Below are 56779 nucleotides of genomic sequence, written 5' to 3'. Positions count from 1 at the left end.
TTCAGGACGACCTCCTCGCCGTCGCGTGCGCGGGCATAGGCTCGGCGCCCGTCGACCTTGATCGCGCTGACCGTGCTCGGGACCTGCTGGATCGCGCCCGTGAGATCCGCGATCGCGGCGGAGACCGCCTCCGGCACGAGTGCAGCGGCCAGACCGGGGGCCGCCGTGGCGAGCACCTCGCCCTCGCGGTCGTCGGTCGTCGTGGACGCACCGAGGCGGATGGTCGCCTCGTACTGCTTATCGAGCCCGACGAGGTAGGTGAGCAGCCGGGTCGAGGGGCCGAGGCCGAGGATCATCAGGCCCGTCGCCATCGGGTCGAGCGTGCCGGCGTGGCCGACCTTGCGGGTGCCCGCGCGTCGACGGGTGCGCGCAACGAGGTCGTGGCTGGTGATGCCTCCCGGTTTGTCGAGCAGGAGGACGCCGTTCGGGGCCGCTGACCGGCCGCCGGACGCGGGGGCCGCGACGGCATCGTCGGTCGCCGCAGGACGGGGGGTCTCGAGCACGGGTGCGAGGATACACGCGCCGTTCGGGAGAGGGCCTGGCACGCAGGGGGGATTCCGCGCTCGCCCTAGGCTGTGCTGGTGAGAATCGCAGTGCTCGGAGCAGGGGCCGTCGGCGGCACGATCGCGGCGCTGCTGGATCGGGCGGGCCACGACGTCGAAGTGACCGCGCGAGGTGGGCACCTCGCCGCGATCCGCCGCTCGGGACTCCGACTCGACGGAGCGTGGGGGGAGCACACGGCGTGGGTCCGCAGCGGCGAGACCCTCGACCTCGTTCCCGATCTCGCGGTGCTGGCGACGAAAGCGCAGGATGCGGAGGATGCCCTGCGCGCCAACCGCCGCACGGTCGACGGGACGCTCCTCGTCGTCGTGCAGAACGGTCTCGACGGCGTGCAGGCGGCAGCGCGGCAGGTCCGCGATGCCCGACTCGTCGGCGCGCTCGCACTGTTCGCGGCGAGTCATCTTGAGCCCGGTCGCGTCACGGTCACGGCGCCGGGCATCACGACTCTCGGAGCGATCGAGCGGCCCGCCGACGACGACGTCCGTCGCGCGGCGGCCGTCCTGGGCGAGGCGGTGCCGACGACGACGACCGACGACTTCGTCGGCGTGCAGTGGACGAAGCTGCTCGTCAACGAGGTCAATGCGCTGCCCGCGATCACGGGCCTCTCCGTGCAGGAGACGGTGGCCGAGCCGGAGCTGCGCCGGGTGCTCGCGCGGGCGCTGCGCGAAGCGGCACGGACGGGTCTCGCCGCCGGGGTGCGATTCGGTTCGCTCCAGGGGCTCAGCCACGCGAGCGTCCGGGCGCTGTCCGTCGCCCCGCTCGCCGCGGTCGAACTGCTCCCCCGTCGCATGGCAGCGGGCATGGGCGCCGTGCCCAATCCCGGATCCACGCTGCAGAGCGTGCGTCGCGGGGTCCCGAGCGAGATCGACCACCTCGCGGGAGCCGTCGTGCGCACCGCACACCGCGCGGGGCGGGAGGCGCCGGTCAATCAGCTCCTCGTCGATCTGGTGCACGAGGTCGAGCGTTCGCACGCGTTCCTCTCCCCTGCGGAGGTCGTCCGCCGCGCGCGCGCCCTCTGACCCCGCGGCCAGGCCACTCCCCCGACAGGCGTCGCTGGGACGCCCGAGCGGGGCGCCTCAGCACGAGTCGGCGAAGAGGCGCCGCGGCTGCTCCGGGTCGCGCACGTCGATCAGGATCGCCGCGAGGCGCCGTGGGTCGGTGCTCGCCCGGTAGAGCGCGTCGAGAGGAGGCTCTTGCGAGTCGAGTCGGATGCTCGTGTGCCACGCGCCGCGCAGCTCCGGCCGCAGGACGAACTCGCCATCGACCAGGAGGATCGCATCGCGGCCCGCGGTGCGCCAACGCGCCTGCCGCGGCTCGTCGCGGGCCGCATCGAACCCTGCGAGCACGAATCCCGTGCTGCCTCCGAGCGTGAACGGGTCGAGCAGCACCCGCCGCAACAGCTCCTCGTCGTAGCGGAGGCGGTAGGCGCGGGCCTCCGCCGCGACCTCGGGATCGTCACGCTCGGCGCGCGGGCGCTGGAAGTCGAGGAGATGCGCGACCATCGCCGGGTGACCGGCGCGCTGGAGGGCCGCGGCGAGGTCGAGCGCGAAGGCACCGGTCACCTCCGGGTCGTCCCCGTCGATACCGACACGGACACGACCACGGCCGTCGTTGTGCAGGATCTCGGCGGCCACGGCGTCGAGCACGTCGGTCTTCTTCGGCGCCCACCTGGTCATTTCTCCACGATACGCGCCACCCCTTAGGGTGAGCCGATGCCTTCCGCCCTCGCCCCCGCGATCGTCGACTGGTTCCGCACCAGCGCACGCGACCTGCCCTGGCGACGAGAGGGATTCTCGGCCTGGGGGACCCTGGTCAGCGAGTTCATGCTGCAACAGACGCCCGTGGTGCGGGTGGTTCCGCGCCTCGCCGAGTGGCTCGAGCGCTGGCCTACGCCCTCTGCCCTGGCAGCGGTGCCTCCCGGGGAGGCGGTGCGCGCCTGGCAATCGCTCGGCTACCCGCGTCGCGCCCTGCGCCTGCACGCGTGCGCCGTCGCCATCGCCGACGAGCACGGCGACGTCGTGCCCGACGATGTCCAGACGCTGCTCGCGTTGCCGGGGATCGGTGACTACACCGCCCGCGCCATCGCGGTCTTCGCCTATGGACACCGTCATCCGGTGGTGGATACCAATGTCCGCCGCGTGATCGCGCGCGCGGTCGACGGAGCCGCCGAGCCGGGTCCCCCGCGTGCGAAGGCCGACCTCGCCGCCATGGAGGCTCTGCTCCCGAGCGAGCGGCCAGAGGCCGCGGCGTTCAACGCCGGAATGATGGAGCTTGGAGCGATCGTCTGCACGGCGCGTGCTCCACGCTGCGAGAGCTGTCCGATTCGCGACGTCTGCCGATGGCGGGCGGAGGGGTATCCCGCCTATGTCGGCCCGGCGAAGGCTAAGCAGAAGCAGTTCGAGGGCTCGGACCGGCAGGTGCGCGGCCTGATCCTTGCCGAGCTGCGAGCGTCCCACGGCCCGGTGAGCGCGGCCGAGGTCGCATCGCTCTGGCCCGACGCCGAGCAGCGCTCTCGCGCCCTCGCCGGTCTGCTCGCCGACGGCCTCGCGGTCGGCAACGCCGACGACGGATACCTGTTGCCCCACTCCTGAGCGGCGCGTCGCTCGCCCCGAGCCCGGGCGTCGGCGGCGGCTCGACCCCGAGATCACCGTCGCGGTGCCCGCCGCTCTCATGCCAGGAGCCCGTGTCGTCGTCGTCCCGAATCGGTCGACGTCGCCACGGGCTCCGCAGTGTTCGCGTTCGGCGGCTAGTCCTCGTCGCCGTCCTCGCGGGGCTTCACATACGGGTCGGCGTCGCCGGCATAGGCGGCGGTCGCCGCGAGCGACTGCACCTGCGAGTCCTGCGAGCGCGCAGCAGCGAGGAGGTCTTCGATGTGCTTCGCGTTCTCGGGGATGGCGTCGAGGATGAACTCGAGTGACGGTGTCAATCGGGCGGTGATGTTCTTCCCGACCTCCGTGCGCAGCATGCCGGTCGCGGCCTTGAGCGCGGCGGCCGAGTCGGCGCGTTCCTCGTCGGTCCCGTACACCGTGTAGAACACGGAGGCGTGCTGCAGGTCACCCGTCACCTGGACGTCGGTGATGGTGACGAAGCCGAGCCGAGGGTCGCGCAGACCGCGCTCGATCCTCTTGGCGACGATCACTTTGATCCTGTCGGCGAGCTTCCTCGCCCGAGCCGGATCTGCCATGGCTGGTCCTCACATCTCTCTCGACGAACCGTTCGGCTCGCCATCTAACCACTCCCTCGGGCGCATCTCGTCCGAGGAAGGGGGCTGGCCTCGGAGGGTCCCGCCCCCGCTCGAGCACGGCGGCGCCCGGGACGACGGAAGGCCCGGGCGGACCCGGGCCTTCCGTGGGGAGTCGGATCAGCCTCGCGGCTTCTCCTTCATCTCGATCGTCTCGATCTCGTCGCCGATCTGGATGTCGTTGTACTTGCCGAGACCGATACCGGCCTCGTAGTCCGTACGGACCTCCGTGACGTCGTCCTTGAAGCGACGCAGCGACTCGATGGCGAGGTTGTCCCCCACGACGACGCCGTCACGGATGACGCGCGCCTTCGAGTTGCGGGTGATCGTGCCGGAGCGGACGATGACGCCCGCGATGTTGCCGAACTTGGAGGAGCGGAACACCTCGCGGATCTCGGCGACACCGGACTGGACCTCCTCGAACTCGGGCTTGAGCATGCCCGTGAGCGAGTTCTCGACCTCTTCGATCGCGTTGTAGATGACCGAGTAGAAGCGGATGTCCACTCCCTCTCGGGCAGCGCGCTCGCGGGCCTTCGGGTCGGGGCGGACGTTGAAGCCCACGATGATCGCGTTGTCGATCGTCGCGAGGTTGACGTCCGACTCCGTGATCGCGCCCACGCCGCGGTGGATGATGCGCAGCTGCACCGAGTCGTCGACCTCGATCTTGACGAGCGACTCCTCGAGCGCCTCGACGGCACCGGACACGTCGCCCTTGATGATGAGGTTGAGCGACTCGACCTTGCCCTCCTCGAGGGCGCGGGTGAAGTCCTCGAGCGAGATGCGCTTGCGGGCCTTGGCCAGCAGGGCATTGCGCTGAGCGGCTTCGCGCTTCTCGGCGATCTGGCGGGCCGTGCGGTCCTCCTCGGTGACGAGGAAGGTGTCGCCGGCACGGGGCACGGAGGAGAGTCCCTGCACCTGGACCGGACGGGACGGGACGGCCTCGAGCACGGCGTTGCCGTTCTCGTCCGCCATCGCACGGACGCGGCCGTAGGCCGTTCCCGCGACGATCGCATCGCCGACACGCAGCGTTCCCGACTGGATGAGGACGGTCGCGACCGCACCGCGGCCCTTGTCGAGCTTGGCCTCGATCGCGACGCCGCGCGCCTCCTTGTTGGGGTTGGCGCGCAGGTCGAGACCGGCGTCCGCGGTGAGCAGCACGGCGTCCAGGAGGTCCTGGATGCCGGTGCCCGCGCGGGCCGAGACGTCGACGAACATGACGTCTCCGCCGTATTCCTCGGCGACCAGGCCGAACTCGGTGAGCTGCTGACGCACCTTCGCCGGGTTGGCGTCGGGCTTGTCGACCTTGTTGACCGCGACCACGATCGGCACGTTGGCCGCCTGGGCGTGGTTCAGGGCCTCGATGGTCTGCGGCATGATGCCGTCGTCCGCCGCGACCACGAGGATCGCGATGTCCGTGACCTGGGCACCGCGGGCTCGCATGGCGGTGAACGCCTCGTGACCCGGGGTGTCGATGAAGGTGATCGGACGCTCGATGCCCTCGTGCTCCGCGACGACCTGGTACGCACCGATGTGCTGCGTGATGCCTCCCGCCTCGCCCGCAACGACGTTGGCGTTGCGGATGGCGTCGAGCAGGCGCGTCTTTCCGTGGTCGACGTGACCCATGACGGTGACGACCGGCGGACGGATCTCGAGGTCCTCGTCCGTCTCGTCGTCGAGCTCCTGCTCGAGGTCGAGGCCGAAGCCCTCGAGGAGCTCCTTGTCCTCGTCCTCGGGCGAGACGACCTGGATCTTGAAGCCCAGCTCGGAGCCGAGAACCTCGAAGGTCGCCTCGTCGAGCGACTCGGTCGCCGTCGCCATCTCGCCGAGGGCGAAAAGCACGGTGACCAGGTTGCCGGGGGGCACCGGCACACCGGTCATGGCCTCGATCTTGTCGGCGAAGTCCGAGATCGACGCGCCGCGACGCAGACGGATGATCGTCTTGCCGTCGCCGCGGGGGACGCTGACGCCGCCGAGCGACGGGGCCTCCCTGAGCTCGAACTCCTGACGCTTCGTGCGCTTGGACTTGCGTGCCTTGCTCTTGCCGCCGCCGCGACCGAAGGCACCGGCGGTGCCGCCACCGGGACCGCGACCGCGACCGCCACCACCGCCGGGGCGCGGGGCGAAGCCGCCACCGGCACCGGGGGCGCCGCCGCCGCCGGGACGCTGGAAGCCGCCACCTGCGGGGCGACCGGCTCCACCGGGACGACCGGCTCCACCGGGGCCGCCGGGACGCTGGCCGAAGCCGGCAGGGCGCTGGCCCATGCCGGGTCCGCCCGGTCGGGGCGCGCCGGGACGAGGAGCGGCGGGACGGGGGATGTTGCCCGGGGTCGGACGAGATCCCATGCCCTGCGAGCTGGCGAAGGGGTTGTTGCCCGGGCGCGGGGCGGCGGGACGCTGTCCCATGCCCTGGTTGCTCGCGAAGGGGTTGTTGCCGGGTCGGGGCGTGCCGCCGGGGCGGCTGGAGCCACCCGAGGCGCCGCCGGGACGCGGGGTGTTCGCCGCCGGAGCCGGACGCGGGGTGACGGGCTTCGGCCCACCGACGGCCGGACTCGACGAGGGCTCGTCGGAGGCGGGGGTCGCGGGGGTCGCGCTCGACTCGGTGGCGGCGGGCTCGGCTGGGGCGTTCGCAGCGGCCTGGGCGCGCTGCGCGGCCGCAGCCTCCTGGGCGGCCTGGGCCTGGGCCTGACGCTCGGCGACCGACATCGGCGGTGCCGGCGCCGGAGCGGGCGGCTTCGCCGGACCGGGGACCGGAGCGGAGGGGCGGTTACCCGAGGGGCGAGGAGCACCGGGGCGGGCGGCGGTGGGGGCCGACGGGGTCGTCGACGAGCCCGCGCTCGCGCTGCCCTGAAGGGCCTCGCGGAGCTTGCGGGCAACGGGGGGTTCGATGCTGGAGGACGGTCCCTTGACGAACTCGCCCAACTCTTTCAGCTTCGCAAGTGCGACCTTGCTATCGACACCGAGCTCGGATGCGATCTCGTGTACGCGTGGTTTTGCCACTTTTCTCCTGTCTTGGGCCTGCACCCAAGACGGGGGCAGGCGTCACGAACGGACGGGTCTCATTTCGAGCCGCTCATCAGTCTTCGCTCATGATCAGTTCACGGGCCGTTCTGCCTGTTCTCTCTGCGATGTGATCGTGCGCAGCGCCGGCTCCTCCGGTTGAGGGGCCGTGCCGGTCAGTCCGCGGGTGACGTACCGCTCCAGCTCGCTCGCGTCCACGCTCTCGCGCGTCCGGAACGCCCTGGCGAACGCGCGCCGCTTGAGCGCGAGTTCGTAGCAGTCGTACGCGTCGTGCAGCCACGCTCCCCGACCAGCCCGGACGGCGCGCGGATCGACCGCGAGGACGTTGGAGTGGAGGACGAGTCTCAGAAGAGAGGCTCGGGAGGCGCGCAGACGGCAGCCGACGCACGTTCTGACGGGATCCACCCTACTCCCTCGTTCCCGGGAGCGCCTCCCCGCGCGGCCGAACGTCGGGGATCACTCCCCGTCCATCACCGAATCGGGCTGGATGTCGATCTTGGCGCCGGTGAGCTTCGCGGCGAGTCGCGCGTTCTGCCCCTCCTTGCCGATCGCGAGCGACAGCTGGTAGTCGGGGACGAGCGCGCGAACGGCCTTGAGGCTCTGGTCGATGACGAACGCGCTCGTCACCTTGGCGGGCGAGAGGGCGCTCGCGACGAAGGTCGGCAGGTCGGAGGAGTAGTCGACGATGTCGATCTTCTCGTTGTTCAGCTCGGCCGTCACCGCGCGCACGCGCTGGCCGAGCTCCCCGATGCAGGCGCCCTTGGCGTTGACGCCGGGCTCGGTCGCACGCACCGCGATCTTGGTGCGGTGGCCGGCCTCGCGAGCGAGGGAGACGATCTCGACCACGCCGGAGGCGATCTCGGGCACCTCGAGCGCGAACAGCTTGCGCACGAGCGAGGGGTGCGTCCGCGAGACCTGCACGGAGGGGCCCTTCGGCCCGCGGCCGACGCTCGTGACGTAGACGCGGATGCGGCGGCCGTGGCTGTAGTCCTCTCCGGGCACCTGCTCCTCGGGCGAGAGGATCGCCTCGATCGAGCCGAGGTCGACGTGGATCATCCGCGGGTTCGGACCCTGCTGGATCACCCCGGCGACGATGTCGCCCTCGCGGCCCTTGAACTCGCCGAGCACATGCTCGTCGGCGATGTCGCGCAGCCGCTGGTTGATGACCTGCTTGGCGGCGAAGGCGGCGATACGACCGAAGTCGCGGGGCGAATCCTCCGACTCCCCGATCACGGCGCCTTCGTCGTCGTACTCGGGCACGAAGACCGAGACATGGCCCGTCTTGCGGTCGAGGTGCACGCGCGCCGAGACAGCGGTGGCCTTGTCGACGTCCTCGGCCTGACCGATGTGCTTGAGGTAGGCGGTGAGGATCGCCTGCTCGATGATCTGCACGAGTTCCTCGAAGGGGATCTCGCGCTCGCGCTCCATGAGGCGCAGAACGCTCAGGTCGATGTCCACGGGCAAGCCTCCAGTATTCACTTTGATGTCGCGGCGGTGGCAGCGACGGTACGTCCGTCGGGTGCGAACACCCGGATCAGCCCTCAAGGTTACCCGATCGCGGACGCTCGTTCCCTCGCTCCGGAGGCGCGGGCATCGAATGAGGTTTTGCTCAGGGGTGCACGAGGACGCCACGATGAGCCGCGGGGGCACGCGCCGCCTCGACGCGAGAGAGAGGCCACACCATGACGGACGACCACAGGAACCACGACGACGCCGCGGGAGCGCCCCTCCCCCCGCGCTACGGCGAGCGGGTCGATCCCTCTTCCGCCGCCGCACCCGTGGTGCCGGCGTCGTGGGAGGCCCCAGCTGTCACGCCGGCGGCACCGACACCGCACATCGCGCGGGGAGTCGCCCTCGCGCTCCTCGTGCTCCCCGCGGGCGTCCTCGTCTGGCTCGCGCTCTGGCAGGCGGGCTTCGTCGCGTCGATCGTCGGATTCGGCGTCGCCTTCGGTGCCGGCTGGCTCTACCGCAAGGGGGCACCAGGCCCCCTCGACCGCCGCGGGGTGGCGGCCATCGTCACGATCATCATCGTCACCATGGTCGTCAGCATCGTCGCGGGCGTCGTGGCGGACACGCTCACGGGGATCGCGCCAGGAGCCATCGCCAGGGTCGTCACGAGTTCGCACTACTGGTCGTGGTTCTTCGGCACCGTCCTGCGCGACCCGCAATTCCTGGCGACCAACGGCACGTCCCTCCTGTTCGCGGTGCTCTTCACCGTCCTCGGCACGTTCCGCACCATCCGGCGCCTGGTCCGCAGCGCCTCCTGAGCGTGGACGCCGAGCGCCCGCCGCTCACGGCGGGCCGCTCGGCGTCGACGGGTCAGCCGAGCAGGCGGGCCGTGACCTCGTCGATCGCGACCTGGGTCCGCTCCCCGGAGCGGCGGTCCCACAGCTCGACCACTCCCTCGGCGACCCCGCGACCCGCGATGACGATGCGAGGCACGCCGATCAGCTCCGCGTCCCCGAACTTGACACCCGGCGATACCCTCGGCCGGTCGTCAATGAGGACGTCGAGCCCGGCCGCCTCGAGCGAGGCACCGATCGACTCGGCCGCCTCGAGCGCCGCTGCATCCTTGCCGGTCGCGATCACGTGCACGTCGAAGGGCGCGACGTTCTCGGGCCAGAGCAGCCCGCGCTCGTCGTGCGTGCTCTCGGCGAGGATCGCGAGGATGCGGGTCACCCCGATGCCGTACGAGCCCATGGTGACGGTGACGAGCTTGCCGTTCTCGTCGAGCACCTTGAGCCCGAGCACCTCCGCGTATTTGCGGCCGAGCTGGAACACATGGCCGATCTCCATGCCGCGCGCCGTCTCGATGGGACCGGAGCCATCCGGCGCCTCGTCACCCGTGCGCACCTCGGCGACCTCGACCACTCCGTCTGCCGTGAAGTCACGACCGGCGACGACATCGAGGGCGTGCTGGCCCGCGACGTTCGCGCCAGTGAGCCATGCGGTGCCTTCGACCACGCGCGGGTCGACGAGGTAGCGCACACCAGTCGCCGACTCCTCGCCGAGCGCGCGCCCCTCGGCCGACCACGGACCGATGTAGCCCTTGACGAGTCGCGGGTGCTTCGCGAAGTCCTCCTCCGTCGCCGGCTCGACGGCAGCGGGAGCGAAGGCGACCTCGGCGCGCTTCATGTCGACGTCGCGGTCGCCGGGCAGGCCGACGATCACGAGCTCGCGCGTGCCGTCGAGGGCGGTCAGAGCAAGCACGACGTTCTTGAGGGTGTCGGCGGCGGTCCAGGAACGGCCGTCGCTTCGAGCCTGCTGCGCGTTCGCGAGATCGACGAGCGTCTGGATCGTGGGCGTGTTCGGCGAGTCGAAGACGCGCGCGGCGGGCAGCCCCTCGAGGGGCAGCGCCGGAGGGGCGGGAGTGCGGTACGCCTCCACGTTCGCGGCGTAGCCGCTCGCGGAGCGCACGAAGGTGTCCTCTCCCACCGGAGTGGGGTGGAGGAACTCCTCACTGCGCGAGCCTCCCATGGCGCCCGCGTCAGCCTGCACGATGACGTAGTCGAGGCCGAGACGGGCGAAGATGCGCTCGTACGCGTCGCGCTGGCGCTGGTAGCTCTCCTCGAGCCCGGCGTCGGTGACGTCGAAGGAGTAGGCGTCCTTCATCGTGAACTCGCGACCCCGGAGGAGGCCGGCGCGGGGACGTGCCTCGTCGCGGAACTTGTCCTGGATCTGGTAGATCGACAGGGGCAGGTCTTTGTAGGAGGAGTAGAGGTCCTTCACGAGCAGGGTGAAGAACTCCTCGTGCGTCGGCGCGAGCATGTAGTCGGCGTCCTTGCGGTCTTTCAGCCGGAACACACTGTCGCCGTACTCCGTCCAGCGACCAGTGAGCTCGTACGGCTCGCGGGGCAGGAGCGCCGGGAAGTGCACCTCCTGGGCGCCGGCCGCCTCCATCTCCTCGTGGATGATGCGCTCGATGCGACGCTTCACCCGGAGCCCGAGCGGCAGCCAGGCGAAGACGCCCGGTGCCTGCCGGCGGATGTAGCCGGCGCGGACGAGGAGGCGGTGGCTGGCGACTTCGGCGTCTGCCGGGTCTTCGCGGAGCGTGCGGACGAACAGGTGCGACAGACGGGTAACCACGAGGGTCGATCCTATCCGCAGAAGCGGGGACGCCTCCCTCCCGCTGGGCCGGGACGACGACGCGGGCCGGCCCGGAGGGCGACCCGCGCGCTCGGCTCCGTGCCGCTCAGCTGGCTCTCTGCGGCTCAGTCGGCCCCGTGCCGATCAGTTGGCTCCGACGGTGACGACGGGCGAGCCCGTGGACGTGTCGTCGGCGGGCATCTCGGCGGCGAGACGGTTCGCCTCCTCGATGAGGGTCTTGACGATCTCGGCCTCGGGGACGGTCTTGATGACCTCTCCCTTGACGAAGATCTGGCCCTTGCCGTTGCCGGAGGCGACGCCGAGGTCGGCCTCACGCGCCTCACCGGGACCGTTGACCACGCACCCCATGACCGCGACGCGGAGGGGGACGCTCATGCCCTCGAGGCCGGCGGTCACGTCGTTGGCGAGCGTGTACACGTCGACCTGCGCACGACCGCAGCTCGGGCACGAGACGATCTCGAGCTTGCGCTCGCGGAGGTTGAGTGATTGGAGGATCTGGAGACCGACCTTGACCTCCTGCGCGGGAGGCGCCGAGAGCGAGACGCGGATGGTGTCGCCGATGCCCTCACCCAGCAGGATGCCGAACGCAGTCGCCGACTTGATGGTGCCCTGGAACTCGGGACCCGCCTCCGTGACGCCCAGGTGCAGCGGCCAGTCGCCGCGCTCGGCGAGCTGCCGGTAGGCCTGCACCATGACGACCGGGTCGTTGTGCTTGACCGAGATCTTGAAGTCGTGGAAGTCGTGCTCCTCGAAGAGGCTCGCCTCCCAGACGGCGCTCTCGACGAGGGCCTCGGGGGTGGGCTTGCCGTACTTCTGCAGGATGCTCGGCTCGAGCGAGCCCGCGTTGACGCCGATGCGGATCGAGACTCCCGCGGCCTTCGCCGCGGCGGCGATCTTGCCCACCTGGTCGTCGAACTTGCGGATGTTGCCCGGGTTCACGCGGACGGCGGCGCAGCCGGCGTCGATCGCCGCGTACACGTAGTTGGGCTGGAAGTGGATGTCGGCGATGACCGGGATCTGGCTCTTCTTCGCGATGATCGGCAGCACCTCCGCATCGTCGCGGCTCGGGACCGCGACGCGGACGATGTCGCAGCCGGACGCGGTGAGTTCGGCGATCTGCTGGAGCGTCGCGTTGATGTTCGTCGTCGGAGTGGTGCACATCGACTGGACGCTGACCTGCGCGTCACCGCCTACGAGGACCTTGCCCACCTTGATCTGGCGGGACTTGCGGCGGGGGGCGAGGGTCATGGGGACCTTGGGAAGACCCAGATTCACTGCTGGCACGCGCCCCATCGTACGCGCGCGTCCGGATACTCAGTCCGCTCGCCGGGTCTTCCCAGCAGTGCACGCTCCTCGGAGCCGCCGTGCTCCGTCGACCGCGGCACGGACAGGATCGGCGTGCGATCAGAACAGCTGAATGGGCTTCACGATGTCGGCGTAGATGAGCAGCGCACTCATGCCGCCCAACACCAGCACGACCACGTAGGTCAGCGGGAGCAGGCGGGCGATGTCGACCGGGCCGGGATCGCGGCGGCCGAAGAGCTTCGCGATGCGGCGGCGCAGCCCCTCCCAGAGAGCCCCGGCGATGTGGCCGCCGTCCATCGGCAGCAGCGGCACCAGGTTGAAGACCAGCAGTGCCACGTTGAGGGAGGCGAGCACGCCCACCATCGTCTGCACCTTCGCCACGATGGGCAGCTGGTCGGAGGCGGCGATCTCGCCCGCGATCCGACCCACCCCCACGACGCTGATCGGGCCGTTGGCGTCCCGCGCCTCGGACCCGAACGCCGCCTGCGCGACGTCGATGAGGCGCTGCGGGAGATTGAGGATCACGTGCGCGACGCTCGTGATGTTCTGCCAGACGGTGCCGGGCACCGCTGTGATCGGCTGCTGCGCGAGGGTGGAGGTCGGCGAGATGCCGATGAAACCGACCGTGTGCGTCTCCACCGCCCCGGAGGCGTCCTTGACGACGTTCCCCGCGGAGTCCGTGACGGCGACCTCGTTCTCGGCGGGGGTGATCGTGAGGGTCAGCGGTGCGCCACCGCGCTCGACCACGACGCGGAGCGGGACGCCCGCGGAGCGCTGGACGATCGGAGTGAGATCGTTCCACGTCGAGATCGGGGTGCCGTCGATCGACGTGATGGTGTCGCCGGGGACGAGCCCCGCCGCGGCACCCGGCGCGAGCGGCTCGCCGGCAGTGCACGTCGCTGTGGCGCGCTGCGACTCCGGGACGACGCACTGCGAGACGGAGGCGAGCGTCGAGGTGCTCTGCGGCACCCCGATCCCGCAGAGCAGCACCGTGAACAGCACACTCGCGATCACGAGGTTCATGAACGGGCCGCCCGCCATGATGATCACGCGCTTCCAGACCGGAAGGCGGTAGAAGGCGCGGTGCTCTTCCCCCGCACCGATCGTCTGGGCGCTCGCGGCACGTGCCTCGTCGATCATCGTGGGGCGACGGTCCCCCTGCGTCGTCGACGGGCGGTAGCCTACTCCCTGGAAGAGGCCGACAGCCGCCTCGGTGTCGGGGTCGCCCTCATGCTTGGGCGGGTACATCCCGATCATCGCGATGTAGCCGCCGAGCGGGATCGCCTTGACTCCGTACTCCGTCTCGCCGCGTCGGCGGGAGAACACGGTCGGGCCGAAGCCGATCATGTACTGGGTCACCTTGACGCCGAACACCTTGGCGGGGACGAGGTGCCCGACCTCGTGCAGCGCGATCGAGAGGGCGACGCCGACGGCGATGATGACGACGCCGAGGACGAAGAGCAGCACGGATTCCACCGACACAGAGTAGGCCGCGGTCGACGGCGCCCGCTGGATGGGCCCTGGGCTCTCCCCCTGAGAGGCGCCGCCTCGCGCGCGCCGACACAACGTCAGCTGAGGCGGCCTCTCGCGCACGATGGTGCACGAGACGACGTCTCAGCTGAGGTTGTGCGGCTGAGACCGGGCGATGCGCTCGTCCGCAGTCCGTCGCGCCCACGCCTCGGCCGCCGCAAGCGACTCGCGGGTCAGCGGGCCGTCGACCACGTGCACGTCGACCACCGCCTCCACGGTGTCGAGGATGTCGAGGTAGCCGATCCGCCCGGCGTGGAAGGCCTGCACGGCCTGCTCGTTCGCCCCGTTGAAGACCGCGGGGTAGGAGGCGCCCGCCTCCCCGACCCGCTTGGCGAGGCGCACCGAAGGAAACGCCTCTTCGTCGAGCGGCTCGAAGGTCCAGGCGTGCGAGCGCGTCCAGTCCAACGGCACGCCGACCCCCGCGACCCGGTGCGGCCAGTCAAGGCCGAGGGAGATCGGCAGGCGCATGTCGGGCGGCGAGGCCTGAGCGATGGTCGACCCGTCGACGAACTCGACCATCGAATGGATCACCGATTGCGGATGCACGGTCACGTCGATCCGCTCGTACGGCACGTCGAAGAGCAAGTGCGCCTCGATCACCTCGAGGCCCTTGTTGACGAGGGTCGAGGAGTTGGTGGTCACCACGAGGCCCATGTCCCAGGTCGGGTGGGCGAGCGCCTCCGCCGGTGTGACGTCGCGCAAGGAGGCGCGGTCGCGCCCCCGGAACGGACCGCCCGAGGCAGTGAGGACGAGCCGTCTCACCTCGCCGTGCTCGCCCGCGAGCAGGGCCTGGGCGATGGCCGAGTGCTCGGAGTCGACCGGCACGATCTGCCCCGGCGCAGCACGTGAGGTCACGAGTTCGCCGCCGACGATCAGCGACTCCTTGTTCGCGAGGGCGAGCGTCCGCCCCTCCTCGAGCGCGGCGAGCGTCGGGCCGAGCCCGACGGAGCCGGTGATGCCGTTGAGCACCACGTCGGCGTCGACGGAGCGGATCAGCTGCTCTGCCTCCGCGGCGCCGAACGCGATGTGGTCGACCCCGAACTCGGCCGCCTGCTCGGCGACCGTCGCGCGGTTCGAGCCGGCCGCGAGACCGACGACCTCGAAGCGTTCGCGGTGGGCACCGATGACATCGAGGGCCTGCGTGCCGATGGACCCGGTCGAACCGAGGATGATGACCCTGCGCATCCGCCCATCCTGGCACGCAGGGAGGCGGCCGCCTCGGTCAGTTGACGGCGAGGATGTCGATGACGAACACGAGGGTGTCGGTGCCGCTGATGCCTGCCTTCTGGTTGCCTCCGTCGCCATAGCCCTTCGACGGCGGGATGGTCACGAGCACCTGAGAGCCGACCGTCTGGCCCACGAGGGCCTCCTTGAAGCCCTCGATCACGCTGCCGGTCGTGAGCGTCGCCGGCTTGCCCTTGCCCCAGCTCTGGTCGAACACCGCGCCCGTGCCCCAGATGACGCCCTGGTACTGCACGATCAGGCTGTCGCCGTCGGCCGCTGTCGCCCCGCCGCCCTTCTTGAGAACCTCGATCTGGAGGTCTGCTGGCGGGTTGCTCGAGGGCACCGTGACCGTCGGCGTGCCGTCGTCGGCGAGCGCCACTGTCGGGAGCCCGTCGACAGGAGGCTGCGGCGTACCGTCGGCCGCGTTCGGCACGATCGCGCGGATGTCGATCACCATCACGATGGAGTCGGTGCCAGAGAGCTGGAAGTCGCTCTTGCCCGCGTCGCCGAACGCATCGGCCGGAGGCACGACAGCGACCACGCGAGAGCCCACGGTCGCACAGTTCACGGCCTTGACGAGGCCGGTGAGGTATTGCGTGGGGTCGACCTCGAAGGCGGCACGACCGCCTCCCGCGTAGGTGCTGGCCGAGAACGCGGCTCCGCTGGAGCCGTTGTAGAGCGTGTAGTCGACGAGCACGGTGTCGCCCTCGACGACCGTCGGGCCGGTCCCCTCGAGAGTGACGGCGCGCTCGGTCTGGTCGACGCTCACCGGGGTGGGGAACACCGTGACGGGCTTCGTGCCGAAGTCGCCGCTGGTCTGCACGGCGTTCGTGGCGTCGCCGGACGAGACACAGCTGAGCGGAGTCGCCGACGCGGTCGGGGCCGCCTCCTGCGCCGACGACGTACAGGCCGCCAGACCGAGGGAGACGCCCAGGACGGCGAGGATCGCGAGTGTTCTGCGCACGGAGGCACCTTTCTGCCGGCGACGCCGGGGACGATGGATCGAGACCATGGTGCGCCACGCGCCTATGGGCCTCCTGGACGCGCCTCCCTCGGCCAGGAGGAGCCTCGCCTAGCATCGAGGCATGCGTGAATTCTCGGTCCCCCAGTCCCGAGAGCTCGTCACCGAGCTCCCCGGCCCGCGCTCCGTCGCCCTGCAGGAGCGGCGTGTCGCCAGCGTCTCCCGCGGAGCCGGAACGCTCGCGAACATCTACATGGACCACGCCTCGGGCGCCGTCCTGGTCGACGTCGACGGCAACCGCCTGATCGATCTCGGTTGCGGCATCGGAGTGACCACGATCGGCCACGCGCACCCGGCGGTCGCGGCCGCCGCCGCCGCCCAGGCCGAGAAGCTCACCCACACCCTCTTCACCGTGACGCCGTACGAGAACTACGTGCGGGTCGCCGAGAAGCTCGCCGAGATCACTCCCGGTGACTTCGAGAAGCACTCGATCCTCGTCAACTCGGGTGCGGAGGCGGTCGAGAACGCGGTGAAGATCGCGCGCAAGTTCACCGGCCGGCGCGCCATCGCCTCCCTCGACCATGCCTTCCACGGCCGCACCAACCTGACGATGGCGATGACGTATCGGCCGTGGCCCGAGCGCGCGGGCATGGGGCCGTTCCCGGGCGAGATCTACAGCCTCCCGATGAGCTACCCCTTCCGCGATCCCGAGGGCATGACGGGCGAGGAGGCAGCCGAGCGCACCATCGACTACATCCGCACGCACATCGGCGCCCAGGAGCTCGCCGCGCTCTTCGTCGAGCCCATCCAGGGCGACGGCGGCATCATCATCCCCGCGGACGGCTACTTCCGGCGCCTGTCCGAGTTCTGCACCGAGAACGGCATCGTCTTCGTCGCGGACGAGATCCAGGCCGGCATCGCCCGGACCGGCACGTGGTACTCGATCGAGCACTACGGCGTCGTGCCCGACCTCGTCACGACGGCCAAGGGCATCGCGGGAGGCTTCCCGCTCGCCGCGGTCACGGGTCGCGCCGAGATCATGGACGCCGTGCAGCCCGGCGGCATCGGCGGTACCTTCGGCGGCAACCCCGTCTCGACCGCCGCCGCGCTGGCGACGTTCGAGGCCATCGAATCCGAGGGGCTCCTCGAGGAGGCGCAGCGCGTCGAGCGGGCGCTCCGAGCCCGCATCGGCGGATGGGCTGAGCGCTTCGCCGTCGTCGGCGAGGTGCGCGGCAAGGGCGCGATGTGGGGCGTCGAGCTCGTGCACCCCGGCACGACGCGGCAGAACCCGGAGGCGCTCGCCGCGGTCCTCGCGCACGCGACGTCGAACGGGGTGATCGTGCTCGACGCCGGCAGTTGGGACAGCGTCTTGCGCATCATGCCGAGCGTTGTCATCAGCGAGGAGCTGATCGACGACGCCGCGAGCGTGATCGAGGAGGCGCTCGCGCGCCTGAGCTGACACGCCTCCTGCACCGCATGGCCGGAGGGGCATGGAGCCGCCGGTAACGTCGTGCGAATGCGGACCGATGACGACCACGCGAGGCCGACCCCGCCCGGGATCGGCCTCTCGGCGCGTCTCGCGCGGCTCACGATGGGAGGCGTTGGCCGCTTGGTCTACCGCCCCCTTGTGGAGGGGCGCGACAATGTGCCCCGCACCGGGCCGGTGATCCTCGCGAGCAATCACCTCTCGTTCATCGACTCCCCCGTGCTGACGCTGCTCGCCCCGCGGCCCGTCCAGTTCCTCGCCAAGTCCGACTACTTCACCGGCCCGGGCCTGCGCGGCGCCGCCTCGCGCGCGTTCTTCACGGCGGTCGGTGCGGTGCCCGTCGAGCGCGGCGCGGGACAGGCCGCCCAGGAGGCGCTCGATCTCGGCAGGGCGATCCTCGAACGGGACGAAGCGTTCGCCGTGTATCCGGAGGGCACCCGCTCGCGCGACGGCCGCCTCTACCGAGGGCGCACGGGAGTCGCGTGGCTCGCGCTCACGACCGGCGCTCACGTGGTGCCGGTGGGTCTGATCGGCACGCAGGAGCTGCAGCCCGTCGGCTCGGTCCTCCCCCGACTGCACCGCATCACCGTGCGCTTCGGCGATCCTCTCGACCTGAGCTCGCACGGCTCGGCCGACTCCGGGCGCGCCCGCCGCCACGCGACCGACGAGGTGATGAACGCCATCCACGCGCTCTCGGGTCAAGAGCTCGCGGGCGTCTACAACGAGTCGCCTCCGGCAACGACGGTCGAGCGCATCCGTCGGGCGCTCCCGCACGAGCGCCGCTGATTCAGCGCGCCGTCGTCACGGGCTCGTGCGCCACGGGGAAGTTCACCGAGCTCGCGATGAAGCACAGCCGTGAGGCTTCCGCGTGCAGGGTCTGTGCGAGAGCGACCATCGACTCCTCCGCGACGGTGACGCGGGGTCGGAGGGTGACCGAGACGAAACGACCGCCCTCTCCCTCCTGCACCATGCGCCCGCTCGCGTCGTCGGTGTAGTCGGTGACGACGACTCCGTTCTTCACCGCCACGTGCAGGTACGAGAGGAGATGGCACTGCGCGAGCGCGGCGAGCAGCAGCTGCTCGGGGTTCCAGCGGTCGGCATCGCCGCGGAAGGGAGTGTCGGCGGAGCCGAGGATCGGCGCCGGCCCCTCGGCTGAGACGACGATCTGGCGACCGTAGTCGCGGTAGCCGCTCGTGCCCGTCCCGCGGTTGCCCGCCCAGGCGATCGAGAGGGAGTAGTCGTGCTCGGCCTTCATCACAGTGCTCCTCATCAGGCGGTGGATCAGGCCGGCGGGGATGGTCTGGACCCCTGGGCGTCAGACCCCCGCGGGTAGACTCGAGGGACCATGACAGACACCCTCGCTCCTCAGGCTCCCACGTCCGCAGTCCCTCAGGAGCGTCGCGTCGCGACCGAGATCCCCGGACCGCGCTCTCGCGAACTGCACGAGCGTCGTCTGGCCGTGGTCCCCACCGGCGTGGGCACCGCCCTCCCGGTCTACATCGACCACGCGCACGGTGCGATCCTCGTCGACGTCGACGGCAACCGCTTCATCGACCTCGGCGCGGGCATCGGAGTGACCACGATCGGCCACACCGACGACGCGGTCGTCGCCGCGGCGACCGCTCAGCTCGGCCGGCTCACCCACACCCTCTTCACGGTGACCCCCTACGAGCCCTACATCCGCGTCGCGGAGCTGCTCGCCGAACACACGCCCGGCGACTTCGCCAAGAAGACCGTGCTCGTCAACTCGGGGGCCGAAGCGGTCGAGAACGCCGTCAAGATCGCGCGCAAGCACACAGGTCGACCAGGAGTCGCCGTGCTGGACCACGCCTACCACGGCCGCACCAACCTCACGATGGCGATGAACTTCAAGGCGCTCCCCTATGGGCTCGGCTTCGGACCCTTTGCGAGCGACGTGCATCGGGCGCCGAGCTCCTACCCCTACCACGATGGCCTTTCCGGTGCCGAGGCGGCCGAGCGCACCATCTCCTACCTCGAGAAGACGGTCGGCGCCTCCGCGCTGGCCTGCCTCGTGGTCGAGCCGATCCAGGGTGAGGGCGGCTTCATGGTCCCCGCCGAGGGCTTCCTCCCCGCGCTGCAGGAGTGGTGCACGGCGAACGGCATCGTCTTCGTCGCCGACGAGATCCAGTCGGGCATGGCCCGCACGGGCGCGTACTTCGCGAGCGAGCACTTCGGCCTGGTGCCCGATCTCGTGCTGTCGGCCAAGGGCATCGCGGGAGGGCTGCCGCTCGCGGGCGTCACGGGCCGCGCCGAGATCATGGACTCCGCACAGGCGGGTGGACTCGGCGGCACGTTCGGCGGCAACCCGGTCGCGGCGGCTGCAGCGGTCGCGGTGTTCGAACGCATCGAGGAGGACGGTCTGCTCGCCGAGGCCGACCGCATCGGCGCCCGGCTGGGCGTCGCCCTGCGCGGGCTGCAGGAGCGCTACGACATCATCGGCGACGTCCGCGGGATCGGCGCGATGATGGCGATGGAGCTCGTGCAGTCGGGCACCGCCTCCTCGAGCAAAGAGCCCAACCCGACGGCCGTGCAGGCGATCATCGAGTTCGCCGCCCAGCGCGGCGTGCTGGTGCTGAGCGCCGGCACCTCCGGCAACGTCATCCGTTTCCTCCCGAGCCTCACCCTCAGCGACGAGCTGCTCGACGACGCGATCTCGGTGATCGACGAGGCCTTCGCCGCCCTCTGAGTCCCGTCGGGTCCGGTGCCCGCGCGCGAGCGGCGCCGGACCCTCGGGCAAGATGGGGGGATGTCCGCAGGAACCTTCACCCTCGCCGAGTCAGTCGAACTCGCCGTCGTCGAGCGCTCGGGCTTCGTCGAGTCGCGGCACGCCGGCTCGGCCGTGCTGTTGGACTCCGACGGTCGCATCGCCCGCAGCCTCGGCGCTCCCACGGCGCCGATCTTCCCCCGCTCGTGCCTCAAGCCTTTCCAGGCACTCGCCGTCATGACCGCGGGCGTCGAGCTGAGCGGCGCGGAGGCGGTCATCGCGACCGCGAGTCACGCCGGCATCCCCCAGCAGGTCGCCCTGGTGCAGAACCTGCTGTTCCGCGCGGGGCTCGACCATTCGGCGCTCCAGTGCCCCTCCGACTGGCCCGGCGACTCCGCTGCCCGCGCTCGGCTTCTGCGGGCAGGCGGCACGGCCGACCCCCTTTACATGAACTGCTCGGGCAAGCACGCCGCGATGCTGCTGGCCTGCGTGCAGAACGGCTGGAGCACCGAGGACTATCTCGAGCGATCCCACCCGCTACAGCAGCACATCGTCGACACGATCGAGCGCCTCACTGGCGAACGCGTGGTGGCGACCGGCGTCGACGGGTGCGGCGCGCCGGTGCATGCCCTGCCTCTGACGGCGCTCGCGAAAGGGATCTCGCGGATCGTCTCCTCGTCGCCCGCCTCCCCCTTCGGCCTCTACCGTCAGGCCGGCCTGCTGACCACGGCGATCCTCGAGAACGCGTGGGCCCTCGACGGTCCCGGCCGCGACAACACTGTCGTGATCGAGCGGCTCGGTCTCGTCGCGAAGCTCGGCGCCGAAGGCGTGCTCGTGATGGCCTCCCCCGACGGGACCACGGTCGCGCTCAAGATCCTCGACGGCAGCCTCCGCGCGGCCACCGTGGTGGCGTTGAAGCTGTTGGTCGAGGCCGAAGCGGTCGATCGGACGGCGGCGAACGAGGTGCTCGTCCGCCTGAACCCGGTGGTCTCGGGAGGCGGCGTGCCCGTGGGCGCGATCCGCGCCTCCTACGTCTGATCCTCTTCTCGCCGGCGTGATTCGACCGTCTCTCGAGGGAGGCGCGACTACTGCCGCTTCGCCAGCCGCTTCGCCCGAGCCGCGGACGAGACCTGGATCACGACGACCACCACGATCGCCAGGAGGAACACCGCCGAGGCGATGACGTTGGCTTCCGCGGGGATACCACGCGCCGCCGCGATGTAGATGTACTTCGGGAACGTCGTCACCGAGCCGGAGTTGAAGTTCGTGATGATGAAGTCGTCGAAGCTCAGCGCGAAGGAGAGCAGCGCGGCCGCGAGAATGCCCGGGAGCAGCAGCGGGAACGTGATGCGCCAGAAGACCTGCCCGGGCGACGCGTAGAGATCGCGCCCCGCCTCCTCGAGACGCGGATCGAGGCTCGCGACCCGCGCCTTCACTGTCACCACGACGAAGCTGATGCAGAACATCGTGTGCGCGAGCACGATCGTCACGATCCCCTTCTCGGCGCCCACGCTGAGGAACTGTGCGGCCAGACCCGCGCCGAGGACCACCTCCGGGGTCGCCATCGGCAGGAACAGCAGCAGACTGATCGCCGAGCGGAAGCGGAAACGGAACCGCACGAGGGCGAGGGCGATCATCGTGCCGAGCACGGTCGCCAGCACCGTCGCGATCCCCCCGACGAGCAGGCTGTTGCCGAACGCGGTCATCACCTCCTCGCTCGTCCACGCCGACACCCACTTGTCGAAGGTGAATCCCCGCCATGCAAGGTTGCTCTTGACCGAGTCGTTGAACGAGAACACGAAGGTATAGGCGATGGGGATGAGGAGGAAGATCAGCGCGAGGGCGGTGTAGACGCCCCACCCGAGCCCGCGGAAGCCTCGCAGGCGGCGGACGGGAGCGGACCCCGGCGCGCCGAGCGCTTCCTGAGCGCTGGCGATCGGACGGTCGGCGGTCGCGGTCATAGGAGGTCCTCCGTTCCACTGCGCTTCACGTAGACGCCGACGATGATCAGGATCACGGCCATCAGGATGATCGAGAGCGCCGCAGCCGCTGGGTAGTTCTCCAGCGTGAGGAAGTTCGCCTCGATCGCGTTGCCCACCATCGAGGTCTGCGAGGAGCCGAGGAAGTCACGGCTCGCGTTGATGTAGTCGCCCGCCGCGGGGATGAAGGTGAGGAGCGTGCCCGAGACGATGCCGGGCATCGAGAGCGGGACGGTGACCTTCCAGAAGACGGAGGCGGGTGTCGCATACAGGTCGGACCCGGCCTCGATGAGCCGCGTGTCGAGCCGTTCGAGCGTCGTGTACAGCGGCAGCGTCATGAACGGGATGAAGTTGTAGGTGATCCCGAACACGACCGCGAACGGCGTGCCCGTCAGGTGTCCGTCGCCCGGGAGGATCGCGAGCGTCTTGAGCGCCTGCACGAGCGGGCTCTCGTCCGACAGGATCTGCTTCCACGCCAGCGTCCGCAGCAGGAAGCTGATGAAGAACGGCGCGATCACGAGGGTCAGCAGCAGGTTCTGCAGCAGCGGCCACGGCCGCGCCTTCACCCCGATGACGTAGGCGAGCGGATAGCTGATGAGCAGCGCCAGGACGGTCGCGAGCAGCGCGTAGCCGAAGGATCGCACCATGTGCGGCCAATAGTCGGCCATCACGGCCAGGTAGTTCTGCCACGCGAATCCGGGCGCGTACTCGCCGATGTCGCCGTCGGGGACCTCGACCTGAAACGAGGTGATCACGAGAGAGATGAGCGGAGCGAGGAAGAACAGCAGCATGTAGGCGATGCCCGGCAGCAGCAGGACCAGGGCGACCCAGGAGCGTCGGCGGACCGGCGCATCCCGCTGCTCCGGGGATCCGGCAGGGGCGGCCCCCGAGGCGAAGGCGGCGAAGGCCACGTTCAGACTCCGCTCGACCGGCCGGCGAGCAACCGACGCTTCTGCAGGGCGATCGCGTTCGTGGAGTCGTCCGGGGTGAAGCGAGGGAGGCTTCCCGGCTCGTCCTCCAGGCCGAAGCCGTGCGCCGTGTTCCAGCTGACCCAGACCTCGGCGCCCTCGCCGACGACGGGACCGAACACCATGTTCTGCGCGAAGACCACGATGGGACCGAGCCCCGGGATGCGGATCGTGTACTGGGTGCTGACTCCGCTGAACGAGACGTCGAGGACGCGACCCGGACCGAGCACGATCCTGTCCGGCGTCTCCGGCGGCTCTTGTGTGAGCAGGAGGAGCTTCTCGGGGCGGATCCCGATGGTCACCTCACCGCTCGTCCGTGCGGAGCGGGCGGCAGGGACCACGAGGCGGTGGCCGCCCACGTCGACGGTGATCGCCTGCTGCGTCGACGACACGACCTCGCCGGTGAAGAGGTTCGACTGGCCGAGGAAGTTCGCGACGAACGCGGTGCGGGGAAGCTCGTAGAGCTCCTCCGGCGCCCCCATTTGCTCGATGCGTCCCTTGTTCATCACCGCGACGGTGTCGGCCATGGTCATGGCCTCTTCTTGGTCGTGGGTGACATGGAGGAAGGTGAGCCCCACCTCCTCCTGGATGGACTTCAGCTCGAGCTGCATCTGCCGGCGGAGCTTGAGGTCGAGTGCGCCCAGCGGCTCGTCGAGGAGAAGGAGCGCGGGGCGGTTCACGATCGCCCGGGCGAGAGCGACCCGCTGCTGTTGGCCTCCCGAGAGCTGGACGGGGCGACGCTGCGCGAGATGATCGAGCTCGACCAGACGCAGGGCCTCGTGCGCCTTGCCGAGCGCGTCGCCGATCTTGCGACGCTTGAGCCCGAAGGCGACGTTCTCGAGGACCGACATATGGGGGAAGAGCGCGTATGACTGGAACACCGTATTGACCTGGCGCTGAAAGGTCTTGGTCGCGGTGACGTCGCGGCCGCCGAGGAGGATGCGACCGGCGGACGGCTCCTCGAGGCCTGCGACCAGGCGCAGGGTCGTCGTCTTGCCGCAGCCCGACGGGCCGAGCAGGGCGAAGAAGGAACCCGCGGGGATCGTGAGATCGAGCGACTCGATGGCGGTGAAGCCCGGGTAGTGCTTGCTGATCCCGACCAGCTGGAGGTCGGCGCCGCTCTCGGCGAAAGTTCCAGCCCCCATCAGATGCCCAGCAACACTTTCTGGAACTCGGCCTGATAGCGCTTCTCCTCGGCCGCAGTCAGCGTCCGGAAGACGTGCGATTGGGCGAGCGTCTGCTCGTCGGGGAAGATCAGCTGGTTCTCGGCCAGCTCGGGATCGATGCTCTCCATGACTTCCTTCGCTCCGTCGACGGGGGTGATGTAGTTGACCCAGGCAGCCACCTCGGCGGCCACCTCCGGCTCGTAGTAGTAGTTCATCAGCGCTTCGGCGTTGGCCTTGCGCTGACTGCCCAGGGGAACGACGAAGGTGTCGTTCCAGAGGGTTCCGCCGGAGTCGGGGAACGCGAACTCCCACTTGTCGCCGGCTTCGGTGTTGATGAGGGTGATGTCGCCCGACCAGCAGATGGCTGCGAGGGTGTCCTCGTTCTGCAGGTCGTTGAGATAGGCGTTGCCTTTGATGTTGCGGATCTGCCCCGCATCGACCTGCTGGCGGAACACGTCGATCGCGTTCATGAACGCGTCGTCGCCCCACGGACCTGCGATGTCCGTGCCCTCCGCGAGCATGATCAGGCCGATCGTGTCGCGCATCTCGCTGAGCACGCCGACGCGGCCTCGGAGCGACGGGTCCCAGAGATCCTCGATGCTCGAGAGGCCGCCGGGCAGCTTGTCCTTGTTCCAGCAGATGCCTGCGAAACCAGCCTGGTAGGGCAGTGACAGGTGGCGGCCCGGGTCGAAGTCGGGGTTCGCGAGCGAGGGCGTCAGATTCGCGATGTTCGGGATGTTGGCGTGGTCCAGTTCTTGCACGAACCCGCGTCGGACGAGTCTGGAGACCATCCATTCCGTGAGGCACACGGTGTCGGCCCCGATGTACTGACCGAGCGCGAGCTGGTCCTTGACCTTCCCGTAGTAGGAGTTGTTGTCGTCGACGGCCACGTTGTAGGTGACCGAGATCCCGGTCTGCTTCTCGAAGGCGAGGAGGGAGGGGTAGTTTCCGTCGTCGTCCTCGTCCATGTAGGCGGGCCAGTTGTCCCACACGAGCTGGGGGTCGCTCGCCGAGAGATCGGCGGCCGGAGTCGGCGCCGGTCTGCTCGTCGGCGCGCACGCGGCGAGCGCGAGGGCACCGGCTCCGAGCCCGAGTCCCCCGAGGACCGTACGGCGGGTGAGCGTCGCCCGGCGCTCACGCTCGTGGGAGCGTGCCACGGCTACGGCCTGGCGGAGGAGGGGATCCCGTGGCAGAGGACGGGTCATAGCGGAGACTCCTGACTGCGTCGAAGCTCGAACGGACCGGCGTGAACGTGGGGAAATAGTGGCACAACGCTCGTTCGCCTGTCACGGAGAACGGAGGAGAACGTGCATCTGGAAACATGATCGTCACGAAATCCGTGCCGCAAACTCGATTCGACCGCGGAATCGGTGCCTGGATGGGCTGGCGCTCAGCCTTCGACGGGTCGGCGGACAGGGCGGCCGGCCGAGCCGTCCACACGCTCGACCGCCATCTCGACGGAGGAGAGCAGGAGGCGACTGCCGATCTTCGCGCGGTAGCGTCGGCCAGCCTCGAGCGGCAGTGGCGCCTGGGCGGGAGCGATCAGAAGGGAGCCGTTCGCCGACCAGCGGTCACGCACCCAGAGGCCGCCCTCGTCGAAGCCGAACTCCAGGTGGGTCTTCGAGAGGGACCGCGCGGGGTCGATGACGGCGAGGATGTGGCGGAAGGTCTCACCGGGATCAGGGAGCGGCTGTCGCCCGATCAGCCCGTTGCCCGTGACGATGGCGTGTTGCCCGGAGGCGAAGGCGAGCCGTACGAGGCCCTGCGCAGCGGGTGCGATCGGCGCGCCCGGAGCGGGGCGACGGTGACGGCCGGGGGCCAGCCCGGGCAGCCACGCTCTCCGCGAGGGATCGAGGACGGTCGTGTCGCCCGACGAGGTCGGGCTCACCGAACCGGAGGCCGCGTGCGTCGCGACCGAGGATCCGCACTCGCCGCAGAGGATCGCCCCCGGATCGAGGGTGGAGCCACACGTGCTGCAGATCACCGAGAACGCCCTTCCTCCCTCCCATGGTACCCAGCGGTCGCCTCCTGCCCTGGGGGCTGCCGGTGGGTTCCCGCGGCATCGTGGACCGCCGGCGCTCAGAGCCCGTCGATGGCGAGGGACTCGCCGCTCACCGCGAGGACATCCACGACGATCGCCGTGACGTTGTCGCGAGCGCCGTTCTCGAGCGCGGCCTCGAGGAGGCGGTCCGCGGCGTCCTGCGCCGAGGCAGACTCGGCGAGCACGTGCTCCAGGCCCGCGTCGGTCAGCTCCTTCGTGAGTCCGTCCGAGCAGATGAGGAGGCGGGATCCGGCGATGACGGGCACGAGCCGGTAGTCGGGGATGGGCGCTTCGTGGAACCCCACCGCACGGGTGATCACGTTGCTGTGCGGGTGCACGTCGGCCTCGTCTCGGGTGATCAGGCCCGCGTCCACCAGCTCTTGCACGATCGAATGGTCGACCGTGAGCTGCAGGAACGAGCCCTGGACGCAGAGGTAGACACGCGAGTCTCCGATGTTGAACACCGACCAGTACGGCTCGCCGGCCACCGCGGTGAGGGCGATGCCGGTGACGGTCGTTCCGGTGCCGCGGTCAGCCCGGCCGGGCTGCCGAGCGATGTCGGCGACAGCGTCGCGGAGGGCGCGGTCGATCTCCTCCGGGCCGATGGTGGCTCCGGTCGCGGCGACGGAGAGCCGCGAGACGACGGCATCGCTCGCGACCTCTCCTGCTGCGTGGCCGCCCATGCCGTCGGCGACGGCGAAGAGGGGCGACTTCGCCAGGTAGCTGTCCTCGTTCGCACCACGCACGAGTCCGATGTGGGTGCGAGCGGCCCAGCCGAGGGTGACCTCGGCCGACGGCGCGTCGGAGCTCCACGCCGAGACGGGGACGGTGATGGACGCACGACTGCGTCCGATCTGCGTCATCGCGTCTCCTCGTTCCGGGCGGTCCGGCGCGCGCGGCACGAACTCCTCCCGATGGTATCCGCTGGATCGGGGCGTTCCGCGCGCGGGAGCGGAACGCCACCTTCCCGTTCTCTGTGCCGCGGAGCTCGGTCTCCGAGGCATCGCACGAGGATCTACGACGACCGATTTCCGCAGCTTTGCGGGAGCCGCCATACGGATTCACTTGCCCGAGGCTTCGTCGACTGTCAGAATCAGCGCATGAGTCCCACCCGTCCTCCGTCGTCGCGTCCAATTCAGCTCGACGAGGTCTCGAAGGCGATCATCGAGCAACTCCAAGCCGACGGTCGGCGCTCGTACGCCGAGATCGGCAAAGCCGTCGGGCTTAGTGAGGCGGCGGTGCGGCAGAGGGTGCAGAAGCTCACGGAGTCGGGGGTCATGCAGATCGTCGCGGTCACCGATCCGATGCAACTGGGCTTCTACCGGCAGGCGATGATCGGCGTGCGGATCACCGGCGATGCGCGCACCGTAGCGGATCTGCTGGCGTCGATTCCCGCGGTGGACTACGTGGTCCTCACCGCGGGATCGTTCGACATCCTCGCCGAGGTCGTATGCGAGAACGACGACGACCTGATCGAGCTGCTCAACCACGAGATCCGCTCTCTCCCGGGGGTGCTCTCGACCGAGACCTTCGTCTATCTGAAACTCCACAAGCAGTTCTACAACTGGGGGACGCGATAACCGATGACCACCGACACGGCCTTCTCGACGGGCGGACTCGAATCGGGTGATCCGGTGCGCGGCACCGAGACACTCTCCGGGATCGACGACTCGGCGTTGCAGCGCAAGGCGAAGGACCATCTCTGGATGCACTTCACCCGGCAGTCCACGATGGACTCGGGGGCGGGCGTGCCGATCATCACTCGGGGGGAGGGTCATCACATCTGGGACAGCACGGGCCGCAAGTACTTCGACGGGCTCTCGGGGCTCTTCGTCGTCAACGCCGGCCATGGGCGGCGGCGTCTGGCGGCGGCGGCGGCGAAGCAGGCGGCGGAGCTCTCGTTCTTCCCGCTGTGGTCGTATGCGACGCCGTCCGCCATCGAGCTCGCCGATCGACTCGCCGGCTACGCTCCGGGAGACCTCAATCGCGTCTTCTTCTCGACAGGCGGAGGCGAGGCGGTCGAGACCGCCTTCAAACTCGCGAAGCATTTCTGGAAGCTGCAGGGCAAGCCGGGCAAGCACAAGGTCATCTCGCGGGCCGTCGCCTACCACGGCACTCCGCAGGGCGCGCTCGCGATCACCGGAATCCCGGCGATGAAGGCGATGTTTGAACCGCTCGTCCCGGGTGGGTTCCGCGTGCCCAACACCAACTTCTACCGTGCGCCGCAACACGGGGACGACCTCGAGGCGTTCGGAGTCTGGGCCGCCGATCGCATCGAGGAGATGATCGAGTTCGAGGGGGCGGAGACGGTCGCCGCCGTGTTCCTCGAGCCGGTGCAGAACTCCGGCGGCTGCTTCCCGCCGCCGCCCGGCTACTTTCAACGGGTGCGCGAGATCTGCGACCGGCACGATGTGCTCCTCGTGTCGGATGAGGTGATCTGCGCCTTCGGGCGCATCGGCCACATGTTCGCGTGCGACGAGTACGGATTCGTTCCCGACATGATCACGTGTGCCAAGGGCATGACCAGCGGCTACTCCCCCATAGGCGCGACGATCGTCAGCGATCGGATCTATGAGCCCTTCCGGCACGGCCAGGTCTCGTTCCCGCACGGGTACACCTTCGGCGGCCACCCTGTCTCTGCCGCCGTCGCGCTCGAGAACCTCGACATCTTCGAGGAGGAGCGGCTCAACGAACGGGTCCGCGAGAACTCGCCGGTGTTCCGCTCGACGCTCGAGAAGCTGCTCGACCTTCCGATCGTGGGCGACGTCCGCGGCGCGGGGTACTTCTTCGGCATCGAGCTCGTGAAGGACAAGGCGACCAAAGAGACGTTCGACGACGCCGAGTCGGAGCGCCTCCTGCGGGGATTCCTGTCGAAGGCGCTGTTCGACGCCGGCCTGTACTGCCGCGCCGATGACCGGGGCGACCCGGTCGTCCAGCTCGCTCCCCCGCTCACGATCGGACCGAAGGAGTTCGACGAGATCGAGCAGATTCTCCGCGGTGTCCTGACCGAGGCCTGGTCGCGTCTCTGACCCGCTCGTGCCGGTCGCGGTCATGCGACACGGGGGCAGCCGGCCAGCGGCTCGGCGCAGCAGAGCAGAGCGAGGAGGGCCCGTGCGCCGAGGTCGTGCGGGTCGGCTCCGATGGCACGGTGCGTGAGCACGACCGCCTCCTCGCGGTCTCCCCCACGCAGTCGTAGCGCGGCCAAGAGGACCAGGACGGCGGGGCTCTCGGTCGCGGGAGCGAGTTCGGCCGCGAGGCGGACGAGCTCCGTGGTCGACCACAGATCGCCCGCCGCGGCGCTCGGGCGCTCGTCGAGGAGCCGGAGGAGCCGCGCATTCCACTCGTCGCGCTGAGCGCACACGATGAGGCGGGCGAGCGTCGAGGTCGCGAGCGGTTGTCGTCCCACCCGACTGAGCGAGTGCTCGAGCGACCGCAGAACCGCTCCGGGCAACCGAGCCGTCGGATGCCGGTCGAGCAGAAGGTCGACCTCGCGCATGACCGCCAGCGCATCGACATCGGGTTCGAGGACGACGGCGAGCTGTCGACCCTCGCGGGCGACGGAGGCCGGAGCCGCGTGGCCGCCTCCAGGGGCGGACGATGCCGGGGAGAGTGAGCGTGTCTGCGTCATGTCTCGAGAGTGCCGCGAGGAGGACCTGCTGCGGCAGCTCCTCGTCCGATCGGTGGACAACTCGGGCAAGAGCGCCCTGTGAAGGAGCTAATGCACGCGAGGCGTCGGAGCAAGTGCTGGGTCACCGCCGACGGCCGCTCTACTGTCGAGACAGCGGACGACAGGAGACGACATGAGCCAGACGCACACCTACGCGGAGCCCTCCCGGGGGACTGGCGGGACGAGCACCCTCGGGTCCGTTCTCGTGCTCCTTGCCTTCCTCGCGATCTCGTTCGCCGTCGCGGCATTCGGGACGGTCTCGACGATCGCGAATGTCGGCGGCTGGTATGCCGACGCGGAGAAGGCGCCGTGGTCGCCTCCGAACCTGCTGTTCGGGCCGGTCTGGACCGCTCTCTACACCCTGATGTCGGTCGCCGCATGGCTTGTCTGGCGTCGCCGCGGTGAGCCCGGAGCCGGGCGTGCCTTGCGTCTCTACGTGGTGCAACTCGTCCTGAACTGCCTCTGGACGCCGTTCTTCTTCGGAGCGTTCCCTCTGATCGGTCCCTCCGCTCTCTGGATCGGGCTGGCGATCATCGTGGCTCTAGACGTGTTGGTGGCCTTGACCCTGCTCGCCTTCTCGCACCACTCGAAGCCCGCCGCGGCCATGCTCGTGCCCTATCTCCTCTGGGTTCTCTTCGCGACGACCCTCAACGCCGCCGTGGCGGTGCTGAACACCTGATCCCTCCACAGGAGTGGATTCACCGAGTTCTGCACCGATGTCCGAATCCCGCGAGGGACGCCGCGGCCCCGCGGATACTCTCATGGCATGAGAACGACTCCCGCACACGTCCGCCGCACCGACAGCCCTCTCGGTCGCATCGAGGTGGGTAGCGATGGCACCTCGATCGTGTCGCTGGCGATCGAGCGGGCATCGATCCTCCCGCACGATCACCTCGCAGCATCGGACACGCCCGTCCTCCGCGACGCGATCGAGCAGCTCGACGAGTACTTCGCGGGGGCGCGTCGCCACTTCGATCTTCCGCTCGCCTTGCGCGGCACCGCCTTCCAGCTCGAGATCTGGGAGGAGCTTCGTCGCCTTCCTTTTGGCGGGATCACGTCCTATGGCGCCCTCGGCGAACAGGTCGGGCGCCTCCGGGCGGGCCGTCCCATCGGCGGCGCCGTCGGCGCGAACCCGATCCCGATCATCGTCGGCTGCCATCGTGTGCTGGCGGGCGACGGCCGGATCACCGGCTTCAGCGCCGGCGAGGGAATCGCCACCAAGGCGTGGCTGCTCGATCATGAGGGGATCGCATACCGATGAGCGTCACCGACGGGCTGATCGTCGGAGACGACGGTAAGGCCCGTTGCGCCTGGAGCGGAGACGATCCCGAGTACCGCCGGTACCACGACGAGGAATGGGGCGTGCCGTTGCGCGGCGATCGACCGCTCTTCGAGAAGGTCTGCCTCGAGGGGTTCCAGGCCGGCCTGTCGTGGATCACCATTCTCCGCAAGCGCCCGCGCTTCCGGGAGGTCTTCCACGACTTCGATCTCCACGCCGTCTCTCAGATGGGCGAAGAGGACGTCGAGCGGTTGCTCGCCGACAGCGGGATCATCCGCAATCGCGCCAAGATCCTGGCGACCATCGGCAATGCCTCCGCCGCGCTGCGCCTGATCGCGGCCGAAGGAGACGGCGCCCTCGACCGCCTGATCTGGTCGGTCCACACGCCCGAGCCCGGTCGCGTCGTGCGCTCCGGAGACGTCCCAGCCACCACTCCAGCGTCCCTCACGCTCTCGCGCACCCTCCGGTCGGCGGGCTTTCGTTTCGTCGGGCCCACCACGATGTACGCACTGATGCAATCGGCCGGAGTCGTCGACGACCATCTGACGGGATGCTTTCGCTCGAGCCGCTGAGCCCGCCTCAGCCCTCAGCGACCACGAGGTCCAGCTCGCCCGCACGGGAACTCGGAGCCAGCTCGAACCCGCGGCCCGCGGCCCAGCTCGCGAGCCCCTCGAGCGTCTCGTCCGCGACACCATCCTCAGCGAGAGCCCTGACGAAGCGCCCCTTGCCGAGCTTGTTGAAGTGGTTGAGGGAGCGGAGGCGACCCTCCGCGTCCCGCGAGCGTACCCGCACGAACCAGCGGCTCTCCCCCGGAGTCAGCGGCCCGAGAGCCGCATAGACCTCGCTCCGGAGGTCGAGGACAAGCCCGGGCAGGGAGCCGAGCACCCCTGACGCTACCGCCGCCCACCAGCGGCGCAGGGGCACGCCGGGGATCCGGGAGTCGTGGGACAGACGATACGCGGGGATCGCATCGAGAGCGCCGACCGGTCCCCAGAGGGCGGACTGGATCAGCACGTGGTCGTCGAGCCATTCCCGCGCCGGGGTCGAGAGGCTGCCGGCGTCGAGCGCATCGAACAGCACCCCGTCGAAGCGGTCGACCGCAGGCATGCCCGGCGCCGTCGGCAGCGCCGCGTTGCGCTCGATCTCGCCGAGCTGGCGCGGACCGAGCTTCAAGGCACGCGCCGCAGCAGCAGGATCGGCAGAAAGGGCGACGAGCGCCTCCAGCAGCACCCGGCGACGCTCGGCCAGCTCGGGGAACGCGAGCCTCTCGAGCGAGAACGCCATCGAGCCTCCGTCGCGCTTGGTCTCAGACGGGGGAAGCAGGACGTGCACGGGGCTCCTTTCGCGGGATGAGCCGGGACGACGAGAGGGGCCGCGCGATCTCGATGGATCGCCCGGCCCCTCCGCAGGACGTCGTGCTCTAGACGAGCGCCGCCTCCCTGGCGACCACGGTGACGACATCGTTCTCGACCGAGAGGAAGCCGTCCTCCGCTTGCGCAGTGAGACGGGTACCGTCCACGGCCGTGACCCGCACCTCGCCCGAGGCGAGGATCGCGAGCAGAGGCTCGTGGCCGGCGAGGATACCAATTTCGCCCTCGACGGTGCGGGCCGTGAGCTGCTTCGCCTCGCCCGCCCAAATCTCGGCCGTGGCCGAGACGACGCTGACCTTCAAGGTCCCGGCCATGATCAGCCGTTCTCCTTCTGGATCTGAGCCCACTTCTCCTCGACGTCGGTGATCGGGCCGACGTTGAAGAACGCCTGCTCGGCCACGTGGTCGAACTCGCCCTTGGCGATCGCGTCGAACGACTCGATCGTCTGCTTGAGCGGAACCGTGGAACCCTCGACGCCGGTGAACTTCTTGGCCATGTAGGTGTTCTGCGAGAGGAACTGCTGGATCCGGCGCGCACGCGACACCGTGATCTTGTCCTCCTCCGACAGCTCGTCGACACCGAGGATCGCGATGATCTCCTGCAGCTCCTTGTTCTTCTGAAGGATCTGCTTGACCGTCGTCGCGACGCGGTAGTGATCGGCGCCCAGGTAGCGGGGGTCGAGGATGCGCGAGGTCGAGGTCAGCGGGTCGACGGCCGGATAGAGGCCCTTCGACGCGATCTCTCGCGAAAGCTCGGTCGTCGCGTCGAGGTGCGCGAAGGTGGTCGCCGGAGCCGGGTCGGTGTAATCGTCGGCGGGGACGTAGATCGCCTGCAGCGAGGTGATCGAGTGTCCGCGAGTCGAGGTGATGCGCTCCTGGAGGACACCCATCTCGTCGGCGAGGTTCGGCTGGTAGCCCACCGCAGAAGGCATGCGGCCCAGGAGGGTCGACACCTCCGAGCCCGCCTGGGTGAAGCGGAAGATGTTGTCGATGAACAGCAGCACGTCCTGCTTCTGCACATCACGGAAGTACTCCGCCATGGTCAGCGCGGACAGGGCCACGCGGAGGCGGGTTCCCGGCGGCTCGTCCATCTGGCCGAAGACGAGCGCGGTCTTGTCGAAGACGCCCGCCTCCTCCATCTCGGCGATGAGGTCGTTGCCCTCACGGGTGCGCTCGCCGACACCGGCGAACACCGAGACACCACCGTGGTCCTGCGCGACGCGCTGGATCATCTCCTGGATGAGGACGGTCTTGCCGACGCCCGCGCCGCCGAACAGGCCGATCTTGCCGCCCTGCACGTACGGGGTGAGCAGGTCGATGACCTTGATGCCGGTCTCGAACAGCTCCGTCTTGGACTCGAGCTGGTCGAACGCCGGGGGCTTGCGGTGGATGGGCCAGCGCTCCGTGATCTCGAACGACTGGCCGTTGACCGTGCCGTCCGCATCGGCGTTGAGGACCTCGCCGATCACGTTGAAGACCTTGCCCTTGGTCACGTCGCCGACGGGCACCGAGATGGGCAGGCCGGTGTCGTGGACCTCCTGGCCGCGGACGAGTCCATCGGTCGGGTTGAGCGAGATGGCACGGACGAGGTCGTCGCCCAGGTGCTGTGCGACCTCGAAGGTCAGCTTGCTCGAGACGCCCTCGACCTCGACGTGCGTGTAGAGCGCGTTGTAGACCTCGGGGATCGCGTCGTGGGGGAACTCGATGTCAACGACGGGGCCGGTCACGCGGGCGATACGGCCGATGGCCCCGCCCGACGTCCCGGTCGCCGCCTCAGGTGCGGTCAGTGTCATTGCTTCTTCCTTCTGTGGTCACACCGCTCCCGGAGGGCGGAGTCGTCTAGGTCGGGGAGGTGGGCCGTCTACTTGGACGACGACAGGGCGTCGGCGCCGCCGACGATCTCGGCGATCTGCTGCGTGATCTCGGTCTGGCGGGCGTTGTTCGCGAGGCGCGTGTAGGTCTTGATCAGCGTGTCCGCGTTGTCGCTCGCCGACTTCATCGCCTTCTGGCGCGCCGCGTGCTCGGAGGCCGCCGACTGCAGCATCGCGTTGAAGATGCGGCTCTCGACGTACACCGGCAGGAGGCGGTCGAGGACCGTCTCGGGGTCGGGTTCGAACTCGTAGAGCGGGTAGAGCTCGCGGTTCTCGTCCTCTGCGCCCTCGACGACCTCGAGCGGCAGGAGGCGGACGACGGTCGGCTGCTGGGTGACCATGCTGACGAAGCGGTTGTAGACGAGGTGGATCTCGTCCACTCCGCCCTCCTCGTCGTCGAGGTTGTAGGCCTCGACAACGGCGTCGGCGATCTCTTTGGCCGTCTCGAACACCGGCTGGTCGGTGCCCCCCGTCCAGACGCGCACGCTGGGGCGCTTCCGGAACGAGAAGTACGCGTTGGCCTTGCGGCCGACCAGATAGAAGACGACCTCCTTGCCCTCGCTGCGCAGCAGCGTGGCCAGTTCCTCCGCCTCCTTGAGCACGCTCGACGAGAACGCGCCCGCAAGGCCGCGATCGGAGGTGAAGATCACGATCGCGGCCGTGTCGAGCTTCTCGCGCTCGGTCGTGAGCGGGTGCTCGACGTTCGAGTACGTTGCCACGGCCGACACGGCCCGCGTGATCGCGTTCGAGTACGGAGCCGCGGCGGCGACGCGGTGCTGCGCCTTCTGGATGCGCGAGGCCGAGATCAGCTCCATGGCCCGAGTGATCTTCTTGGTCGTCTGGGCCGAACGGATCTTCGACCGGTAGACCCGAAGTTGCGCTCCCATGTGTCTCCTGTAGTCCTTGTGTGGCGAATCGTCAGGGCGTCGCGATCAGCGACGGCCCTTGACGATCTTCTCTTGGCCGACCTCGTCGGCCGAGATCGCCTGGTGCTCCTCGCGTCCGACCGAGGCGAGCGGGGTGCCCTCGCCCGTCTGGAACTCGAGCTTGAACCCGTCGACCGCGCGGTGCAGCTCGGCGACGGTGTCGTCCGAGAGCACGTTGGTCTCGCGCAGCGTGGTGAGGACCTGGGTGTTGCGGCCCAGGTAGTCGAGCAGTTCGCGCTCGAAGCGGAGCACGTCCGAGACAGGCACCTCGTCGAGCTTGCCGTTGGTGCCGGCCCAGATCGAGACGACCTGCTCCTCGACGGGGTACGGCGAGTACTGCGGCTGCTTGAGCAGCTCCGTCAGGCGGGCGCCGCGGGCGAGCTGACGGCGCGAGGCGGCGTCGAGGTCGGAGGCGAACATCGCGAAGGCCTCGAGCGAGCGGTACTGGGCGAGCTCGAGCTTGAGGGTGCCGGAGACCTTCTTGATCGACTTGACCTGGGCGTCACCGCCGACGCGCGACACCGAGATCCCGACGTCGACCGCGGGACGCTGGTTGGCGTTGAACAGGTCGGACTGGAGGAAGATCTGACCGTCGGTGATCGAGATCACGTTGGTCGGGATGTACGCCGAGACATCGTTGGCCTTGGTCTCGATGATGGGGAGGCCCGTCATCGATCCGGCGCCGAGCGCGTCGGACAGCTTCGCGCAACGCTCCAGCAGGCGAGAGTGCAGGTAGAAGACGTCACCCGGGTAGGCCTCACGTCCCGGCGGCCGGCGCAGGAGGAGCGACACGGCGCGGTAGGCCTCGGCCTGCTTCGACAGGTCGTCGAAGATGATGAGGACGTGCTTGCCGCCGTACATCCAGTGCTGCCCGATGGCAGAACCCGTGTAGGGGGCGAGGTACTTGAAGCCGGCGGGGTCGGAGGCGGGGGACGCGACGATCGTCGTGTACTCCATCGCGCCCGCGTCCTCGAGCGCACCCTTGACCGACGCGATGGTCGAGCCCTTCTGGCCGATCGCGACGTAGATGCAGCGAACCTGCTTGTTGACGTCGCCCGACTCCCAGTTGGCCTTCTGGTTGATGATCGTGTCGATCGCGATCGCGGTCTTGCCGGTCTGGCGGTCGCCGATGATCAGCTGACGCTGTCCGCGACCGATGGGGATCATCGCGTCGATGGCCTTGATGCCGGTCTGTAGCGGCTCGTGGACCGACTTGCGCGACATGACGCCGGGCGCTTGCAGTTCGAGGGCGCGACGGCCCTCGGAGACGATGTCTCCGAGTCCGTCGATCGGGTTGCCCAGCGGGTCGACCACGCGGCCGAGGTAGGCGTCGCCGACGGGGACAGAGAGGACCTCGCCGGTGCGGGTCACCTCCATGCCCTCTTCGATGCCGGAGAACTCGCCGAGCACGACGACGCCGATCTCGTTCTCGTCGAGGTTCTGGGCGAGACCCAGGACGCCGTTGGAGAAACGGATGAGCTCGTTCGCCATGACGCCGGGGAGTCCCTCGACGTGGGCGATGCCGTCGGCGGCGTCGATGACGTAGCCGACCTCGGTGGTGGAGGCCTTGCCCGGCTCGTACGACGAGACGAAGTCTTTCAGCGCGTCGCGGATCTCATCCGGGCTGATGGTGATATCTGCCATGGGAATTCCTATTCGTTGGGTCCGTGCGAGCCGAGGAGGTCGTCGGGGCCTGACCTGGATGGTGCGGGGGCGGCGCGAGCCGCTCCCTGAGGATACGTGCGCCCGTCAGGACGCGAGCTGGAGTTTCAGGTCGGTCAGTCGAGCGGAGACGGTGCCGTCGATGACCTCGTCGCCGACGTGCAGACGCATGCCTCCCAGGAGGGAGGGATCGACGACGACATTGACCGAGACCGGACGGTCGTACTGGCGCGAAAGGGTCGAGCGAAGACGGTCGAGCTGCTCCGGTGCGAGAGGCGCGGCGACGGACACTGTGGCGAGGGTGAACCCGCCCTGGTCGGCCATGACGCCCGCCGCGAAGCGGATGAGCTCGGGGATGCGTCGACCGCGCGGGTGCGCGACGAGCTGTCGGAGGATCGCGATCGTCTCGGCCGACGCCTTGCCCTCGATGAGGCGCTGCACGAGCGCCACCTTCGAATCGGCCGCGGCGAGCTTGCTGCCGAGCGCGAGCTCCAGCTGAGCGTCTGACGCGACGGCCGCGCCGAACGAGTGCAGTTCGCGCTCAAGCGACACACCCTCGGGAGCGGAGGCGGCGATCGCGCGGACCCCGACCTCCTCGACTCCCGCGACCAGGTCGCTCGGGCTCGACCAACGGTGCCCGACGATCACGGTGAGCAGCCGCTTGGCCGGCTCGCCGAACGGACCGAAGACGCGTGCGACGAGAGCCTGCTTGCTGCTGGAGTCGGCGCTGGGATCGCCGAGGGCCGCGCGCAGCTGCGCCTGGCCGTCGATGACCCGAGCCGCCTCGAAGAGCTGCTGGGCCGTGTCGAGGGACGCCTGGTCGCCAAGGGCGGAGAGCTCCGCCTTCGCCGACGCGAGTGCCTGCCTGGACGCGCTGCCCATCAGCTGTTCGCCTTCTCCGAGGCCTCGAGGTCGGCGAGGAAGCGGTCCACGATCGCGGACGCCTTCGCGTCGTCGTTGAGGCTCTCGCCGATCACGCCGGAGGCGAGATCGATGGCGAGGGTTCCGACTTCGGAGCGCAGTGAGACGACGGCCGCCTGGCGGTCTGCCTCGATCTGGGCGTGCGCGTGGTGCAAGATACGCTCCGCCTCGACCTGGGCCTGCTCCTTCTTCGCCGCGACGATCGCGTTGCCGTCGGCGTGCGCCTTGTCGCGGATCGCTCCGGCTTCGGCGCGTGCCTCGGCGAGCTGGGCGGTGTACTTCTCGAGGGCGGCCTCGGCCTGTCGCTGGGCCTCGTCGGCCTTCGCGATGTTCCCCTCGATCGCCGCGGAGCGCTCGTCGAGCAGCTTCTGCAGGCGCGGAAGGACCATCCTCCAGAAGAAGACGAGCAGGACGAGGAAGATCACCCCCGACCAGAAGAAGTCGTAGAACTCCGGGATCAGGATGATCGCGGGGACGTCACCTTCTTCCGCAGCGATGTTCACAGCGGTGCCGAACACGACTACGCCGCGAAGATGAAGTAGGTGGCGAGACCGATGAGCGCGAGCACCTCGGTGAACGCGATGCCGAGGAACATCGTGGTCTGGAGGCGACCGGCCATCTCGGGCTGGCGCGCCATGGCCTCGACGGTCTTGCCCGCGACGATGCCGACACCGATGCCGGGGCCGATCGCTGCGAGGCCGTAACCGACCGTCGCGATGTTGCCGGAGAGTTCGGCGAGAACGGTGACTGAGTCCACGAGTGGGTCCTTTCAGTGGGGTGATCGTGTGAACGGGTGGAAGCCCGTGAGTAGTGGTGTCAGTGCTCCTCGGCGACGGCCAACTGGATGTAGACCGCGGCGAGCAGGGTGAAGATGTAGGCCTGGAGGACGGCGACGAGGAGCTCGAAGAGCGTGAACGCGCCTCCGCCGACGAGGGTCACGACACCGAAGAGCTTGAAGCCCGGGTCGATCTGGGAGCTGAAGAAGAAGAACTGCGTGGCCGAGAAGCAGAGCACGAGCAGCAGGTGGCCGACGATCATGTTCATCACGAGTCGCAGCGCGAGCGAGAGCGGCCGGATGATGAAGGTCTGCAGGAGCTCGATCGGCGTGAGGATGAAGTAGATCAGGACCGGCGCGCCGGGCGGGAACAGGGCGTTCTTGAAGAAGCCGACACCGCGGTCCTTGATGCCCGCATAGATGAACGTGACGTACGCGACGAGCCCGAGGAACAGCGGCATGCCGACGACGGAGGTTCCCGCGATGTTCAGGAACGGGATCACGCCCGTGAGGTTCATCGAGATGATCGCGAAGAAGATCGTCACGAGGATCGGCAGGAAGCGACGGGCGTCCTTCTCGCCGAGGATGTCCTTCGCGATGGTGACGCGTACGAAGTCGAAGGCCAGCTCGACGATGCTCTGGAAACGACCGGGCACGAGGCGGAGCCGACGCGTGCCGAGCCAGAAGAACAGCATCAGGGCGAGGACCGCGATGAAGCGGACCATCATGACACGGTTGATCTCGAAGGGGGTTCCCTCGAAGAGGAACCCGGGCGGGAAGAACTCGGAGATCGACGGGGTGTGGAAGTCACTCTCACCGGTCGAGGACGAGACCAACAGGGTCACAGCGTTAGCAAACAGCGCTAGCTCCTGGAATTCGGGGCGTGGCACGCGGCAACCGGGTGATCGGGATCACTCGGACACAACGCTCTCGCGACGACGAAAGGTGGGGTTTTCCGCTCGGATGGCGCTCGCACTCAACGATCGACATCAACGATGAGACGACCTGAGGACACGTTCGCCTGCGGTATTCGTGCCTACTGTAGCAACAGAAGAGGCCGAGGGCCGAATCGTGGTGCTCTCAGGTAGCACTCGGCGGGCGCTCATCGAGCGAGGTCGCTGACGTTCGCCATCCTTGAGCGCGAGACGACGAGCACGTCGATGACGAGCGAGCCGAGCACTGCCGCGATGATCGTCACGAAGAGAGCCGTGCTGTTGAGCCACGGCTGTTCGCGCAAGACCAGGGCGGCGATCACGAAGAGCACGAACTTGGCCAGCCAGGTGCCGAGGACGACCGCGAAGAAGCCTCCGATGTCGAGCCGGTTCGCGACCAGGATGCTCGCCGCGGTGAGCGCGACCATCGCGCCTCCGACGAGGGCGCCCAGCAGTGCGCCGATCGCGCCCGCTCCTCCCGCGACGAGCGCGCCGAGGATCGTGCCGACCACCGCGAGCGCGAGGACGAACACGCCGCCGACCGCGAGGGTGCGACGCAGCACGGGGACGGAGGCGGGAACGGGGTGGGCGGCCGGGTCGGATCCGGTCATGATGCTTCTTTCCGCGCCGCGGGCGGCGCTGAGGGGACGCGATCGCTCGGAAGGACGACCGAGGGGTGGATCGACTCCGTGGCGGAGGCGACATCGAGCGGGTCGAGCACGGGCGAGGCCTCGGCCGACTGTGCGGCGGCCTCGAGGCGCTTACGTCGGCTGAGGGGCAGGAGCGTCACGATCGTGCAGATCAGAAGGCCCACGGCCAGGAAGACCAGGGGGACCCAGAGGACGTCGACGACGAACATCAACAGGCAACTGACCGCGATGACGGCCGTCCACGCGTAGAAGATCAGCACGGCGTGCAAGTGGGAGTGCCCCATGTCGAGGAGGCGGTGGTGAAGGTGCTTGCGGTCGGCGCTGAACGGCGACTTGCCGGCGCGGAGCCTCCGCACCACGGCCAGGCCGAAGTCCATCAGCGGCACCACGAGCACGGCGAACGGCAAGATGATCGGGATGAAGGCGGGCAGGAGCTCTTTCGCAGCGAGCTGGGCCGGATCGACCTGACCGGTCACGGCGATCGCCGACGTGGCCATCAGCATCCCCACGAGCAACGCTCCTCCGTCGCCCATGAACATCTTGGCCGGCCGCCAGTTGATCGGGAGAAAGCCCGCGCACGCGCCGACGAGCACGACCGCGATCAACGACGCGAGGTTGAAGTAGTCCGTGGGTGAGGTCTGCTGCACGAGCAGGTAGCTGTAGAGGAAGAACACGCCGTTGGCGATGAGCGCGACCCCGGCGACGAGCCCGTCGAGCCCGTCGATGAAGTTGAGCGCATTGGTCACCAGCACGATGGCGAGGACCGTGATGATGAGCGACATCCACGGCGAGCCCACGGTGAGTCCGCTGATCGGCAGCGAGACGATCTGCACGCCTTTCCACGCGATCAGCCCGGCCGCGATCATCTGGCCGGCGAGCTTCGTCGTCCAGTCGAGGTCCCAGATGTCGTCGGCGACCCCGATCAAGACGATGAGGAGACTCGCGCCGAGGATCGCGAGGATCGGCTCGGGATTCGCGAAGACGAGACGGAAGTAGGGCAGCTGCGAGGCGATACCGAAGCCGACGAGGATGCCGAGGAACATGGCGATCCCGCCGAGCCGCGGAGTGGGGCGCGTGTGCATGTCGCGCGCACGGATCTGGGGATAGAGCCGGAATCTCAGGCTGAGCTTCCAGATGACGAAGGAGAGAGCGCCGGTGACGATCGCGACGGCGAGCGAGACGAGGGCGAAGGTGATCATCGGCTACTCACGCGTCGCGGAGGCGGCGCCGGACGCCCCGCTCTCGCTCTCGTCCTGCAGACGGGCGCCCGAGGCCCAGTCGGGGCGAGCAGGGGTGCGCGGGGGATCCTCGTGGAGCGACGACTCGGACGGGACGGAGGCGTCGTAAGACGTCGCGGCGTCGGACGCGGGCTCCCCCGTCGACGGGGCGTCGCTCGCCGGGACGGAGTCGGGGAGCAACTCCCCCACGACCTCCCGGAGCCGCTCAGCCGAGACCACGCCCTGACGCAGGACGCGCAACGTCCCGCCCTCGAAGCTCAGAGCGGTCGCGTCGATGATGGTCGAGGACTCGCTCGCGCCGGCGGGTCGCTCGCCGTAGCGGGAGCCGGCGGCACCGGCGTCGAGGTAGACGTCGACCGCCTCGCCGAGCTGCTCGAACGCCTCCTGCGCGGTCGTTGCGGAGGGGCGGCCCGTCTTGTTCGCCGAGGAGACGGCGAGCGGCCCGGTCTCGGCGAGGAGCTCGAGGGTCACGGGATTGTCGGGCATGCGCAGGGCGACCGTGCCCCGGGTCTCGCCGAGGTCCCAGACGAGAGAGGGCTGGGCGTGCAGAACGATCGTCAGTCCGCCCGGCCAGAAGGCCTTGGCGAGCTGACGGACGGCGTCGGGCACGTTCTCGGCGAGCGCGTCGAGCGCGGCGACGTCACCGATGAGCACGGGAGGGGGCGACTGGCGCGTCCGGCCCTTCGCGTCGAGCAGGCGCTGCACCGCAGTGGCGTCGAATGCGTTGGCCGCGACGCCGTAGACCGTGTCGGTCGGGAGCACGACGAGCTCGCCCCGGCCGAGCGCCGTTCGCGCGAGACGGGTGCCGGTCAGGAGGTCCGTGTCGACGGAGCAGTCGTAGATGCGTGCCATAACGCGGGCCATGATACCGGCGCCCGTCGAGCGGGCGGTCCGAGAGCAGAGCGACTCGGGGCGGCAGGTCGCACCGGCCGCCTCTCACCGCAGTCTCACCCGGGCCACCGAGAGTCGCTCCGCCGCGCGCGTCGGCGCTCCGGGCACCTGTTCCGCCTCGAGAGTCGACGCTCGGGCGCCGCCCCGCACCTCCGCCCGCATCCCCGCCACGAGAGCGACAGAGACCGCCATCACTGCGCGGGAGTGCTGATCGCCGAACCAGCTGGTGTTGTCGGCCATCCCGTGGACGAAGATCCAGAGGAGACCGACGGCCAGGGCCCCGACCACCACCGCCTCGGACGTGTCGACCCGGAGCAGGAGGCGCAGCACGGCGACTGTGGCCGTCAGGAGGAAGGCGAGGACCGGCAAGGCGAGGAGCAGGCCTCCGTTCGCCCACGCCATCACCACGAGGTTGTGCGGAGGCCGCGGTTCGGAATGCTGGGTGAACTGAGCGGCCCTCGCCAGCCACAGGTCGTGCCAGCCGCCGAAGCCCAACCCGAGAAGCCACTGCTCCGGGAAGGCGCTCGCAGCCAGGCGCAGGAACTCGCCCCGGGCGCCGAGGGTGAGCAGGCCGGCGTTCGCGAGCTGCGGGAACAGCGCGGCCACTCCGAAGACACCCGCGACCGTCGTCGGGATCGCGATCAGCCACGCGATGGGGCCCATCGTCTTGCCCTTGAGGCCGCGCACCGCCGCCACTCCGAGGGGCAGCGCGAGCGCGAGGACGATCGCCGTCTTGGAGAGGGTGAACAGGGCGCCCGCGAGGCCGCCGAGCGCGCTGAGCAGCAGAATGCCTCCGCCCTGCCGTCGCCATGCGGCGAACGAGAGCATCGCGGTGCCCGCCATGAACATCGACGCGATGTTGCCGTTGAGGAAGAACCCGCCCGACTTCTCCTGCAACACGTTGTTGAACGCGGTCGTGAAGATGTCGCGCACGTAGACGTCGGAGAACAGGACAGCGTCGGGCCATCGAAGGTAGGCGGTCTCGAGCGCGGGATCGACCTGGAAGAGGATCGTCAGGCCGCACTGGAGCAGGAACGCCGGGGAGGACCAGGCGAGGGCGCGACCCACGACCCTCCAGGCACCCGGCCCCGCCTGTCGCACCGCCAGGTAGGGGGTGAGGATCGAGAGGCCGGCGATGAGGTCGCGCACCCCCTCGGCAACTGCGCGGGAGTAACTCAGCGCGAAGAGCGTCGCCACCAGGATGAGGACGATGAGGACGGCGAAGCGGTCGAGGCGGAGGCCGGATGGCCGCAGCAGCACGGAAGGCAGGAAGAGCAGGCTCCAGGCGACCGGCGCGGTGAGCGGGCCCAGGGTATAGAACTGCAGCACGCTGAGCGTCAGGAGCACGGCGAGGAACAGCACCGTCCGGCGCTCCCTGCGTTGCTGCGCGGGATCGGCGACGAGCCCGACCGCCCGACCGTGGGCGCGCGGCGTTATCGGGCGCCTCCCCGCGGCTGGGAGATGGGGAGCCGGGGAGCCGGGACGAGGCGCAGGACGGCGCGACACCGGGGATGAGGGGCGCTGCGAGTCGGTGTGCCGCCCCAGCGACACCCCTCTTCCCGACAGGCGGCGCGAGTGGCGCAGAACGTCGGATCGTCGCGGCGTCACGACGATCTCGAGAGGGAGGGGCGGGGCAAGAGGCGGGGTCCGTCCGATCACGAGGAGACCCCAGAGGACGGGCACTTCACGGTGGAAGCGGGTGGGCGACGCCCCTCGACCTCTGCATTCGGAGACGGCACGACGGGCAGAGCGGAAGGGGCGCGAGGCCTGTGATCGGGTTCCATAACGCCGCGACCGTACACAACTGAGGATCATTCGACTCGACTGTCGCGCGATGTCGGTCGTGCTGCGATCCCCCCGGGGCGGTCCCCGACCGGCACGCAGGCGGCGGCACGGCCACGATGCCGCGCCCGCGAGCGTCAGCGCTCCGTGGGTGACGCTCCCAGGAGCGCGTCGGCGCGGCGCGCGATGTCTGGCCACGCGAAGGCCGCGGAGCGTCGACGGGAGGCGGCGGCGATCGTCTCGCGACGGTCGGGGTCGCGGAGCGCCTCGGCGAGCGCGGGGATCGCCGCGACCATGGCGGACGCAACCTCCTCCTCGGTCCCCGGAGGCACGAGGACCGAACCGGCGACGACTCCCTCCTCCGTGCGCAGGATCTCGGCGAGGCCGCCGCGGTCGACCGTCACGACGGGAAGGCCCCGGGAGAGCGCCTCCACCACGACCATGCCGAACGGCTCGTCCCACCGGCACGGGTAGAGCAGGAACGCCGAGACCGCGAACAGGTCGAGGAGCTGCTCGTGCGGGAGGAACGCGACGCGACGGACTCCCCACGGCAGCGCGGACACCGCCTCGTCGAGCGCGCGCACGTAGGGCGTGGGAGTCCCGTCGTCGCCCAGACCGGATGCACCGGCGATGACCAACTGCAGAGGGATGCCTCGCTCTGCGCGCAGCCGGCGGACGATGTCGACGGCCTCGACGGCGCCCTTCTCGGGGACGAGGCGGCCGGCGAAGACCGCTTCGAGCGCGCCTCCCCCGGGAGCGACAGGCGAGGCCACGGCGGGCGAGGCCACCGGCGGGACGACCCCGTTGTACAGGACCGCCGTCACGCGGAGGCCGTACTGGGCGACGGCACGGCTGCGCAGGAACTCGCTGCAGAAGATCCACTCGTCGACGGCCTCGAGGTAGCGGCGCGCCTCCTCGGGATCGTGCGGGAGGTAGTCGAGCAGGTCGTTGTGCATGTGCGCCACGATGCGGCCCGAGTGTCCCAGGCGACGGAGACGGAGCGCGTAGCGCGGTCGGTTGTGGATCCACACTGTCGGCACGCGACGCAACGAGGGGGCGAGGCAGAGAAGCCACGGTGCCCCTCCGAGCGAGAGGCGGCGCAACGTCTGCGCGGGGTCGGAGTCGCGTCGCCGCGCGATCAGCAGGGCGGCACGACGCTGAACGGCATACCCGCGACCGTACAGCCGATGCCGACGGACATCGACGCCGGGCACGGCGGCCGCTCGAGGGGCGTGCACGGCAATCCTCAGCGCGGAGCGGGACACGGTCTCGCGCACCCAGGTTGCTACCGCTCCGCCGGAGCCGTCGAAGCGCTCCTCAGCGGCGAGCACGACGGCGACATCGACAGGCCGCCCACGGAGCCGCCGAGGGAGCCGTGCGAAGACGAGGGAGCGCGCTTGCGCGAGGTCGCGGCCCGGAGCGAGGAGCACGGTCGCGACGAGCACGAGCCCCGCGAGCACCGCCTCGACCGGCAGGAGGCGGAGCACGGAACCCTCGGGGAGGAGTCCGAGCGCGAGGAGGAGGAGCGCCATCGGCAGCGCGAGGAGGGGCCCGGCGCTGCAGGCCCGCAGGAAACCGGAGAGGCGGACGCCGATGACGGCACGCAAGACGAGGTAGGTCACGACGAAACCGAGGCCGCTCGAGATCAGCAGTCCGTCGATCAAGCCGTCGAGACCGTAGAGCATCCCGCCGACGACGATCAGCGGCACAGTGACCGCCGTCTTGACGACGTTGACGACGAGGCCGAAGCGCACGCGGTTCATCGCCATCAGCACGAAGCCGACAGGATTCCCGACGGCCCGCACGGCGCCGACGACGGTGAGCGCCGTCGTCATCCCGGCGATCCATCCCCACTGCGGCCCGTAGAAGAGGCGCACGACCTCGTCGGAGCGCAAGGCGACGAAGGCGAGCGGCGGGATGCTGGCCATGCTCAGCACGGCCGTGACGCTGAGGTAGTTCCGGGCGACACGGTCACGGTCGTGCTGGATGGACGAGAAGACGGGGAACATCACCCGCGTGACGATCGGGTTCACCCGAGCAGGCAGGTTCACCGCGAGGTTGTAGGCGAGGGTGTATCCGCCGAGCTGCGCCGGCCCGAGCAGTCGGCCGATCGCGAGGGAGCTCGCGTTCGAGCCGAGGTAGTTCACGACGGCGTCGAGGGTCTGGAAGACGCCGAACGACAGGAAGCGCGCCGTCTCACGCAGCCGGAACCGAAAGCGGAGGCGGAACCACCGCCGCGCCTGCACGAGCGCGAGGACGGAGCGCAGGAGCGCCGTGGCGACGAGGCCCCACGAGTAGGACAGCGCACCGCAGCCCACGAGCGCCAGGCACACCGTTACGACGAAGCCACCCGCAAGAGACACCGACTCCGAGATCGCGACCGCCCGGAACCGCAAGCCCTTCTCGAGCACCGCCCGCGGGACCTGTCCTGCCGCGCTCCCCACGAACACCAGGGCGGCGAGCGAGAGCATCGGCGCCGCGGCGTCCGAGCCGAGCAGGACGGCGATCGGCGAGGCCGCCGCGACCACGACCGCCGTGACGAGGAGGCCGACCGTCAGATTCAGCCAGAACACCGAGGAGAGCTCGAAGCTCGACGCTCGACGCCGCTGGATGATCGCCTGGGCGACACCCATTCCCAGGAAGATGTCGACGAAGGTGTTCAGCAGCCCGACGATCGCAATCAGGCCCATCTCGGAGGGGTCGAGTAGGCGGGCGAGGATCGCGAACTGCCCGAGCTGGACGACGAGCGCGACCGCGAACGAGATCGCCGTCCAGGTGGTGGCGTCGACGGTCCTCCTGCGCAGGCTCACCGGGTCCGCCGACGCGGGGCTGCGGGCGGCCCGCTCCCCTCGAAAGCGTCGATCGCCGGCCGCCGTGTCCTCCCGGAGACGAGCACCGCGGGCGGCCCGGGCACCATCATCACCGCGAGGACCGCCGTCCAGGTGAGCCAGGAGACCCCGTCGAAGTCGTCGATCCGCAGCGGCATCTCGGCGAGCGAGCACGCCAGCAGCATCAGCACGAACAGATAGCTGACCATGGAGCGGTCGAAGTACTCGAGCGAGCGCACCAGCACGCTCACCAGGAAGACGGCGAGGGCGGCGAGAAGCACGATCCCTCCCCACACCATCGTCGAGACGAAGAGGTTGTGGCCGTGCCAGGGCGTGTGGCCGATCAGTGGGGGCAGCAGGCCCTCGCGGGTGAAGGCATTCGTCGAGAGGCCGACGAGGAAGTGATCGGGGATGACGCTCATCGAGGACATCCAGATCGCGCCACGACTGGTGAGGGCATCGCGGTCGTGGATGAGCATCGGGAGCAGGACCATGACGGTGACCACGAGGACCACCGCGGTGACGGCGATCACCCTCCTGATCCAGGCCGAGCGGACGACCCGCAGCAGCAGGGCGACGAGGATCGTCACCCCGGCCGCGATGAGGGCCGTGCGGGAAGCGCTGAGGACCAGGGCGCTCAGCACGACGAGGAGTCCGCTCACGCGGCCGAACCGGGTGCGCACGAGCAGCACGAACGGCAGCCCGAGCGCCATGGTCATCCCGAGGACGTTCATCTGGGGGAAGATGCCCGCGAGCAGCTGGGTCCCGACGAGCGCCTTCGTCTCGCCCGGGAGGAGCGCGTCCTGGCGCATCCAGCCCTGGCCGGTGAGGGCCGTGACCAGGCTCGCCATCGCGATGAGCGTGACGATCACGCCGAAGACGCGCAGGTCCTCCCACTTCGGAGCGATGGACCAGAGCGCGAGGACGAGCGCGAGGATCACCCAGTACTTCGGCGTCGGGTTCAGGCCACCGACCGCGAGGGTGTTGGTGACTTGGGCCGCAATGAGGTAGACCGCGGCGCCGGCGAGACCCGAGAGGTTGGCTCGCGGCCGGCCGAGGTTGAGCAGGACGACGACCGCCACGACCGCCAGGAAGGGGACGGCGGCCCACTCGGCGATCGCCGTGCCGATCGCGCTCGGGTTGACGGCACCGGTGGAATAGCCGTCGGATGCCGCCCGCCCCGCGGCGAACAGATCGGCGACGCGTCCGCCAGAGGTGAGGACGAAGGTGACAAGCACGACGGCGGCGAGCTGGAGGCGCCGCCCCCGCGCCCGGCGCGCCTCCACGGCCTCGGAAGGCGCCGGTGCGGTCGACGCGGTGCTGCGCCACTGTCCCGCGCCTCGCGAGCCCGCCACTCCCCCGCCTCCCGAGACGCGAGGGAAGGGCGCAGGCGTCGCGATGACGCGCCGGACGCCGCTCATGCGCCTCTCCCCGCCGTTGGCCAGACGGATCGCCCGGCCGCGAGGTCGTAGACCCGCTCGAGCTCGGTCGTGCGCTCCCGCACGTCGAAGCGGGCGAGCACGCGCTCGCGCCCCGCCTGCCCCATCCGCTCCGCCCGCTCGGGATCGAGCAGGATCGACTCGAGCGCCCTCCGCAGGGCGTCCACGTCGCCCTCCGGGACGAGCAGCCCGGTGACCCCGTCCTCCACCGCCTCCGGGATCCCGCCGTGTCGGGTGGCGACGACGGGCGCGCTGGCGAGCGCCGCCTCCAGGAACACCATGCCGAAGCCCTCGGAGTCGCCGTTCCACGCGGTGCGCGACGGGGCGCAGAAGACGGTGGCTCCTCGCAGCAGCTCCGCGACGGCAGCGGGAGGCTGCATGCCCGCGAACGTGACGCTTCGCAGGCCCAGCCGCTCGGCCCGCGCCGAAAGGGAGCCGCGGAGGTGCCCGTCCCCGACGATCGTGACCGGCACGTCCCGCACGGCAGGAGGCAACCCGGCCATCGCGTCGAGCAGGTCGGCGACGCCCTTCTTCTCGACCAGGCGTCCGACGAAGACGACACCCTTGCGTCCATCGGCGGGCGGCGGCGGCGCGGTCACGGGGATGCCGATGGCCCGGACGACGGTCCGCTCGGGGGCCGAGCCCAGCCGGACGAGCCTGTCGGCGATGAAGCGGGAGACCCCGATCACGGCGCGCGCCTGACGGAAGACGGCGCGGGCCTGACGCGAGCGCCGAAGGCGCGCCACAGGGCGCAGCGCGCGCGGAGCACCCATCACCAGCGGCCAGCTCGTCACGTCGTAGCCGTGGCCCGTGACGACCAGCGGAAGCCCGCGTCTGCGCGCAAAGCGGGCGATGTCGGTCGCGTCGATGAGGAAGTGGGCGTGGATCAGAGTCGGCGCGAGCTCGTCGACCAGAGCGTCGAGGCTCCGCGAGACGCCGAGGTGGCGCAGCATCAGGGCGTGCTTGCGCCGGGAACCGCTCCGCTCGTGCAGGATCCGGTCCGAAGGGTCGTGCAGCGTGCCGGAGCCGGCGCGCTCGAGGCCCACGCCGATCGCGCGCCACGAGCGGAGACTCCGCATCTGGTTGCGGACGAAGGTCTCCGAATCGGGCAGCCACGTGCGCTTCCAGACCAGCACGACCGGACGCTCCGCCCCGGACGGCTCAGCGGAGGACACGGCTCGCCCGATAGCGCAACGCCGTGACGACGCTGGGGAGAACGAGGAGCGCGTCGCCGAGGTAGCGGCGCCAGAGGCGCCCGGGCTCCTGCGCCAAGCGGTAGGTCCACTCCAGACCGAGCCGTTGCAGCAGCAGCGGCGCTCGAGGGATCTCCCCCGCGAGGAAGTCGACGGCAGCGCCCACCCCGAGGCAGACCGCCCCGGTGCCGCCGACCGCCAGGAGGCGCTCGCGCACCTCCTCTTGCTTGGGCGAACCGAGGCAGAGCGCGACGATCCTCACGTCCGCGGCACGCAGCGACGCGGCGAGCTGGGCGAGCGCGGCCTCGTCTGCGAGCTCGGCCGGCCCGGGCGACGAGACGACCGGCACCCGCAGGCCTGGGAAACGACGAGCGAGCTCGGCGGCGGCGCGGTCGGCGATGCCCGGCGCGCCTCCGACGATCGCGATGGGCAGCTGCTCGAGGGCTGCCCGGCGGCAGACCTCGGTGAAGAGGTCGATGCCCGTGACCCGGCTCGCCGTCGCATAGCCGTACCAGCGGGCGAGCCAGACCAGCGGAGTGCCGTCGAGCACGACCAGCGAGGCGCGGCCGTAGTACCGACGGAACGCCTCCGAGTGCTTCCACCGCACGAAGTGGTCGGTGTTCGGTGTGACGACGAGTTCGTCGCGACCGGTCCTGGCCAGCTCGAGCACCGCGTGCGCGGCATCGTCGAGCGAGGTGATGCTCGCCGGCATCCGTTCGATGCGGCCGGTGATGTAGGAGGTCATGCCGGGACTCTTCTCTGGCTGGGCAGCGGTGGGAGCGGCGCGATCGGAGGCACGGCGGCCGCGAGGAGGCTCAGGACCGACTCGAGGGGGCCGCTCACGAGGCAGGGCTCCGCCGACGCACGAGGCGCCGATGGGTGTCGTGCAGGGAGTAGAGCGTGCGGCTGAACAGCGTGAACGCGGCCGGTGCGTGCTTGAGCACGAGGCCCAGCACGAGCAGCCGCGTGCTCCGTGACGACCGCATGAGGTCGACGTCGCGCAGCGCGGCCGAGCCGAGGGCGACTCCCGTGCGCACGAGCGCCGGGCGGGCGTGGTGTCGGATCGGCGTCAGCGCGACGGGCACGGCGTAGAACCACGTGGTGAACCAGTCGGCGAGCCGCTCCGGAACCTCGTCGAAGGCCTGCTCCAGCGCTGCGCGCAACGCCTGGGCGCAGATCAGGAGGTTGGCGAGGTCCGGATCGCGTCGCCGGGTGATCGAGGACGGCGTGTACACGTAGGTGTAGAGGACCTCGGGAATGAAGAGCACGCGCTCCGCCGCCTGAACTGCGCGCAGCACGCCGATGAAGTCCGACTGCGAGCTGAGGAGGGGGAACAGCTCCTCGGCGAGGATCCGCCTCCGTAGCAGCTTGTTCCAGAGGAAGCCGTGCAGCTCACCGGCCGCCATGCGCTCGATCGCGTCGGAGGCCGACACGAGCTCCCGACGGTCGAGCCCGTCGACGACGCGTCCGGAGGCGGCGGACCGGGCTCGGTAGAGCGCCCGGCACACGACGATGTCAGCGCTCGAGGCGGTGGCCTCGCCGGCCAGCACGGCGACGATGCGAGGATCCCACTCGTCGTCGACGTCGACGAACCAGACGAACTCGGTGTCGGTGATCGCCAGCGCGCGATTGCGGGCGGCCGCCACTCCCCCGTTGGTCTCCAGGACGAGAAGGCGAGCGTCGTCCCGATCGCGCGCCCAGCGTTCCAGTACCGCCGACGACCCGTCGGTGGAGGCGTCGTCGACGAGGACGATACCGACGCCGGGGACAAGCGTCTCCTCGAGCCTGGCGAGGAAAGCGTCGAGGACCGCCCGGGAGTTGTAGCACGGGGCGATGACGGTGACGGAGACACCCCGCTCTCTCATCGTCGAGCTCCGAGCTCTCGGTAGGCCGACAGGACGGGGCCGAAGACCGCCTCCGGGGAGGCTGAGGCGTCGACCCAGGCCTTCGCCCGCTCGGCGCGCGCGAGCAGTGCCTCTGGCTCGGCGAGCGCCGCGTCGAGTGCCTCGGCGATCTCGCGACCCGAGGCCGCTCCGGGGAGGAGGGTGCCGCGCCCTCCGCCCAGGAGCTCGCCGACGCCGCCCACCGCCGTCGCCACGACCGGGCGGCGGCGGGCCATCGCCTCGAGCATCACGAGCGGCGTGCCCTCCCAGCGCGAGGTCGAGAGCAGGAGGTGTGCCGCGTCGAGGGCGCCGGTCACGTCACGCGACGGCCCCGCGAAGTCGACGATGCCGGCTGCGCGAGCCCGATCGCGGAGGACCGGCAGCAGGGGGCCGTCGCCGAGCCAGGTCGCTGAAACCGCCCTGGTCGCGGCCAGCTCCTCCACTGCGGAGAGGAAGCGATCTGGGTCCTTCTGCTCGGCGAGCCGCCCGATTCCGAGGATCCTCAGCGGTGCCGCGTCGAGGGAGGCGGCGCTCGCGCGTGTGGCGGACACGTTCGCCGGCGCGTTCCCGGTGACAACGACGCGTTCGGCCGGCCGGCCGAAGCCGTCGACGACCATACGAGCGACAGACGTCGAGACCGCGAAGACGCGGCGAGACCGGAAGGACAGGAGCCGCCGGTCGACCGCCGGCAGTTCGGTGTGGGCGTGCTCGACCACAGGCACCCTGAGGGCTGCTCCGAGGAGCGCCGTCAGTAAGGCCTCGCGGCGCTGATGGGCGTGCAGGACGTGCGGGCGGAAGCGGTGGACCGCGCGGCGGAGATCGAGGAGATCGGCGACGAAGCTCTGCTCCGGCCGGCGCACCACGAAGGATCGCGCCGGCGCGCTGGGGCGGAGCGGCCCTGGGCGTCCCCAGTAGGCGACGGCGCAGCCGTGATCGGCGCTCCATGCGCCGAGCGAGAGCGCCACACGCTGGGCGCCCCCGTCCTCGAAGGAGTCGAGGACGTGCAGGATCCGCACGGTGTCGAGCCGCTCCGCGCTCATGCGTCGCTCCCGAGAGCAGCGGCCGCGGGGAAGTGCTTGTCTAGCACGTCGAGGACCGCGTCGACATCGCGACGGAGGAGGTCGGGGTCGGCGTCGAAGCGCGCGGCGAGGAGCTCGACGGTGGCGCTGCGAGAGCGCCCCTCCCGCACGACCGCCTGAAAGATCGCGTCGGCGCTGACCGAGAGGAGGACCGGGATCGACCCCGGACGAGAGAGGTCGAGCACGTAGGTGTCCTCTTCGGTGCGCTCGACGACGAAGCGGGACGCGACGACGGCGGAATGCTCGTTCGGGGCGGGCTGCACGGCGACCGGCGACGGCACGGGAGGCAGACGTGTCGGCGCGGTGGCCTGGGCGATCGGCTCCGGGGAGCCCGCGGGTGCTGCCTCCCCGTGCCCGCCCGCGCGGGCGATCCGGGCGAAGCCGGAGAGCGCGGAAGGGAGCCCGCGGACGGCGCGGATGGTCCGTTCGACCCGCAGTCGGAGGCGCCGGGATCGGGTCAGCCGACCCGGATGGCTCGCCTCGAGGTCGGCGCGGGTCGGAAAGGCCGCACGAAGCAGCAGGCCGCCCTTCAGCCGCCACGGTGCGGACGCGATCGCGTGGAGCCAATTGAAAGTGTGCCGATCGGAGCGGCGCCGCACATCCCAGAGCGCCTGGGCGTGCCGGTAACGCTCCTCCGCGGGAGCGGGCACCCCCCACGACTCGAGGAGCACGCTCATCGGCGTCTGCGCGCCGAGCTCGACCGCGGCGTCGCGGACGGCGAGCCGCTCCTCGAGCGGCAGATGCGCGCCGTAGACGTCGAGTGCCGCGAGCACCGTCGCCGAAGACGACGCGCGCGCGTTGCGCAGCTGGTGCAGCGCGTGCAGGACGAGGTGGTGCGCCCGCCCGGGGATCTCAAGGGTTTCCTCCGTGAGCGCCAGGTCCGTTCGAGCGGCCCAGAGCCGTTCGAACGCCGGCCGCTCGTCCTCGAAGGCGCCCGGGAACGAGCGGTGCACGTCGATGTCACAGGGCCAGGAGGGATGGACCAGCGTGATGGAGTGGTCCACGAACAGGGTCCAGCTCAGCGCCTCTGCCCGACGCCGCCAGCCCAGAGAGCCGAGCAGCGCGACGGCCGCGTCGAAGGCGTCCGGCTCGACCCAGAGATCGACATCGGCCGAGGCCATCGGCGCGCGGATGCCCTGACGGTGGAGCCCTTCCCCTTTGATGACGAGGCTCCTGATGCCTCGGTCGCGCAGGGTGTGCTGCGCGAGGATCGCGGCGAGGCGGAGGGCGACGGCTCTCGGCAGCAGGGCCGTGGCCGAGCACACGCCGCTCTCGGTCGCGCGCTCAGACGGCGCCGACTGGGGATCAGCGGACACCGGCGCCGTCCTCTGCCAGGGCGAGGATCTGCTCCGCCGCCACCGACCACGGCCGCTCGCCCGCGAGCTCGTGCGCTCGTCGCGAGAGGGAGGCCCACTCCGTGCGCAGTCTCTCGAGCGCCGCGGCGAGATCCTCCCGCGAGGCGTCGTCCGGCACGACCACTCCCGCGCCCTCGGCGCAGAGCCCGGCGAGGGCGCTCGACTCCGTCGCGAGCACGGGCAGGCCGCAGGCGAGCGCCTCCAGGCCCTCGGCCGCGCCCTCCACCGTGCGCGCGAGGTGCAGGTACGCGTGGGAGTGGCGGAAGATCTCGGCGGTGCCGTCACGGTCCTGCGCGCCGACGAAGCGGAGTCCGGCGGCGAGGCCGCCGTCGATCCTCCCGCCTGCTCCGACGACGGTGACGTAGTCGGTCGCCTCCAGGCGGGCGATCGCGTCGAGACGGTCGACCCCGCGCGACCACGCCGGCGCTCCGACCGCCGCGAGGCGCAGGGGTCCGTCTGGCGCTGTCGGCGCGCTCGGACCGGTGGCGGGCAGACCCGGGGCGACCACGACGACCTCCGCCGACGACGGGAAGCCCGCCGCGAGCACGGCCGACGGTACGACGACCGTCGCGCGGCGGTACTCCGCCTCACAGCGCGCGACCGGCAGCGGCACCCGGTTCGCGGCCCGCGGGGCGAGGCGCTCGGCGAGCGCCCGGACGTGACCGCCGTCGGCCAACACGACGGTCGTCGGCGCGAGACCTGCCAGCTCACGGGCGGTGCCGGGTAGCGCGACGACCAGCTCGGGTCGCAGCGGTTCGAGGAGGCGCCGGGCACGACGGGTGAAGGCGGAGAGCGCGGACGAGCCGACACCGAGCCTCGACGCGAGGCCCACGAGCCGGCCGAGGGGGATGCCGTGGACCTCGGCACCCGGGAATCCCGCTGGCTCCCCGGTCACGACCGTCACCCTGTGGCCCTGTTCGCGCCACACGCGCTCAAGCGGAGCGGCGTGCCAGGACTCGAGCGCCACGATCCCGATGCTCAGCACGGCTCGTCCGAACCCGTTGACGCGATGCCGGAGCAAGACGAGCGATTGGCGCGGTGCTCCTCGCCGAGGTTCGCGCGACGCCGCTGCTCCCCTGGTTCGGTCACGTCGTGCACAGCTCGATCCCCTCCGCCGCGACAGGCGGAGCCGCGGACCTGAGCGAAGTTATCCCGGCCGCTCACGACCCCCGAGGGGGAGGCGCGAAACGGCGTCGACAGCGGCGTACGTCTCCCCGTCGAGGCTGTGGAACGAGCTCGCCTCGCGAGAAAAGGCGCCACCGCAGGCATGTTCCGCGCTCGATCGACGGTGGCGACGGTCGGGATGGGAACCTGTCACCTGGTCAGGACCGCGGGAGGTGCTGGCCGAAGGGCCCTCGATGCGCATCCTCCACCTGACCGACACGATGACGAACTCCGCCAACGGCATCAACAACGTCGTGGTCGACCTCGCCACCTGGCAGTCGGACGCCGGACACTCCGTCGTCGTCGGCTCGGCCGGCGGCGACTTCGAGCCGCTGCTCGCTCGCCATCGCGTGGCCACGACCCGCCTCGACTTCGGCCGTCGCTCTCCCGCCGCCCTGCCCGCCCTCCTCCGGCGGCTGCGACGCATAATCGGAGAGGCCGCTCCCGACGTCATCCACGCGCACACGCTGACCCCGGCGCTCCTCGCCGCGGCGGTCGCACCGCGAACACCGCGAGTGGCCACCGTGCACAACGAGTTCCAACGCGGGGTGGGGGTGATGGGCCTCTCCCATGCCGTCGTCTGCGTGAGCCGAGCCAACGAACGCGTCTTCTCGCGGCGACCGCTCGCTCGGGGACGCACCATCACGATCACCAACGCCCCGCTGGGCTCTCCACGTCGCAGCGATCCCGTGCACCCCGAGCGGCTGCTCGGGGTGCCGATCCTCGCCGTCGGCTCGATCACGCGGAGGAAGGGCTCCGATCTTCTCGTCCGCGCGTTCGGATGCATCGCCGAGACCCATCCCGATGCGCACCTGTACTTCGTCGGCAACCTCGACGAGCCCGAGGTGCTCGAGGCGGCCATCGGCATGCCCTGGGGCGAGCGGATCCATCTCGTCGGCGCCGTCGCCGACCCCCGTCCCTACCTGCTGGGCGCACGCATCGCGGTCGCCGCCTCCCGCCGCGAGCCGTTCGGCCTGGTCGTGATCGAGGAGCGCGAGGCGGGCCTCGCGTGCGTTGTCAGCTCCGCCGACGGGCTGCCCGAGGTAGCGGACTTCGGGGCCGCCGCACAGATCGTCCCGGTCGGAGACGTCGAACGGCTCGCGTCCGCGCTGGGCGCGCTCCTCGACGACAAGGCCGTCCTCGCCGAGTGGTCCGAGCGCGCGCGCCGCGGCCTCGAGGCCTTCGATGTTTCCCGGATGAACGAGGACTACCTCCGGCTGTACAGCAGCATGCTCAGGCGCTGAGCGGAGGAGCGGGTCGGGCGACGACGAAGCCCGTTCCCTGCCACAGTTCCCGACGTTGCGGCCCACTCTGGGGGTGCCCGACGCAGCGATGTCCCGCGAAATCGCCCTTTTGGCAACCTCAGGGAAATATGACCTTGCTACGGTTGCGCCCGTGCTGCTCTCCGCCTCCCCCGCGGGTCCGATCGACGGGTTGTCCCCGCTCCATCCGACCACGCTCTCCGCGCCCCCGACGACCACTGATGTCGATGCGGTGGTGGTGTCGTGAGGGGGATTGTTTTGGCGGGGGGGTCGGGGTCGCGGTTGTGGCCGATCACGAAGG

Annotated in this window: 54 protein-coding genes (1 of these 54 cut by a window edge); 14 read left to right on the top strand and 40 right to left on the bottom strand. The window is 70.1% G+C overall.

Translation table 11 applies throughout. From position 1 onward, the window contains the following. Nucleotides 1–503: the 5' portion of a tRNA pseudouridine(55) synthase TruB gene (gene truB / locus ITJ45_RS05210; RefSeq protein WP_194608898.1), read on the bottom strand. The gene continues 499 nt to the left of window position 1, outside the view; 503 of the gene's 1002 nt are visible here — the first part of the coding sequence; its start codon is at nt 501–503; its stop codon lies off the left edge, out of view. Between the two features lie 78 nt (nt 504–581). Here truB and ITJ45_RS05205 point away from each other — a divergent pair, with 78 nt between their 5' ends. Continuing rightward, a complete protein-coding gene (locus ITJ45_RS05205) occupies nt 582–1580 on the top strand; it encodes a ketopantoate reductase family protein (RefSeq protein WP_194608900.1) in 999 nt (332 codons plus the stop codon). A gap of 57 nt (nt 1581–1637) precedes the next feature. Here the strand turns inward: ITJ45_RS05205 and ITJ45_RS05200 are convergent, their stop codons facing one another. Continuing rightward, entirely contained in the window at nt 1638–2237 is a 600-nt protein-coding gene (locus tag ITJ45_RS05200) for a hypothetical protein (RefSeq protein ID WP_194608902.1), read from the bottom strand. A gap of 36 nt (nt 2238–2273) precedes the next feature. Here ITJ45_RS05200 and ITJ45_RS05195 point away from each other — a divergent pair, with 36 nt between their 5' ends. Next, on the top strand, nt 2274–3152 hold the full coding sequence (locus ITJ45_RS05195; protein ID WP_194608904.1) for an A/G-specific adenine glycosylase: 879 nt from the start codon (nt 2274–2276) through the stop codon (nt 3150–3152). A 155-nt stretch (nt 3153–3307) separates the two neighbouring features. Here the strand turns inward: ITJ45_RS05195 and rbfA are convergent, their stop codons facing one another. From rbfA to nusA, 4 genes are all read right to left on the bottom strand, one after another. Then, on the bottom strand, nt 3308–3745 hold the full coding sequence (gene rbfA / locus ITJ45_RS05190; RefSeq protein ID WP_194608906.1) for a 30S ribosome-binding factor RbfA: 438 nt from the start codon (nt 3743–3745) through the stop codon (nt 3308–3310). A gap of 177 nt (nt 3746–3922) precedes the next feature. Then, nucleotides 3923–6799 carry a translation initiation factor IF-2 gene (gene infB / locus ITJ45_RS05185; RefSeq protein WP_194608908.1) on the bottom strand — a complete coding sequence of 959 codons (2877 nt, stop codon included), beginning with the start codon at nt 6797–6799 and terminating at the stop codon, nt 3923–3925. Nucleotides 6800–6892: 93 nt separating this feature from the next. Continuing rightward, nucleotides 6893–7225 (bottom strand): YlxR family protein, encoded by a 333-nt coding sequence (locus ITJ45_RS05180; RefSeq protein WP_194608910.1) that lies wholly within the window; start codon nt 7223–7225, stop codon nt 6893–6895. A gap of 51 nt (nt 7226–7276) precedes the next feature. Further along, nucleotides 7277–8278, bottom strand: coding sequence for a transcription termination factor NusA (nusA, locus tag ITJ45_RS05175; protein ID WP_194608912.1), 1002 nt, complete (start codon nt 8276–8278; stop codon nt 7277–7279). A 224-nt stretch (nt 8279–8502) separates the two neighbouring features. On the opposite strand from nusA, the gene ITJ45_RS05170 reads away from it, so the two are divergent. Further along, a complete protein-coding gene (locus ITJ45_RS05170; protein WP_194608914.1) occupies nt 8503–9087 on the top strand; it encodes a hypothetical protein in 585 nt (194 codons plus the stop codon). Between the two features lie 52 nt (nt 9088–9139). Here ITJ45_RS05170 and ITJ45_RS05165 read toward each other — a convergent pair whose 3' ends face one another. From ITJ45_RS05165 to ITJ45_RS05145, 5 genes are all read right to left on the bottom strand, one after another. Beyond that, nucleotides 9140–10906: a proline--tRNA ligase gene (locus ITJ45_RS05165; protein WP_194608916.1), complete on the bottom strand. Its 1767-nt coding sequence runs from the start codon at nt 10904–10906 to the stop codon at nt 9140–9142. Between the two features lie 144 nt (nt 10907–11050). Continuing rightward, nucleotides 11051–12211 carry a flavodoxin-dependent (E)-4-hydroxy-3-methylbut-2-enyl-diphosphate synthase gene (gene ispG, locus ITJ45_RS05160; RefSeq protein WP_194608918.1) on the bottom strand — a complete coding sequence of 387 codons (1161 nt, stop codon included), beginning with the start codon at nt 12209–12211 and terminating at the stop codon, nt 11051–11053. Nucleotides 12212–12331: 120 nt separating this feature from the next. Next, entirely contained in the window at nt 12332–13708 is a 1377-nt protein-coding gene (locus ITJ45_RS05155) for a site-2 protease family protein (RefSeq protein ID WP_323742944.1), read from the bottom strand. Nucleotides 13709–13846: 138 nt separating this feature from the next. After that, a complete protein-coding gene (locus ITJ45_RS05150; protein ID WP_194608919.1) occupies nt 13847–14947 on the bottom strand; it encodes a 1-deoxy-D-xylulose-5-phosphate reductoisomerase in 1101 nt (366 codons plus the stop codon). A gap of 37 nt (nt 14948–14984) precedes the next feature. Beyond that, nucleotides 14985–15950 (bottom strand): FKBP-type peptidyl-prolyl cis-trans isomerase, encoded by a 966-nt coding sequence (locus tag ITJ45_RS05145; protein WP_194608921.1) that lies wholly within the window; start codon nt 15948–15950, stop codon nt 14985–14987. A 121-nt stretch (nt 15951–16071) separates the two neighbouring features. Between ITJ45_RS05145 and ITJ45_RS05140 the strand changes: the two genes are divergently transcribed. Together ITJ45_RS05140 and ITJ45_RS05135 are read left to right on the top strand one after the other, a co-directional pair. Then, complete coding sequence (locus ITJ45_RS05140; protein WP_194608923.1) at nt 16072–17406, top strand: aminotransferase class III-fold pyridoxal phosphate-dependent enzyme; 1335 nt, start codon at nt 16072–16074, stop codon at nt 17404–17406. A gap of 57 nt (nt 17407–17463) precedes the next feature. Beyond that, a complete protein-coding gene (locus ITJ45_RS05135; RefSeq protein WP_194608925.1) occupies nt 17464–18219 on the top strand; it encodes a lysophospholipid acyltransferase family protein in 756 nt (251 codons plus the stop codon). A gap of 1 nt (nt 18220) precedes the next feature. Here the strand turns inward: ITJ45_RS05135 and ITJ45_RS05130 are convergent, their stop codons facing one another. Then, a complete protein-coding gene (locus tag ITJ45_RS05130) occupies nt 18221–18688 on the bottom strand; it encodes an OsmC family protein (RefSeq protein ID WP_194608926.1) in 468 nt (155 codons plus the stop codon). Between the two features lie 90 nt (nt 18689–18778). Between ITJ45_RS05130 and gabT the strand changes: the two genes are divergently transcribed. Together gabT and ITJ45_RS05120 are read left to right on the top strand one after the other, a co-directional pair. Continuing rightward, nucleotides 18779–20140, top strand: a complete 1362-nt coding sequence (gene gabT / locus ITJ45_RS05125) for a 4-aminobutyrate--2-oxoglutarate transaminase (protein WP_194608928.1) — start codon at nt 18779–18781, stop codon at nt 20138–20140. Nucleotides 20141–20200: 60 nt separating this feature from the next. Then, nucleotides 20201–21196: an asparaginase gene (locus tag ITJ45_RS05120; protein ID WP_194608930.1), complete on the top strand. Its 996-nt coding sequence runs from the start codon at nt 20201–20203 to the stop codon at nt 21194–21196. A 47-nt stretch (nt 21197–21243) separates the two neighbouring features. On the opposite strand, the gene ITJ45_RS05115 is transcribed toward ITJ45_RS05120, so the two are convergent. The 6 genes from ITJ45_RS05115 to ITJ45_RS05090 all read right to left on the bottom strand — a co-directional run bounded on the left by ITJ45_RS05115 (nt 21244) and on the right by ITJ45_RS05090 (nt 27175). Next, on the bottom strand, nt 21244–22119 hold the full coding sequence (locus ITJ45_RS05115; protein ID WP_194608932.1) for an ABC transporter permease: 876 nt from the start codon (nt 22117–22119) through the stop codon (nt 21244–21246). Next, entirely contained in the window at nt 22116–23048 is a 933-nt protein-coding gene (locus tag ITJ45_RS05110) for an ABC transporter permease (protein ID WP_194608934.1), read from the bottom strand. The genes ITJ45_RS05115 and ITJ45_RS05110 overlap by 4 nt, the downstream gene beginning before the upstream one ends. 2 nt (nt 23049–23050) lie before the next feature. Next, nucleotides 23051–24250: an ABC transporter ATP-binding protein gene (locus ITJ45_RS05105; RefSeq protein ID WP_194608936.1), complete on the bottom strand. Its 1200-nt coding sequence runs from the start codon at nt 24248–24250 to the stop codon at nt 23051–23053. Then, on the bottom strand, nt 24250–25428 hold the full coding sequence (locus ITJ45_RS05100) for a spermidine/putrescine ABC transporter substrate-binding protein (protein WP_323742945.1): 1179 nt from the start codon (nt 25426–25428) through the stop codon (nt 24250–24252). The genes ITJ45_RS05105 and ITJ45_RS05100 overlap by 1 nt, the downstream gene beginning before the upstream one ends. 233 nt (nt 25429–25661) lie before the next feature. Continuing rightward, nucleotides 25662–26255, bottom strand: coding sequence for a hypothetical protein (locus tag ITJ45_RS05095; RefSeq protein WP_194608940.1), 594 nt, complete (start codon nt 26253–26255; stop codon nt 25662–25664). A 95-nt stretch (nt 26256–26350) separates the two neighbouring features. Beyond that, a complete protein-coding gene (locus ITJ45_RS05090; RefSeq protein WP_194608942.1) occupies nt 26351–27175 on the bottom strand; it encodes a PP2C family protein-serine/threonine phosphatase in 825 nt (274 codons plus the stop codon). Nucleotides 27176–27412: 237 nt separating this feature from the next. On the opposite strand from ITJ45_RS05090, the gene ITJ45_RS05085 reads away from it, so the two are divergent. Beyond that, nucleotides 27413–27892, top strand: coding sequence for an Lrp/AsnC family transcriptional regulator (locus tag ITJ45_RS05085; protein ID WP_194608944.1), 480 nt, complete (start codon nt 27413–27415; stop codon nt 27890–27892). 3 nt (nt 27893–27895) lie between these two features. Further along, entirely contained in the window at nt 27896–29341 is a 1446-nt protein-coding gene (locus ITJ45_RS05080) for an aspartate aminotransferase family protein (protein ID WP_194608946.1), read from the top strand. 20 nt (nt 29342–29361) lie between these two features. Here ITJ45_RS05080 and ITJ45_RS05075 read toward each other — a convergent pair whose 3' ends face one another. Then, complete coding sequence (locus ITJ45_RS05075; RefSeq protein ID WP_194608947.1) at nt 29362–29940, bottom strand: hypothetical protein; 579 nt, start codon at nt 29938–29940, stop codon at nt 29362–29364. A gap of 172 nt (nt 29941–30112) precedes the next feature. Between ITJ45_RS05075 and ITJ45_RS05070 the strand changes: the two genes are divergently transcribed. From ITJ45_RS05070 to ITJ45_RS05060, 3 genes are all read left to right on the top strand, one after another. After that, the gene (locus ITJ45_RS05070) at nt 30113–30658 is read left to right on the top strand and encodes a TspO/MBR family protein (protein ID WP_194608949.1); all 546 of its coding nucleotides are present in this window, start codon (nt 30113–30115) and stop codon (nt 30656–30658) included. A gap of 87 nt (nt 30659–30745) precedes the next feature. Then, nucleotides 30746–31240: a methylated-DNA--[protein]-cysteine S-methyltransferase gene (locus ITJ45_RS05065; RefSeq protein ID WP_194608951.1), complete on the top strand. Its 495-nt coding sequence runs from the start codon at nt 30746–30748 to the stop codon at nt 31238–31240. After that, nucleotides 31237–31830, top strand: coding sequence for a DNA-3-methyladenine glycosylase I (locus ITJ45_RS05060; RefSeq protein ID WP_194608952.1), 594 nt, complete (start codon nt 31237–31239; stop codon nt 31828–31830). Before ITJ45_RS05065 ends, ITJ45_RS05060 begins: the two co-directional genes overlap by 4 nt. Before the next feature lie 7 nt (nt 31831–31837). Here the strand turns inward: ITJ45_RS05060 and ITJ45_RS05055 are convergent, their stop codons facing one another. The 21 genes from ITJ45_RS05055 to ITJ45_RS04955 form a co-directional block, all read right to left on the bottom strand. Continuing rightward, nucleotides 31838–32590 carry a YaaA family protein gene (locus tag ITJ45_RS05055; RefSeq protein WP_194608954.1) on the bottom strand — a complete coding sequence of 251 codons (753 nt, stop codon included), beginning with the start codon at nt 32588–32590 and terminating at the stop codon, nt 31838–31840. A gap of 88 nt (nt 32591–32678) precedes the next feature. Beyond that, nucleotides 32679–32942 (bottom strand): F0F1 ATP synthase subunit epsilon, encoded by a 264-nt coding sequence (locus ITJ45_RS05050; RefSeq protein WP_194608956.1) that lies wholly within the window; start codon nt 32940–32942, stop codon nt 32679–32681. A gap of 2 nt (nt 32943–32944) precedes the next feature. Beyond that, nucleotides 32945–34420 (bottom strand): F0F1 ATP synthase subunit beta, encoded by a 1476-nt coding sequence (gene atpD, locus ITJ45_RS05045; RefSeq protein ID WP_194608957.1) that lies wholly within the window; start codon nt 34418–34420, stop codon nt 32945–32947. Between the two features lie 68 nt (nt 34421–34488). After that, nucleotides 34489–35385, bottom strand: coding sequence for a F0F1 ATP synthase subunit gamma (locus ITJ45_RS05040; RefSeq protein WP_194608959.1), 897 nt, complete (start codon nt 35383–35385; stop codon nt 34489–34491). 45 nt (nt 35386–35430) lie between these two features. After that, nucleotides 35431–37068: a F0F1 ATP synthase subunit alpha gene (gene atpA / locus ITJ45_RS05035; protein WP_194608961.1), complete on the bottom strand. Its 1638-nt coding sequence runs from the start codon at nt 37066–37068 to the stop codon at nt 35431–35433. Between the two features lie 105 nt (nt 37069–37173). After that, nucleotides 37174–37968: a F0F1 ATP synthase subunit delta gene (locus ITJ45_RS05030; protein WP_194608963.1), complete on the bottom strand. Its 795-nt coding sequence runs from the start codon at nt 37966–37968 to the stop codon at nt 37174–37176. Next, on the bottom strand, nt 37968–38525 hold the full coding sequence (locus ITJ45_RS05025; RefSeq protein ID WP_323742946.1) for a F0F1 ATP synthase subunit B: 558 nt from the start codon (nt 38523–38525) through the stop codon (nt 37968–37970). Before ITJ45_RS05025 ends, ITJ45_RS05030 begins: the two co-directional genes overlap by 1 nt. Nucleotides 38526–38527: 2 nt before the next feature. Continuing rightward, nucleotides 38528–38764: an ATP synthase F0 subunit C gene (locus ITJ45_RS05020; RefSeq protein WP_194608965.1), complete on the bottom strand. Its 237-nt coding sequence runs from the start codon at nt 38762–38764 to the stop codon at nt 38528–38530. Between the two features lie 59 nt (nt 38765–38823). Then, on the bottom strand, nt 38824–39627 hold the full coding sequence (atpB, locus tag ITJ45_RS05015) for a F0F1 ATP synthase subunit A (protein ID WP_194608967.1): 804 nt from the start codon (nt 39625–39627) through the stop codon (nt 38824–38826). Between the two features lie 257 nt (nt 39628–39884). Next, complete coding sequence (locus ITJ45_RS05010; RefSeq protein WP_194608969.1) at nt 39885–40325, bottom strand: hypothetical protein; 441 nt, start codon at nt 40323–40325, stop codon at nt 39885–39887. Then, complete coding sequence (locus ITJ45_RS05005) at nt 40322–41563, bottom strand: MraY family glycosyltransferase (RefSeq protein ID WP_194608971.1); 1242 nt, start codon at nt 41561–41563, stop codon at nt 40322–40324. The genes ITJ45_RS05010 and ITJ45_RS05005 overlap by 4 nt, the downstream gene beginning before the upstream one ends. A 3-nt stretch (nt 41564–41566) precedes the next feature. Further along, nucleotides 41567–42454, bottom strand: coding sequence for an L-threonylcarbamoyladenylate synthase (locus ITJ45_RS05000; RefSeq protein WP_194608973.1), 888 nt, complete (start codon nt 42452–42454; stop codon nt 41567–41569). 84 nt (nt 42455–42538) lie between these two features. After that, nucleotides 42539–43855 (bottom strand): O-antigen ligase family protein, encoded by a 1317-nt coding sequence (locus tag ITJ45_RS04995; protein WP_194608975.1) that lies wholly within the window; start codon nt 43853–43855, stop codon nt 42539–42541. A gap of 557 nt (nt 43856–44412) precedes the next feature. Then, nucleotides 44413–47085 carry an MOP flippase family protein gene (locus ITJ45_RS04990; RefSeq protein ID WP_194608977.1) on the bottom strand — a complete coding sequence of 891 codons (2673 nt, stop codon included), beginning with the start codon at nt 47083–47085 and terminating at the stop codon, nt 44413–44415. Beyond that, the gene (locus ITJ45_RS04985; protein ID WP_194608979.1) at nt 47082–48524 is read right to left on the bottom strand and encodes an O-antigen ligase family protein; all 1443 of its coding nucleotides are present in this window, start codon (nt 48522–48524) and stop codon (nt 47082–47084) included. The genes ITJ45_RS04990 and ITJ45_RS04985 overlap by 4 nt, the downstream gene beginning before the upstream one ends. Then, nucleotides 48521–49717: a glycosyltransferase gene (locus ITJ45_RS04980; RefSeq protein WP_194608981.1), complete on the bottom strand. Its 1197-nt coding sequence runs from the start codon at nt 49715–49717 to the stop codon at nt 48521–48523. Before ITJ45_RS04980 ends, ITJ45_RS04985 begins: the two co-directional genes overlap by 4 nt. Continuing rightward, on the bottom strand, nt 49704–50480 hold the full coding sequence (locus ITJ45_RS04975; protein ID WP_194608983.1) for a WecB/TagA/CpsF family glycosyltransferase: 777 nt from the start codon (nt 50478–50480) through the stop codon (nt 49704–49706). Before ITJ45_RS04975 ends, ITJ45_RS04980 begins: the two co-directional genes overlap by 14 nt. A gap of 94 nt (nt 50481–50574) precedes the next feature. Further along, nucleotides 50575–51600, bottom strand: coding sequence for a glycosyltransferase family 2 protein (locus tag ITJ45_RS04970; RefSeq protein WP_194608985.1), 1026 nt, complete (start codon nt 51598–51600; stop codon nt 50575–50577). Then, nucleotides 51597–52658 (bottom strand): glycosyltransferase, encoded by a 1062-nt coding sequence (locus ITJ45_RS04965; protein ID WP_194608987.1) that lies wholly within the window; start codon nt 52656–52658, stop codon nt 51597–51599. Before ITJ45_RS04965 ends, ITJ45_RS04970 begins: the two co-directional genes overlap by 4 nt. Further along, on the bottom strand, nt 52655–54013 hold the full coding sequence (locus ITJ45_RS04960) for a nucleotidyltransferase family protein (protein ID WP_194608989.1): 1359 nt from the start codon (nt 54011–54013) through the stop codon (nt 52655–52657). The genes ITJ45_RS04965 and ITJ45_RS04960 overlap by 4 nt, the downstream gene beginning before the upstream one ends. Next, nucleotides 54003–55019 carry a glycosyltransferase family 4 protein gene (locus ITJ45_RS04955; protein ID WP_194608991.1) on the bottom strand — a complete coding sequence of 339 codons (1017 nt, stop codon included), beginning with the start codon at nt 55017–55019 and terminating at the stop codon, nt 54003–54005. Before ITJ45_RS04955 ends, ITJ45_RS04960 begins: the two co-directional genes overlap by 11 nt. Nucleotides 55020–55410: 391 nt before the next feature. Here ITJ45_RS04955 and ITJ45_RS04950 point away from each other — a divergent pair, with 391 nt between their 5' ends. Together ITJ45_RS04950 and ITJ45_RS14445 are read left to right on the top strand one after the other, a co-directional pair. Further along, complete coding sequence (locus tag ITJ45_RS04950; RefSeq protein ID WP_194608993.1) at nt 55411–56460, top strand: glycosyltransferase family 4 protein; 1050 nt, start codon at nt 55411–55413, stop codon at nt 56458–56460. A 261-nt stretch (nt 56461–56721) separates the two neighbouring features. Continuing rightward, a partial coding sequence (locus ITJ45_RS14445) for a sugar phosphate nucleotidyltransferase (protein ID WP_194609138.1) occupies nt 56722–56779 on the top strand: 58 nt, incomplete at its 3' end.

Source organism: Rathayibacter sp. VKM Ac-2879 (genome assembly GCF_015351245.1).
Lineage (GTDB): Bacteria > Actinomycetota > Actinomycetes > Actinomycetales > Microbacteriaceae > Rathayibacter.
This window is presented reverse-complemented; position numbering and strand designations above follow the sequence as displayed.

What these genes read in the sequence shown, in the direction of transcription:
- ITJ45_RS05140 (WP_194608923.1), top strand. Translation starts at nt 16,072, where the DNA reads ATGCGTGAATTCTCGGTCCCCCAGTCCCGAGAGCTCGTCACCGAGCTC.
- atpA (WP_194608961.1), bottom strand. Translation starts at nt 37,068, where the DNA reads ATGGCAGATATCACCATCAGCCCGGATGAGATCCGCGACGCGCTGAAA.
- ITJ45_RS05150 (WP_194608919.1), bottom strand. Translation starts at nt 14,947, where the DNA reads ATGCGCAGGGTCATCATCCTCGGTTCGACCGGGTCCATCGGCACGCAG.
- ITJ45_RS05090 (WP_194608942.1), bottom strand. Translation starts at nt 27,175, where the DNA reads ATGACGCAGATCGGACGCAGTCGTGCGTCCATCACCGTCCCCGTCTCG.
- ITJ45_RS05030 (WP_194608963.1), bottom strand. Translation starts at nt 37,968, where the DNA reads ATGGGCAGCGCGTCCAGGCAGGCACTCGCGTCGGCGAAGGCGGAGCTC.
- ITJ45_RS04975 (WP_194608983.1), bottom strand. Translation starts at nt 50,480, where the DNA reads ATGACCTCCTACATCACCGGCCGCATCGAACGGATGCCGGCGAGCATC.
- ITJ45_RS05105 (WP_194608936.1), bottom strand. Translation starts at nt 24,250, where the DNA reads ATGGGGGCTGGAACTTTCGCCGAGAGCGGCGCCGACCTCCAGCTGGTC.
- ITJ45_RS04950 (WP_194608993.1), top strand. Translation starts at nt 55,411, where the DNA reads ATGCGCATCCTCCACCTGACCGACACGATGACGAACTCCGCCAACGGC.
- rbfA (WP_194608906.1), bottom strand. Translation starts at nt 3,745, where the DNA reads ATGGCAGATCCGGCTCGGGCGAGGAAGCTCGCCGACAGGATCAAAGTG.
- ITJ45_RS05010 (WP_194608969.1), bottom strand. Translation starts at nt 40,325, where the DNA reads ATGACCGGATCCGACCCGGCCGCCCACCCCGTTCCCGCCTCCGTCCCC.
- ITJ45_RS05075 (WP_194608947.1), bottom strand. Translation starts at nt 29,940, where the DNA reads ATGACGCAGACACGCTCACTCTCCCCGGCATCGTCCGCCCCTGGAGGC.
- ITJ45_RS05070 (WP_194608949.1), top strand. Translation starts at nt 30,113, where the DNA reads ATGAGCCAGACGCACACCTACGCGGAGCCCTCCCGGGGGACTGGCGGG.
- ITJ45_RS05170 (WP_194608914.1), top strand. Translation starts at nt 8,503, where the DNA reads ATGACGGACGACCACAGGAACCACGACGACGCCGCGGGAGCGCCCCTC.
- ITJ45_RS05130 (WP_194608926.1), bottom strand. Translation starts at nt 18,688, where the DNA reads ATGAAGGCCGAGCACGACTACTCCCTCTCGATCGCCTGGGCGGGCAAC.
- ITJ45_RS05195 (WP_194608904.1), top strand. Translation starts at nt 2,274, where the DNA reads ATGCCTTCCGCCCTCGCCCCCGCGATCGTCGACTGGTTCCGCACCAGC.
- ITJ45_RS04985 (WP_194608979.1), bottom strand. Translation starts at nt 48,524, where the DNA reads ATGAGCGGCGTCCGGCGCGTCATCGCGACGCCTGCGCCCTTCCCTCGC.
- gabT (WP_194608928.1), top strand. Translation starts at nt 18,779, where the DNA reads ATGACAGACACCCTCGCTCCTCAGGCTCCCACGTCCGCAGTCCCTCAG.
- ITJ45_RS04965 (WP_194608987.1), bottom strand. Translation starts at nt 52,658, where the DNA reads ATGAGCGCGGAGCGGCTCGACACCGTGCGGATCCTGCACGTCCTCGAC.
- ITJ45_RS05040 (WP_194608959.1), bottom strand. Translation starts at nt 35,385, where the DNA reads ATGGGAGCGCAACTTCGGGTCTACCGGTCGAAGATCCGTTCGGCCCAG.
- ITJ45_RS05080 (WP_194608946.1), top strand. Translation starts at nt 27,896, where the DNA reads ATGACCACCGACACGGCCTTCTCGACGGGCGGACTCGAATCGGGTGAT.
- ITJ45_RS05120 (WP_194608930.1), top strand. Translation starts at nt 20,201, where the DNA reads ATGTCCGCAGGAACCTTCACCCTCGCCGAGTCAGTCGAACTCGCCGTC.
- ITJ45_RS05005 (WP_194608971.1), bottom strand. Translation starts at nt 41,563, where the DNA reads ATGATCACCTTCGCCCTCGTCTCGCTCGCCGTCGCGATCGTCACCGGC.
- ITJ45_RS05115 (WP_194608932.1), bottom strand. Translation starts at nt 22,119, where the DNA reads ATGACCGCGACCGCCGACCGTCCGATCGCCAGCGCTCAGGAAGCGCTC.
- ITJ45_RS05050 (WP_194608956.1), bottom strand. Translation starts at nt 32,942, where the DNA reads ATGGCCGGGACCTTGAAGGTCAGCGTCGTCTCGGCCACGGCCGAGATT.
- ITJ45_RS05135 (WP_194608925.1), top strand. Translation starts at nt 17,464, where the DNA reads ATGCGGACCGATGACGACCACGCGAGGCCGACCCCGCCCGGGATCGGC.
- ITJ45_RS05200 (WP_194608902.1), bottom strand. Translation starts at nt 2,237, where the DNA reads ATGACCAGGTGGGCGCCGAAGAAGACCGACGTGCTCGACGCCGTGGCC.
- ITJ45_RS05000 (WP_194608973.1), bottom strand. Translation starts at nt 42,454, where the DNA reads ATGGCACGCATCTACGACTGCTCCGTCGACACGGACCTCCTGACCGGC.
- ITJ45_RS04970 (WP_194608985.1), bottom strand. Translation starts at nt 51,600, where the DNA reads ATGAGAGAGCGGGGTGTCTCCGTCACCGTCATCGCCCCGTGCTACAAC.
- ITJ45_RS05065 (WP_194608951.1), top strand. Translation starts at nt 30,746, where the DNA reads ATGAGAACGACTCCCGCACACGTCCGCCGCACCGACAGCCCTCTCGGT.
- ITJ45_RS05060 (WP_194608952.1), top strand. Translation starts at nt 31,237, where the DNA reads ATGAGCGTCACCGACGGGCTGATCGTCGGAGACGACGGTAAGGCCCGT.
- ITJ45_RS05085 (WP_194608944.1), top strand. Translation starts at nt 27,413, where the DNA reads ATGAGTCCCACCCGTCCTCCGTCGTCGCGTCCAATTCAGCTCGACGAG.
- atpD (WP_194608957.1), bottom strand. Translation starts at nt 34,420, where the DNA reads ATGACACTGACCGCACCTGAGGCGGCGACCGGGACGTCGGGCGGGGCC.